Source organism: Streptacidiphilus sp. MAP12-20 (assembly GCF_041262525.1).
Classification (GTDB): Bacteria; Actinomycetota; Actinomycetes; order Streptomycetales; family Streptomycetaceae; genus Streptacidiphilus.
In genome coordinates this window covers 225119-278150 of record NZ_JBGCCK010000008.1, presented here as the reverse complement: position 1 = coordinate 278150, position 53032 = coordinate 225119, and the positions used below count along the sequence as shown (strand labels likewise).

General features: G+C 71.8%; 65 protein-coding genes and 1 riboswitch (1 of these 66 only partly in view). Of the genes, 41 read left to right on the top strand and 24 right to left on the bottom strand.

The window, feature by feature from the left end; translation table 11 throughout:
• Positions 1–367: 367 nt before the first annotated feature.
• A complete protein-coding gene (locus tag ABIA32_RS13895) occupies positions 368–964 on the bottom strand; it encodes a YitT family protein (RefSeq protein ID WP_370094669.1) in 597 nt (198 codons plus the stop codon).
• A 175-nt stretch (positions 965–1139) separates the two neighbouring features.
• On the opposite strand from ABIA32_RS13895, the gene ABIA32_RS13890 reads away from it, so the two are divergent.
• The gene (locus tag ABIA32_RS13890; protein WP_370094611.1) at positions 1140–2633 is read left to right on the top strand and encodes a PLP-dependent aminotransferase family protein; all 1494 of its coding nucleotides are present in this window, start codon (positions 1140–1142) and stop codon (positions 2631–2633) included.
• Between the two features lie 438 nt (positions 2634–3071).
• On the top strand, positions 3072–3668 hold the full coding sequence (locus tag ABIA32_RS13885; protein ID WP_370094667.1) for a DUF4126 domain-containing protein: 597 nt from the start codon (positions 3072–3074) through the stop codon (positions 3666–3668).
• Here the strand turns inward: ABIA32_RS13885 and ABIA32_RS13880 are convergent.
• Complete coding sequence (locus ABIA32_RS13880; protein ID WP_370094609.1) at positions 3610–5112, bottom strand: MFS transporter; 1503 nt, start codon at positions 5110–5112, stop codon at positions 3610–3612. The genes ABIA32_RS13885 and ABIA32_RS13880 overlap by 59 nt on opposite strands.
• Positions 5113–5234: 122 nt before the next feature.
• Here ABIA32_RS13880 and ABIA32_RS13875 point away from each other — a divergent pair, with 122 nt between their 5' ends.
• Positions 5235–5834 carry a TetR/AcrR family transcriptional regulator gene (locus ABIA32_RS13875; protein ID WP_370094607.1) on the top strand — a complete coding sequence of 200 codons (600 nt, stop codon included), beginning with the start codon at positions 5235–5237 and terminating at the stop codon, positions 5832–5834.
• Here the strand turns inward: ABIA32_RS13875 and ABIA32_RS13870 are convergent.
• Complete coding sequence (locus tag ABIA32_RS13870) at positions 5821–6015, bottom strand: hypothetical protein (RefSeq protein ID WP_370094605.1); 195 nt, start codon at positions 6013–6015, stop codon at positions 5821–5823. The genes ABIA32_RS13875 and ABIA32_RS13870 overlap by 14 nt on opposite strands.
• A gap of 45 nt (positions 6016–6060) precedes the next feature.
• Here ABIA32_RS13870 and ABIA32_RS13865 point away from each other — a divergent pair, with 45 nt between their 5' ends.
• Positions 6061–7485 (top strand): phytoene desaturase family protein, encoded by a 1425-nt coding sequence (locus tag ABIA32_RS13865; RefSeq protein ID WP_370094603.1) that lies wholly within the window; start codon positions 6061–6063, stop codon positions 7483–7485.
• 12 nt (positions 7486–7497) lie between these two features.
• Here ABIA32_RS13865 and ABIA32_RS13860 read toward each other — a convergent pair whose 3' ends face one another.
• Positions 7498–8277 (bottom strand): hypothetical protein, encoded by a 780-nt coding sequence (locus ABIA32_RS13860; protein WP_370094601.1) that lies wholly within the window; start codon positions 8275–8277, stop codon positions 7498–7500.
• 70 nt (positions 8278–8347) lie between these two features.
• On the bottom strand, positions 8348–9265 hold the full coding sequence (gene metF, locus ABIA32_RS13855; RefSeq protein WP_370094599.1) for a methylenetetrahydrofolate reductase [NAD(P)H]: 918 nt from the start codon (positions 9263–9265) through the stop codon (positions 8348–8350).
• Positions 9266–9420: 155 nt separating this feature from the next.
• On the opposite strand from metF, the gene ABIA32_RS13850 reads away from it, so the two are divergent.
• Positions 9421–10533, top strand: coding sequence for a polyprenyl synthetase family protein (locus ABIA32_RS13850; RefSeq protein WP_370094597.1), 1113 nt, complete (start codon positions 9421–9423; stop codon positions 10531–10533).
• A gap of 39 nt (positions 10534–10572) precedes the next feature.
• Here the strand turns inward: ABIA32_RS13850 and thiE are convergent, their stop codons facing one another.
• The 5 genes from thiE to ABIA32_RS13825 form a co-directional block, all read right to left on the bottom strand.
• Positions 10573–11220: a thiamine phosphate synthase gene (gene thiE / locus ABIA32_RS13845; RefSeq protein WP_370094595.1), complete on the bottom strand. Its 648-nt coding sequence runs from the start codon at positions 11218–11220 to the stop codon at positions 10573–10575.
• Positions 11217–11582: an Rv2175c family DNA-binding protein gene (locus tag ABIA32_RS13840; protein WP_370094593.1), complete on the bottom strand. Its 366-nt coding sequence runs from the start codon at positions 11580–11582 to the stop codon at positions 11217–11219. Before ABIA32_RS13840 ends, thiE begins: the two co-directional genes overlap by 4 nt.
• A gap of 227 nt (positions 11583–11809) precedes the next feature.
• The gene (locus ABIA32_RS13835; protein ID WP_370094591.1) at positions 11810–12208 is read right to left on the bottom strand and encodes a RidA family protein; all 399 of its coding nucleotides are present in this window, start codon (positions 12206–12208) and stop codon (positions 11810–11812) included.
• On the bottom strand, positions 12205–12960 hold the full coding sequence (locus tag ABIA32_RS13830; RefSeq protein ID WP_370094590.1) for an SDR family NAD(P)-dependent oxidoreductase: 756 nt from the start codon (positions 12958–12960) through the stop codon (positions 12205–12207). The genes ABIA32_RS13835 and ABIA32_RS13830 overlap by 4 nt, the downstream gene beginning before the upstream one ends.
• Complete coding sequence (locus ABIA32_RS13825; RefSeq protein ID WP_370094588.1) at positions 12957–14360, bottom strand: acyl-CoA dehydrogenase family protein; 1404 nt, start codon at positions 14358–14360, stop codon at positions 12957–12959. Before ABIA32_RS13825 ends, ABIA32_RS13830 begins: the two co-directional genes overlap by 4 nt.
• A gap of 137 nt (positions 14361–14497) precedes the next feature.
• Between ABIA32_RS13825 and ABIA32_RS13820 the strand changes: the two genes are divergently transcribed.
• On the top strand, positions 14498–16120 hold the full coding sequence (locus ABIA32_RS13820; protein WP_370094586.1) for an AMP-binding protein: 1623 nt from the start codon (positions 14498–14500) through the stop codon (positions 16118–16120).
• A 9-nt stretch (positions 16121–16129) separates the two neighbouring features.
• Positions 16130–16966: a PaaX family transcriptional regulator C-terminal domain-containing protein gene (locus tag ABIA32_RS13815; protein WP_370094584.1), complete on the top strand. Its 837-nt coding sequence runs from the start codon at positions 16130–16132 to the stop codon at positions 16964–16966.
• A gap of 115 nt (positions 16967–17081) precedes the next feature.
• Here the strand turns inward: ABIA32_RS13815 and ABIA32_RS13810 are convergent, their stop codons facing one another.
• Both ABIA32_RS13810 and ABIA32_RS13805 read right to left on the bottom strand, forming a co-directional pair.
• Positions 17082–19343, bottom strand: a complete 2262-nt coding sequence (locus ABIA32_RS13810; protein ID WP_370094582.1) for a bifunctional salicylyl-CoA 5-hydroxylase/oxidoreductase — start codon at positions 19341–19343, stop codon at positions 17082–17084.
• A gap of 62 nt (positions 19344–19405) precedes the next feature.
• A complete protein-coding gene (locus tag ABIA32_RS13805) occupies positions 19406–20236 on the bottom strand; it encodes an enoyl-CoA hydratase family protein (protein ID WP_370094580.1) in 831 nt (276 codons plus the stop codon).
• Between the two features lie 134 nt (positions 20237–20370).
• Here ABIA32_RS13805 and ABIA32_RS13800 point away from each other — a divergent pair, with 134 nt between their 5' ends.
• Positions 20371–20556, top strand: a complete 186-nt coding sequence (locus tag ABIA32_RS13800) for a hypothetical protein (RefSeq protein WP_370094579.1) — start codon at positions 20371–20373, stop codon at positions 20554–20556.
• Positions 20557–20663: 107 nt separating this feature from the next.
• Here the strand turns inward: ABIA32_RS13800 and ABIA32_RS13795 are convergent, their stop codons facing one another.
• Complete coding sequence (locus tag ABIA32_RS13795; RefSeq protein ID WP_370094577.1) at positions 20664–21833, bottom strand: NAD(P)/FAD-dependent oxidoreductase; 1170 nt, start codon at positions 21831–21833, stop codon at positions 20664–20666.
• 24 nt (positions 21834–21857) lie between these two features.
• Positions 21858–21969: riboswitch (TPP riboswitch) on the top strand.
• Between the two features lie 9 nt (positions 21970–21978).
• On the opposite strand from ABIA32_RS13795, the gene thiO reads away from it, so the two are divergent.
• The 5 genes from thiO to ABIA32_RS13770 are packed head-to-tail and all read left to right on the top strand — an operon-like array spanning position 21979 to position 26832.
• On the top strand, positions 21979–23166 hold the full coding sequence (gene thiO / locus ABIA32_RS13790; protein ID WP_370094575.1) for a glycine oxidase ThiO: 1188 nt from the start codon (positions 21979–21981) through the stop codon (positions 23164–23166).
• Positions 23163–23384 (top strand): sulfur carrier protein ThiS, encoded by a 222-nt coding sequence (thiS, locus tag ABIA32_RS13785; RefSeq protein WP_370094573.1) that lies wholly within the window; start codon positions 23163–23165, stop codon positions 23382–23384. Before thiO ends, thiS begins: the two co-directional genes overlap by 4 nt.
• A 5-nt stretch (positions 23385–23389) precedes the next feature.
• A complete protein-coding gene (locus ABIA32_RS13780) occupies positions 23390–24184 on the top strand; it encodes a thiazole synthase (protein ID WP_370094571.1) in 795 nt (264 codons plus the stop codon).
• Between the two features lie 47 nt (positions 24185–24231).
• Positions 24232–26190, top strand: coding sequence for a Stk1 family PASTA domain-containing Ser/Thr kinase (pknB, locus tag ABIA32_RS13775; protein ID WP_370094569.1), 1959 nt, complete (start codon positions 24232–24234; stop codon positions 26188–26190).
• 24 nt (positions 26191–26214) lie between these two features.
• Entirely contained in the window at positions 26215–26832 is a 618-nt protein-coding gene (locus ABIA32_RS13770) for a GNAT family N-acetyltransferase (RefSeq protein ID WP_370094567.1), read from the top strand.
• On the opposite strand, the gene ABIA32_RS13765 is transcribed toward ABIA32_RS13770, so the two are convergent.
• Positions 26825–27391 carry a GNAT family N-acetyltransferase gene (locus tag ABIA32_RS13765; RefSeq protein WP_370094565.1) on the bottom strand — a complete coding sequence of 189 codons (567 nt, stop codon included), beginning with the start codon at positions 27389–27391 and terminating at the stop codon, positions 26825–26827. The two genes, ABIA32_RS13770 and ABIA32_RS13765, sit on opposite strands and share 8 nt — an antisense overlap.
• Positions 27392–27527: 136 nt before the next feature.
• Here ABIA32_RS13765 and ABIA32_RS13760 point away from each other — a divergent pair, with 136 nt between their 5' ends.
• Together ABIA32_RS13760 and ABIA32_RS13755 are read left to right on the top strand one after the other, a co-directional pair.
• Positions 27528–28724, top strand: a complete 1197-nt coding sequence (locus ABIA32_RS13760) for a hypothetical protein (RefSeq protein WP_370094564.1) — start codon at positions 27528–27530, stop codon at positions 28722–28724.
• Between the two features lie 62 nt (positions 28725–28786).
• The gene (locus tag ABIA32_RS13755; RefSeq protein WP_370094562.1) at positions 28787–29416 is read left to right on the top strand and encodes a DUF2867 domain-containing protein; all 630 of its coding nucleotides are present in this window, start codon (positions 28787–28789) and stop codon (positions 29414–29416) included.
• On the opposite strand, the gene ABIA32_RS13750 is transcribed toward ABIA32_RS13755, so the two are convergent.
• Positions 29383–30018: a sulfite oxidase-like oxidoreductase gene (locus ABIA32_RS13750; protein WP_370094560.1), complete on the bottom strand. Its 636-nt coding sequence runs from the start codon at positions 30016–30018 to the stop codon at positions 29383–29385. The two genes, ABIA32_RS13755 and ABIA32_RS13750, sit on opposite strands and share 34 nt — an antisense overlap.
• Positions 30019–30159: 141 nt before the next feature.
• Between ABIA32_RS13750 and bfr the strand changes: the two genes are divergently transcribed.
• Positions 30160–30639: a bacterioferritin gene (gene bfr, locus ABIA32_RS13745; protein WP_370094558.1), complete on the top strand. Its 480-nt coding sequence runs from the start codon at positions 30160–30162 to the stop codon at positions 30637–30639.
• 26 nt (positions 30640–30665) lie between these two features.
• Here bfr and ABIA32_RS13740 read toward each other — a convergent pair whose 3' ends face one another.
• Both ABIA32_RS13740 and ABIA32_RS13735 read right to left on the bottom strand, forming a co-directional pair.
• Positions 30666–30902, bottom strand: a complete 237-nt coding sequence (locus tag ABIA32_RS13740) for a bacterioferritin-associated ferredoxin (protein ID WP_370094556.1) — start codon at positions 30900–30902, stop codon at positions 30666–30668.
• Positions 30903–31023: 121 nt separating this feature from the next.
• On the bottom strand, positions 31024–32373 hold the full coding sequence (locus tag ABIA32_RS13735) for a class II 3-deoxy-7-phosphoheptulonate synthase (protein ID WP_370094554.1): 1350 nt from the start codon (positions 32371–32373) through the stop codon (positions 31024–31026).
• A gap of 325 nt (positions 32374–32698) precedes the next feature.
• On the opposite strand from ABIA32_RS13735, the gene ABIA32_RS13730 reads away from it, so the two are divergent.
• A complete protein-coding gene (locus ABIA32_RS13730) occupies positions 32699–34627 on the top strand; it encodes an anthranilate synthase family protein (protein WP_370094552.1) in 1929 nt (642 codons plus the stop codon).
• A 137-nt stretch (positions 34628–34764) separates the two neighbouring features.
• Entirely contained in the window at positions 34765–36276 is a 1512-nt protein-coding gene (locus tag ABIA32_RS13725) for a serine/threonine-protein kinase (protein ID WP_370094550.1), read from the top strand.
• Between the two features lie 166 nt (positions 36277–36442).
• On the opposite strand, the gene ABIA32_RS13720 is transcribed toward ABIA32_RS13725, so the two are convergent.
• Entirely contained in the window at positions 36443–36940 is a 498-nt protein-coding gene (locus ABIA32_RS13720; RefSeq protein ID WP_370094549.1) for a MarR family winged helix-turn-helix transcriptional regulator, read from the bottom strand.
• A gap of 112 nt (positions 36941–37052) precedes the next feature.
• On the opposite strand from ABIA32_RS13720, the gene ABIA32_RS13715 reads away from it, so the two are divergent.
• Positions 37053–37604: a YceI family protein gene (locus tag ABIA32_RS13715; RefSeq protein ID WP_370094547.1), complete on the top strand. Its 552-nt coding sequence runs from the start codon at positions 37053–37055 to the stop codon at positions 37602–37604.
• Position 37605: 1 nt separating this feature from the next.
• Here the strand turns inward: ABIA32_RS13715 and ABIA32_RS13710 are convergent, their stop codons facing one another.
• The 6 genes from ABIA32_RS13710 to ABIA32_RS13685 form a co-directional block, all read right to left on the bottom strand.
• Complete coding sequence (locus ABIA32_RS13710) at positions 37606–38631, bottom strand: 6-phosphofructokinase (RefSeq protein ID WP_370094545.1); 1026 nt, start codon at positions 38629–38631, stop codon at positions 37606–37608.
• 73 nt (positions 38632–38704) lie between these two features.
• Positions 38705–39403 carry a response regulator gene (locus ABIA32_RS13705; RefSeq protein WP_370094543.1) on the bottom strand — a complete coding sequence of 233 codons (699 nt, stop codon included), beginning with the start codon at positions 39401–39403 and terminating at the stop codon, positions 38705–38707.
• Positions 39404–39420: 17 nt separating this feature from the next.
• A complete protein-coding gene (macS, locus tag ABIA32_RS13700; protein WP_370094541.1) occupies positions 39421–40647 on the bottom strand; it encodes a MacS family sensor histidine kinase in 1227 nt (408 codons plus the stop codon).
• Positions 40648–40666: 19 nt separating this feature from the next.
• Positions 40667–41383 (bottom strand): lysophospholipid acyltransferase family protein, encoded by a 717-nt coding sequence (locus ABIA32_RS13695; protein ID WP_370094539.1) that lies wholly within the window; start codon positions 41381–41383, stop codon positions 40667–40669.
• Between the two features lie 114 nt (positions 41384–41497).
• Positions 41498–42754, bottom strand: a complete 1257-nt coding sequence (locus tag ABIA32_RS13690) for a hypothetical protein (protein ID WP_370094537.1) — start codon at positions 42752–42754, stop codon at positions 41498–41500.
• A 346-nt stretch (positions 42755–43100) separates the two neighbouring features.
• Positions 43101–43547 (bottom strand): helix-turn-helix domain-containing protein, encoded by a 447-nt coding sequence (locus ABIA32_RS13685; protein WP_370094535.1) that lies wholly within the window; start codon positions 43545–43547, stop codon positions 43101–43103.
• 175 nt (positions 43548–43722) lie between these two features.
• Here ABIA32_RS13685 and ABIA32_RS13680 point away from each other — a divergent pair, with 175 nt between their 5' ends.
• From ABIA32_RS13680 to ABIA32_RS13575, 22 genes are all read left to right on the top strand, one after another.
• Positions 43723–43977 carry a helix-turn-helix domain-containing protein gene (locus ABIA32_RS13680; protein ID WP_370094533.1) on the top strand — a complete coding sequence of 85 codons (255 nt, stop codon included), beginning with the start codon at positions 43723–43725 and terminating at the stop codon, positions 43975–43977.
• Positions 43961–44206, top strand: coding sequence for a hypothetical protein (locus ABIA32_RS13675; RefSeq protein ID WP_370094531.1), 246 nt, complete (start codon positions 43961–43963; stop codon positions 44204–44206). Before ABIA32_RS13680 ends, ABIA32_RS13675 begins: the two co-directional genes overlap by 17 nt.
• Before the next feature lie 84 nt (positions 44207–44290).
• Positions 44291–44737, top strand: coding sequence for a hypothetical protein (locus tag ABIA32_RS13670; protein ID WP_370094529.1), 447 nt, complete (start codon positions 44291–44293; stop codon positions 44735–44737).
• On the top strand, positions 44734–45114 hold the full coding sequence (locus ABIA32_RS13665; RefSeq protein WP_370094527.1) for a hypothetical protein: 381 nt from the start codon (positions 44734–44736) through the stop codon (positions 45112–45114). The genes ABIA32_RS13670 and ABIA32_RS13665 overlap by 4 nt, the downstream gene beginning before the upstream one ends.
• Complete coding sequence (locus tag ABIA32_RS13660) at positions 45111–45305, top strand: hypothetical protein (protein ID WP_370094525.1); 195 nt, start codon at positions 45111–45113, stop codon at positions 45303–45305. Before ABIA32_RS13665 ends, ABIA32_RS13660 begins: the two co-directional genes overlap by 4 nt.
• Positions 45302–46426, top strand: coding sequence for an AAA family ATPase (locus ABIA32_RS13655; protein WP_370094523.1), 1125 nt, complete (start codon positions 45302–45304; stop codon positions 46424–46426). The genes ABIA32_RS13660 and ABIA32_RS13655 overlap by 4 nt, the downstream gene beginning before the upstream one ends.
• The gene (locus ABIA32_RS13650) at positions 46423–46968 is read left to right on the top strand and encodes a hypothetical protein (RefSeq protein ID WP_370094521.1); all 546 of its coding nucleotides are present in this window, start codon (positions 46423–46425) and stop codon (positions 46966–46968) included. Before ABIA32_RS13655 ends, ABIA32_RS13650 begins: the two co-directional genes overlap by 4 nt.
• Complete coding sequence (locus ABIA32_RS13645; RefSeq protein ID WP_370094519.1) at positions 46965–47471, top strand: RNA polymerase sigma factor; 507 nt, start codon at positions 46965–46967, stop codon at positions 47469–47471. Before ABIA32_RS13650 ends, ABIA32_RS13645 begins: the two co-directional genes overlap by 4 nt.
• A 70-nt stretch (positions 47472–47541) precedes the next feature.
• Positions 47542–47841, top strand: a complete 300-nt coding sequence (locus ABIA32_RS13640) for a hypothetical protein (RefSeq protein ID WP_370094517.1) — start codon at positions 47542–47544, stop codon at positions 47839–47841.
• Complete coding sequence (locus tag ABIA32_RS13635) at positions 47838–48014, top strand: hypothetical protein (protein ID WP_370094515.1); 177 nt, start codon at positions 47838–47840, stop codon at positions 48012–48014. Before ABIA32_RS13640 ends, ABIA32_RS13635 begins: the two co-directional genes overlap by 4 nt.
• Positions 48011–48403 (top strand): hypothetical protein, encoded by a 393-nt coding sequence (locus tag ABIA32_RS13630; RefSeq protein WP_370094513.1) that lies wholly within the window; start codon positions 48011–48013, stop codon positions 48401–48403. Before ABIA32_RS13635 ends, ABIA32_RS13630 begins: the two co-directional genes overlap by 4 nt.
• Positions 48400–49284: a hypothetical protein gene (locus ABIA32_RS13625; RefSeq protein WP_370094511.1), complete on the top strand. Its 885-nt coding sequence runs from the start codon at positions 48400–48402 to the stop codon at positions 49282–49284. Before ABIA32_RS13630 ends, ABIA32_RS13625 begins: the two co-directional genes overlap by 4 nt.
• Positions 49285–49294: 10 nt before the next feature.
• Complete coding sequence (locus tag ABIA32_RS13620; protein ID WP_370094509.1) at positions 49295–49468, top strand: hypothetical protein; 174 nt, start codon at positions 49295–49297, stop codon at positions 49466–49468.
• Entirely contained in the window at positions 49465–49698 is a 234-nt protein-coding gene (locus ABIA32_RS13615; protein WP_370094507.1) for a hypothetical protein, read from the top strand. The genes ABIA32_RS13620 and ABIA32_RS13615 overlap by 4 nt, the downstream gene beginning before the upstream one ends.
• A 95-nt stretch (positions 49699–49793) precedes the next feature.
• Positions 49794–50870, top strand: a complete 1077-nt coding sequence (locus ABIA32_RS13610; RefSeq protein ID WP_370094505.1) for a hypothetical protein — start codon at positions 49794–49796, stop codon at positions 50868–50870.
• Positions 50867–51487: a hypothetical protein gene (locus ABIA32_RS13605; RefSeq protein WP_370094503.1), complete on the top strand. Its 621-nt coding sequence runs from the start codon at positions 50867–50869 to the stop codon at positions 51485–51487. The genes ABIA32_RS13610 and ABIA32_RS13605 overlap by 4 nt, the downstream gene beginning before the upstream one ends.
• Positions 51484–51684, top strand: coding sequence for a hypothetical protein (locus tag ABIA32_RS13600; protein WP_370094501.1), 201 nt, complete (start codon positions 51484–51486; stop codon positions 51682–51684). The genes ABIA32_RS13605 and ABIA32_RS13600 overlap by 4 nt, the downstream gene beginning before the upstream one ends.
• Positions 51681–51998 (top strand): hypothetical protein, encoded by a 318-nt coding sequence (locus tag ABIA32_RS13595; RefSeq protein WP_370094499.1) that lies wholly within the window; start codon positions 51681–51683, stop codon positions 51996–51998. The genes ABIA32_RS13600 and ABIA32_RS13595 overlap by 4 nt, the downstream gene beginning before the upstream one ends.
• Positions 51995–52321, top strand: a complete 327-nt coding sequence (locus ABIA32_RS13590; protein ID WP_370094497.1) for a hypothetical protein — start codon at positions 51995–51997, stop codon at positions 52319–52321. The genes ABIA32_RS13595 and ABIA32_RS13590 overlap by 4 nt, the downstream gene beginning before the upstream one ends.
• A 102-nt stretch (positions 52322–52423) precedes the next feature.
• Positions 52424–52645: a response regulator transcription factor gene (locus ABIA32_RS13585; RefSeq protein ID WP_370094496.1), complete on the top strand. Its 222-nt coding sequence runs from the start codon at positions 52424–52426 to the stop codon at positions 52643–52645.
• Positions 52642–52908: a LuxR C-terminal-related transcriptional regulator gene (locus ABIA32_RS13580; RefSeq protein ID WP_370094494.1), complete on the top strand. Its 267-nt coding sequence runs from the start codon at positions 52642–52644 to the stop codon at positions 52906–52908. Before ABIA32_RS13585 ends, ABIA32_RS13580 begins: the two co-directional genes overlap by 4 nt.
• Before the next feature lie 20 nt (positions 52909–52928).
• A protein-coding gene (locus ABIA32_RS13575) for a hypothetical protein (protein WP_370094492.1) crosses the window boundary here: on the top strand, positions 52929–53032 show its 5' portion. The gene runs 319 nt beyond the window's last position; only the first 104 of its 423 coding nucleotides appear in the window; it begins with the start codon at positions 52929–52931; its stop codon lies beyond the right edge, outside the window.

Here is a 53032-nt window from a genome sequence, read left to right as displayed (position 1 = left end):
AAGTGTCGCCCACCGGACGTCGCCGCCACATGGTGCTCGCCAACCGCATCTGTCGCGCTCTGGACGCCCACCTGTCCGGCACGCCCTACGCGGCCTATCAGGGAATGAACGTCATCGACGGCCTCAAGGTCACCATCCCCGACGTGCTGGTCACTCTCGCCGACCTCGACGCCTCCCCCGACCCCGAGGGGCTGGGCGTCTCCGCCTCCGCCGTCGCCCTCGTCGACGACTACGACGAGGCCGGAAAGGTCACCGTGCTGACCCGAGCCCGAGCACGCCCGCTACGCGGCCGAGTTGAGCCTCCCCTACGGCACCGACCTGGTCATCCCGGAGGGTCCGGCCAAGGGCCTCGTCATCGGCGAGGAGATCACCGCGGGTCGCTGAGCAGCGCAGCCGGCGGCAGCTCCTGCGCCGACTCGCGCACCACGAGCGAGCCGCGTGGCGTCTCCGGGACGGTGAACAACGGCAGGAACAGCTGCACCAGAGGCCCGATCGCCAGCGCGTACACAACGGTGCCCACGCCCAGCTGACCGCCCATCAGCCAGCCGACCGCCAGCACGGTCACCTCGATCGTCGTCCGGACCAGCCGTACTGAACGGCCGCTGCGGCGGACGAAGCCGGTCATCAGGCCGTCGCGCGGGCCGGGGCCGAAGCGGGCGCCGATGTAGAGGCCACCGGCGACGCCGTTCAGGACGACGGCGCCCGCCAGCATCAGCGCCTGGAGCGGGAGACCGTGCAGGGTCGGCAGGATCCTCAGGCCGGCGTCGACCGAGAGGCCGATGACGAAGACGTTGCTCACCGTGCCCAGCCCCGGCTTCTGCCGCAGCGGGATCCAGAGCAGCAGCACCGCCGCGCCGACGATCATCGTGATGGTCCCGAAGGAGAGCGACACGTGCCGCGCCAACCCTTGGTGGAAGACGTCCCACGGGTCCAGGCCCAGGGCGGCCCGGATCTGCATCGCCATGCTGAAGCCGTACAGCGCGAGGCCGAGATAGAGCTGAACGAGGCGGCGGGTGAGCTGTAGGGCCACAGCGGCCCCTCCCTCCACAGAAGTACTTGAATTTGGCAGGTTCTGGGAACACTCTGGAAGGGATTGGTCTGCCAATCCATAGCCAATTCGCGAGAGGTGGACTGGAACCATGGCTCCCGCCCCACGCGCCGCGATCGGCGCGACCCAACTCGACCGCGCCCTCGGCACCTGGCACAGGTCCGGGCAGGGCCCCGCCTACCGCGCGCTCGCCGGCGGGCTGCGCACGCTGGTCCTCGACGGGCGGGTGCCCGTCGAGACGCGGCTGCCCGCTGAGCGGGAGCTGTCCACCGTGCTCGGGGTCAGCCGGACCACCGTCGCCGCCGCCTACGAACTGCTGCGCGACGAGGGCTTTCTGGCCAGCAGGCGCGGAGCCGGCAGCTGGACCGCGCTCCCGGCCGGACGGCCGATGCCGGTCGCCGGGCTCTCCCCCTTCCCGACCGACGGCGGCGGGGTGATCGACCTCGGCGTCGCCGCGATGTCCGCGCCCGAGCCCTGGCTCTCGCAGGCCATGGCGGACGCGGTCGCCGAGCTGCCCCGCTACACCCGCACCCACGGCGACTTCCCGGCCGGGCTCCAGGTGCTGCGCCAGGCCGTCGCCGACCGTTACGCCGCCCGCGGGCTGCCCACCGCCCCCGAACAGATCATGATCACCCACGGCGCGGCGGGCGGACTCTCGCTGCTGCTGCGTCAGTTCCTCGGCCCGGCCGAGCGCGTGGCCGTCGAGTCGCCGAGCTACGCCAACGCCCTGCAGGCGCTCCGCTTCGCCGGAGGCCGGGCCGTGCCGGTGCCGCTGCTGCGCGACGGCTGGGACCTGGAGGCCTGGTCGCGCACCCTGCGCGACGCCGCGCCGCGACTGGCCTACGTCATCCCCGACTTCCAGAATCCGAGCGGCCTGCTCATGTCCGAGCAGGAGCGCCGCGAGCTGGTCGCCGCCGCCCGGTGCACCGGCACGCTGCTGATCGCGGACGAGACGATGGCCGAGCTCTGCCTGGACCATGAACTCGCCCGCGCCATGCCGCGCCCGATGGCCGCGTTCGACCACAGCGGCTGCGTGGTGACGCTCGGTTCGGCCGGCAAGACCTTCTGGGGCGGACTGCGGATCGGCTGGATCCGGGCCACGCCGGAGCTGATCCGCCGCCTCGCCGGGGACCGGGCCAGCCTGGACGTCAGCTCGCCGGTGGTCGAGCAGCTGGCCGTGCGGCACCTGCTGGACCCGGCGGTCCTGCCGGTGGTGCTGGGCCATCAGCGGGACCGGGTCCGCGCCCAGCGCGACGCGCTGGTGGCTGCGGTCCACGCCGACCTGCCGGGCTGGAGCTTCCGGCTGCCGCAGGGCGGGCTCTCGCTCTGGGTCAGGACCGGGTCCGGGCTCTCCGGCAGCGCGCTGGCGACGACGGCCGAGCGCCACGGCGTCTGGATCGGCTCCGGCCCGCGCTTCGGCGTGGACGGGGTGCTGGAGCGCTTCGTCCGGTTGCCCTTCACCCAGCCCGCCGAGGTCTCCCGCGAGGCGGTGCGGCGGCTGGCCGCAGCAGCGGCGTCGTTGGGCGTCGAATCCACTGGGCCGACGTCGCCGACATCGCCGACGAGCGAGGTCACCCTGCTCTGACCCCAGGCCCGGAAGACGGGAGCCGGAACGGCGGAACGGCGCTCACGCGACGACGAGCTCTCGCCCGCCGACGCGTGAACGCCGTTCACCTCCCCGTTCCCCCGATTCCCCCCGGATCCCCCGGTTTCCCTCGCCCCCGTGTTCCCCGTGCTCCCCCGTGGCCGGGCAGCTGCTCCGCCGCCCCGTGTCGGCGGTGCAGTGCCGGGCCCCCGGCGGACCGGAGCCTTTCGGCCCGGCCCTTCCCGGTGCCCACTACTTTGCCGTCGTCGCAGGTCCGGAACCATCCGTGCGGGTACTCAACCCGTTCGGCGCAATACCTGAGTACGAGTACTCAGAGATCTTGGGCATGTCTACCGGACCACAGCCCTCCTCGCCCACCGTCAGCCGGGAGGCCCTACTCTGGTGCGCGACCGACACACCTGCATTCGGGGGACGCACGTGGGCCTGCTCCCACTCATCTTCACCAGCGGCTGGGCGAGTGGCATCAATGCCTACGCCGTGGTCCTGATCATGGGCCTGCTCGGCCGCTACGACGGGCTCAGCACCGTCCCGCCCGCCCTGGAGCGGACGGACGTGCTGGTCATCGCCGGGGTGCTCTTCCTGGTCGAGGCGGTGGCCGACAAGATCCCCTACGTCGACTCCGCCTGGGACGTCGTCCACACGGTGATCCGACCGGTCGCCGGGGCCGTGGTCGCCGCGCTGCTCGCGGGCCACTCCCACGACTCGCTGACCACGCTGGCCGCCGCCGCGCTCGGCGGCGGGACCGCGCTGGCGAGCCATCTGGTCAAGGCCGGGGTGCGGATGGGGGTCAACACCTCCCCCGAACCGTTCAGCAACATCGCGGTCAGCCTCGGCGAGGACGTGAGCGTGGCCGGGCTGGTCACCCTCGCCCTGTTCCATCCGGTGCCCGCGGCGATCATCGCCGGAGCGCTGCTGCTGGCGGGCATCCTGCTGGTGCTCTTCACGCTCTCCCGGATCAGGCGCTTCCTGCGACGGAGGCGGGAGCGCCGGGCCGCGCGGGCCTCGATGGCCTGACCAGCACGGCCAGCACCACGAAGGCCACCACCGCCAGCCCCGCCGAGCAGGCCATCGCCGTCGAGACGCCGTGCGCCAGCGTCGCGTGCAGCCCGGCCTGACCGGTGCCGGAGGGGTGGCGCGTGGCCGTGGTGAAGGCGGTGATCCCGACGGCGGTGCCGAGCGCGCCGCCCGCCTGCTGCATGGTCTGCAGCGTTCCCGAGGCCGCCCCGGACTCCTGCGGGCGGACGCTGGACAGGATGGTCAGGCTCAGCGGCACCATGGTGAAGCCGGCGCCCAGCCCGAACAGCAGCATCGACGGCAGGATCCCGGCCGCGTAGGTGGTGTGGGCGTCGACCCTGGTCAGCAGCAGCAGGCCGGTGAGCAGCAGCAGCGGCGCGCCGAGCAGGAACGGCCGGGCGCCGTACCGGGGCACCAGGCGCGGCGCCAGCCGGGCACCGGCGAAGATCGGCACGGCCAACGGCAGGAAGGCGAAGCCCGCCTGCATCGGTGACAGGCCGAGACCGTTCTGCAGGTACTGGGTGATGAAGAAGAACATTCCGAACATCGCCGCCGCGACCAGCAGCATCGCGGCGTAGCCACCGGCGCGGACCCGGTCGGTGAGCAGCGAGAGCGGCAGCAGCGGCTGCGCGACCCGGCGCTCGACCAGCACGAAAGCGGTCAGCAGCAGGACCGCCGCCGCGAAGCAGCCCAGCGTCAGCGGCGTGGTCCAGCCGACCGTCGCCGCGCGGATGAAGCCGTAGACGAGGGCGACCATCCCGCCGGTGGCGGTCAGCGCTCCGGCCAGGTCGAGGCGTCCGCCCTGGCGTGGGGGCTCCTGGATCACGCGCGGCGCCAGCACGGTGACGACGAGTCCGAACGGCACGTTGATGAACATGACCCAGCGCCAGTTGAGCCAGGAGGTCAGCAGCCCGCCCAGGATCAGCCCGACGGTGGCGCCGCCGGCCGACATCGCCGAGAAGAGGCCGATCGCGCGGGCCCGCTCGGTGGCGTCCTGGAAGGTGGCGACGATCAGCGCCAGCGTGCTGGGTGCGGCGACCGCCGCGCCGACGCCCTGGGCGACGCGGGCGAGCAGCAGCTCGGTCGGTGTGGTGGCCAGGCCGCCGGCCAGCGAGGCGAGGGTGAACAGCGCGATGCCGGAGGCCAGCAGCCGGCGCCGGCCGAATATGTCACCGGCTCGGCCGCCGAGCAGCAGCAGGCCGCCGAAGGTCAGCGAGTAGATGTTCATCACCCAGCTCAGCCCGGCCGAGGAGAAGCCGAGCGCGTGCTGGATGCCTGGCAGTGCGATGGAGACGACGGTGGCGTCGAGGATCACCATCAACTGGCAGGTGAGGATCACCGCGAGCGCCAGGCGATGGTGCGTCGGTGGTGGCGGTTGTACCGCTGGTTCGAGGTCGGCGGGTGCGGAAGAGGAAGCAGGAGAGACAAGGGTGTTCTCGGACATGGCTCCGCCCTGGAGTGCATGGAGAATGGGTGCAAGAATTGGCAGGGAACTCAAACGGAGATATCCTCCGGTTCCAGGGACAACAATACGGAGACTGTCTCCGTTTAGCAAGGGATGAGGTCATGACGGCGGAGACCGCGGCGCAGGACGCCCCCGACCGACCGTCGCGTCGTCCCATGCGCGCGGACGCCAGGCGCAACTACGAGCGCCTGGTCGAGGTCGCCACCGAGTCCTTCCTCGCCAACGGTCCGAACGCCTCACTCGACGAGATCGCCAAGCGCGCCGGCGTCGGCCCCGGCACTCTCTACCGCCACTTCCCCACCCGCGATGACCTCCTCGACGCCGTCTGCGCGCGCTGGGTCGACACCGTCGCGGCCGACGCCAGGCCGCTGCTGGAGGCGACCGAACCGGCCGCGGCGCTGCGCGAATGGCTGGTCAAACTCGTGGACCACGTCGGCGAGTTCAAGGGCCTGGCCTCGGCGCTGCTGCTGAGCGGGGACCGCAAGCACGAGACCGCGGGCGTGCTGCACCACACCTCGGAGGAGCTGATCGAGCGCGCCAAGGCGAGCGGCGAGATCCGGCCTGACGTCACCGTCACCGAGGTGATGCAGCTGACCAGCGGCGTGACCTACGCGTGCGGCAGCGCCAAGCAGATGAACAAGCCCGGCAGCTCACCGGAGCGGCTGATCGGTCTGATCATGGACGGGATCAGTACCCGGTAACGTCCTCGGGTCCAGCCGACTCGCCCTTGCGTGACAGCGCCGCGACCGCCGCGGCCAGCGCGAGCGTCGCCTCCACCTGGGCGACCTGGACGTGGTACTCGCGGCTGTGGCTCAGGCTGGACGCGCGCGACTCCGCCAGCGCTCTGAAGGCCAGCTGCTCGTGGTGCTCGAAGTCCGCCATGCCGCCGATCATAGAGGGCCCACCAGCCAACTAAGATCAATGCCCATGGCACGGATCGTCGTCATCGGCGCAGGAATGGGCGGGCTCGCCGCCGCGGCACGGCTGGCGACGGTCGGCCACCAGGTGACCCTCTGCGAGGCAGCGGAGACCCACGGCGGGATGGTCGGCGCGTACCAGCGCGACGGCTTCCGCTTCGACACCGGCCCGGGACTGCTGACGCTCCCCGCCGTCTACCGCGACCTGATGCTCAAGACCGGCCGCACCCGCCTCGAGGACGAGGTCGAGCTGCGTCCGGTCGACCCCGGCAGCGTCCACCTGCTCCCGGACGGGACCAGGGTCGCCCTCGCCAACGCTTCACTGGCCAAGGTCGAGAGCGCGCTCAGCGCCGCGCTCGGCGCGGGCGCGGGCGAGCGCTGGGGATCCATGCTGGAGCGCGGCCGCGGCGTCTGGGAGGCGACCCGCCGCCCGCTGCTGGAGGAGCCGCTCCCGGACGACCCGTCCGCTCTGCACCGCGACCCCTACGTCCCGGCCAGGCGCGGCCTGCTGGCCCGCACACCGCGCACGCTCGGCGAGGTCGCCGCGCGCGAACTGCGCGACCCGCGGCTGACCGCGCTGCTCGACGAGTACGCGCTGCGCTTCGGCCTGAACCCGGAGCGGGCCCCCGCCTCGCTGACCTCGATGCCCTACATGGAGCAGAGCTTCGGCGTCTGGTACGTCACGGGCGGCATGCGTGCCATCGCCGACGCGGCGCTGCGACGCTGCGAGGCGCGCGGGGTCGAACTGCGCTTCGGGACACGGGTGGAGCGGATCCTCGGCGAGGAGCGGGTGACCGGCGTCCAACTCGCCGACGGCACGGTCCTCGACGCGGACGCCGTCGTCGACGACCGCGCGCCGCAGCAGGGCACCGGCGCGCCGGGCCGCTTCACGCTGCTGCTCGCGCTCCGGGGCGCCCGCCCCGACGGGACCCACCACCGCACCGTCCTGCACGCGCCCGACCGGGCGGACGAGCTCGACGCGCTCTTCGGCCGCGCCCCGCGCCTCTGCGTCCGTCCGACGCTGCAACTGCTGCGCCCCGACGACGCCACGCTCGCCCCCGAGGGTCACGAGACCGCGGTGCTGACGGCCACCGTCCCGCCGCAGGGCCCTGTCGACTGGACCGACGCCGCGCGCGTCTCCGCCTACGCCGACGCCCTGCTGGCCCACGCGGCGCAGGCCGCGCCGGAGTTGCGCGAACGCGTGCTCTGGAGCCAGGCCCGCACCCCCGCCGACACCGCCGCCGAGACCGGTGCGCCGGGCGGCTCGGTGCCCCCGCCCTCGCTGGCGGGCGCGGGCGGCGCCTTCCTGGCGCCGCCGAACACCGACACCCTCCCGGGCGTCTTCCACGTCGGCGGCGCGACCCACCCCGGCGGCGGGCTCGCCCGCGTCGGCATGTCGGCGACGGTCGTGGCCGGGCTGATCGGCACGCCGTAGGCCGCTCACCGCCTACTGCTGCTGCTCCGGGTAGGGGTACGGAGCCTGCGCGTACTGCTCGTGCTGGTACTCGGGCTGGTAGGGGTACTGCGCCTGATCCTGGTACTGGTACTGGGGCTGCTGTTGCTGCGGGTACTCGGAGTACTCGGGGTAGGGCTGCTGGTACGGAGCCGCCTGCGGGTACTGCTGGTACTCCTGATGCTGCTGGTACTCCTGGTACTGCCCGTAGTACTCCGCGTACGCGTACTCCTGCGACTGCCCCTGGTTCGGCGCCTGGGCCTGCTGCGGCTCCGCGTAGTCGATCTGCTGCTCCGCCGCGTAGCCGTAGTACGCCGCCTGCTGCTGCTCCTGCTCGGCGTAGCCGTAGTAGACGCTGTCGCCCTCGACCAGGTACTCCTGGGCCTGGAAGACCGCCGTGGCCTCGACCGCCTCGACCGCCTCCACCGCGCTCACCTCGCCGACGACCACCGGCTCGGGCTCGGCGGCAGCCGCCGCGCCCGCCGCGTCCGCGCCGAAGAGGCGGCCCACGACAGGCACCCGCTCGGGCGCGACCAGCGACCAGTACGGTCCGCCGTGGCCCTTGAGCGCACGTGTGGCCAGCGCCTGGCCCGCGCCGAAGCCCAGCACGCCGGCGCCGATCAGCGGCAGCGAGCCCATCGCCACGCCGCCCACCAGGGCCAGGAAGCCGACCAGCGCGAGCGCGCGCCACGGCAACGGCGCGCGTCGCTGCAGCAGCAACTCGCCCAGCAGCCACAGGGCGACCACCGCGAACGCGGCATACAACAGGGTCACCTCTCGCGCACCACCTCTCGCACCCGTCGAACGGTGGAGCACACCGTACCGGTTCGAGATGAGCGCCGGATCAGCCCTGCGGGGTCAGACCGAGGTTCTGGTAGATCTGCGAAGTCACCGGGGAGAAGTTCATCGTCATGAAGTGCAGGCCCGGGGTGCCCTCGTCGAGCAGGCGGCGGCACATCTCCGTCGCGTACTCGATGCCGACCGCGCGCACCGCCGCCGGGTCGTCCTCCAGCGCGAGCATCCGCTCGGCGAGCGCGGGCGGGAACCAGGCCGTGCTCAGCTCGGGGATCCGGCGCAGCGAGCGGATGCTGGTCACCGGCATGATCTCCGGGATGATCGGCACGTCGCAGCCGGCCGAGGCGACGCGGTCGCGGAAGCGCAGGTAGAAGTCGACGTCGAAGAACATCTGGGTGATCGCGTAGTCCGCGCCCGCGCGGACCTTCGTCACGAAGTGGCGGATGTCGTCGTCCCAGTTCTCCGAGCGCGGATGCCGCTCGGGGAAGGCCGCGACGCCGACGCAGAAGTCGCCCGACTCCTTGATCAGCTCGACCAGCTCGGACGCGTAGTTGACGCCCTGGGAGTGCGGCACCCACTCGCCCAGCGGGTCGCCCGGCGGGTCGCCGCGCAGCGCGAGGACGTTGCGGACGCCCTGGTCGGCGTAGTGACCGAGGATGTTCCGCAGCTCCGCGATCGTGTGGTCGACCGCGGTCAGGTGCGCGACGGGCGTGAGCGTGGTCTCGGCGGCGATCCGGCCGGTGATGTTGATGGTGCGGCCACGCGTCGAGCCGCCGGCGCCGTAGGTGACGCAGACGAAGGTCGGCGAGAGCGCCTCGAGCTTGCGGATCGCCTTCCACAGCCCGGTCTCCGCCTCGGGCGTGCGCGGCGGCATGAACTCGAACGAGTAGGACTTGGCCCCGGACGCCAGAAGATCGCGAATGGAGACCGCGCGGTCAGGGCGGGTGCTGGGGGTTCCGAGAGCCATAAAGGAAGGTTATCCGCCATCCGGACACACTCCGAAACAGCTGTCCAGCCCTTGGGACGGCAGGCCGCAGCGGGACGCCCCGACGGGCATGCCCCTTCACTCGCGCCTCACGCCCGCGGGTTACGCTTTTGGTCCCCGTACCACTCGGAGTCCCGGTGTCCCTCGCCCAGCCCGTCCCCTCTCTCTTCGGCAATCCCGTGGACGAGGAGTGGCTGCGGGAGCGGGTCGACCGGGCGCTCGCGGCCTTCGTCCGCGACCAGGAACGGACCCTGCTGGCCATCTCGCCGCAGCTCTCCCCCGTCTGCGGCACCGTGCGCGACTTCCTGCTCAGCGGCGGCAAGCGGCTGCGCGCGGCCTTCTGCTACTGGGGCTGGCGCGGCGCCGGCGGCTCGCTCGACGAGTCCGGAGCGGTGGCCGCGGCGGCGTCGCTGGAACTGCTGCAGGCCAGCGCGCTGGTCCACGACGACCTGATGGACCGCAGCGACACCCGACGCGGCCTCCCCTCGGTGCACCGGCGCTTCGAGGCCCTGCACGAGGCCCAGGGCTGGCGCGGGGACGCGGCCCAGTACGGGGGCGCGTCAGCGGTGCTGGTCGGCGACCTGCTTCTGGTCTGGTGCGACGCGCTGTTCGGCGACTGCGGCCTGCCCAGGGGCGCGGTGCGGCGGGCGAAGCCGCTCTTCGATCTGATGCGCACCGAGGTGATGGCGGGCCAGTACCTCGACATGCTGGAGCCCGCCGCGGCCTGGTCCGAGCCGACCCCGATCGAGCGGGCCCGGACGGTCATCCACTACAAGTCCGCGAAGTACTCGGTGCAGCGCCCGCTCCAGATCGGCGGCCTGCTGGCGGACGCACCGGCCGCGCTGACCGAGGCCTACGCGGCGTTCGGCCTGCCGCTGGGCGAGGCCTTTCAGCTCCGCGACGACCTGCTCGGCGTCTACGGCGACCCGGCGATCACCGGCAAGCCGGCCGGGGACGACCTGCGCGAGGGCAAGCGGACGCTGCTGGTCGCCGAGGCCCTCGCCGCCTGCGGCCCGGCCGACGCCCGTCTCCTCGACGACCACCTCGGCTCCCCCGACCTCGACGCGGCCGGCCTCGCCCGGCTGCGGGACGTGATCACCCGCAGCGGCGCGCCCGCGCGCGTCGAGTCCCGGATCACCGCGCTGCGCGCCGAGGCCCTGGCCGCGCTCGACGCCGCCCCGATCGCCGACCCCCGCGCCCGCGCCGTCCTGCATCGCCTGACCGACGCGGCGACGGCCCGGCGGCACTGACCGTCCCCTGACGCCAAAGGGCGCGGGGGTGCGACTTCCCTAGGCGTGTTGGCGGATCCGCTCGGAGAGCGACTGCGCCGCGGCGAAGGGGTCCGCTGCCTGAGTGAGGGCGCGGACGACGACGACGCGACGCGCGCCCGCGTCGAGGACCTCGTCCAGGTTGGACTCGTCGATCCCGCCGATCGCGAAGCACGGGCGCTCCGTGGCCTGCTTCGCCGCGTAGGAGACCAGGCCGAGGCCCGGAGCGTAGCGGCCCGGCTTCGTCGGGGTGGGCCAGACCGGGCCCGTGCAGAAGTAGTCCACGCCCGGCTCCTTCAGCGCGACGTCCACCTCCGACTCCGCGTGGCACGAGCGGCCGATGATCACGTCCTCGCCGAGGATCGCCCGCGCCACAGGAACGGGCAGGTCGTCCTGCCCGAGGTGCAGCACGTCGGGGCGCGCGCCGAAGGCGACGTCCGCGCGGTCGTTGACCGACAGCAGGCGGCCGTGTCGGCGGCACGCGTCCGCGAAGACCTCCAGGGCGTCCAGCTCCTGCCTGGCCTCCAGGCCCTTGTCACGGAGCTGGACGATGTCGACACCGCCCGCCAGCACCGCGTCCAGGAACTCGGCCAGGTCACCCTGCTCGCGCCGAGCGTCCGTGCACAGGTAGAGCCTGGCGTCAGCGAGCGCAGCGCGCGCCGCCGTCACAGCAGCATCGCCTGCGCGCGGCGCTTGACCTCGGTGCCGCGGTTCTCGAGCAGGGCCTGGGCGGGCGTGCCGGGCAGGGTCGGGTCATCGGTGAAGAGCCACTCCAGGGACTCCTCCTTGCTGAACCCGCAGTCCTTGAGCACCGTCAGCAGGCCGACCACGCCCTTGACGGGCTTGTCGTCGCCGATGAATGCCGCAGGGACCTGCAGCGCGTTGTTCTCTCCGCGGCGCACCGCCGGCAGCGTGCCGTCGGTGACCATGTTGCGGACCTTGGTGACCTCCACGCCCCACTTCTCCGCGATATCGGGGAGGTAGAGCCAGGCCGGAATCAGGGCGTCGATCTTGGGATCAATCTCACTCACGTCAACAGACTGCCATCCCGGACCCTCCGCGTGCACACTCACGACCTCAGGACCCGCCGCCGCGCGCCTCCCAGCGGGCCTCCAGCCGGGCCAACCCCTCGTTCAGCCGATGCACCTCGTGGAGCAGCGTCCGGAACTGCTCGACCTCCCGATCCCGCTCTGCGGCGGCCGCCGCCTGGTTGTCCTCGCGGCGGGAGACCTGGACCAGCCAGCTCTACGTCGCCCGTTCAGTCCAGCACCGCGATGCCCTCCAGCTCCACCAGCGCGGGCTCGTCCCAGAGCCGGACGACGCCGATCAGCGCCATCGCCGGGTAGTCCCGCCCGGCGCGCGCCCGCCAGACCCGGCCGATGTCGGCGGCGTGGGCGCGGTAGTCCTCCGGGTCGGTGGCGTAGACGGTGAGCCGGGCCAGCCGGTCCGGCTCACCGCCCGCCGCCGCGAGCGCGGCGAGCAGGTTGGCGAGGGCCCGGTCGAACTGCTCGACCACGTCCGCGCCGACGATCGCGCCCTCCTCGTCCAGCGCGGTCTGCCCGGCCAGGAAGACGAGCGTGCCGCCGGTCGCCGTGACCGCGTGGCTGAAGCCGGTGGGCGGGGCCAGCTCGGGCGGGTTGATCCGACGCAACGTCATGACTGCACGCCTCCTCCGTCGACGGTGATGCCCTGACCGTTCAGGGCCTCCTGCTCCAGCAACAGCCGGACCACGGCGGCGACCTCCTCCGGGCGGATCAACCGCCCGATCGGCTGCATCCGTGCGAGCGCGGCACGGGCCTCCGCCTCGTCGCGCCCGGTGCGGGCGACGATCGCGGCGACGGTCGCGTCGGTCATCGGGGTGTCGACGTAGCCGGGACAGACGGCGTTGACGGTCACCCCGCTGCCCGCGAGCTCGGCGGCAGCGGCCCGGACGAGACCCAGCACGCCGTGCTTGGACGCCGTGTAGGCGGCGACGTAGGGTGCGCCGACCTTCGCCGCGACCGAGGCCACCACGACGATCCTGCCCCAGCCCGCCTCCCGCATCGGCGGCAGCGCGCGGCGCAGACAGCGGAACGGCGCGGTGAGGTTGAGCGCGAGCTGCTGGTCCCACAGCTCGTCGCTGGTCTCGGCCAGCCGCGCCGACGCACCAGCCCCGGCTGCGGCGACGAGGATCTCGGCCGGGCCCCATTCCGCCTCGACCCGTCCGAACAGCTCGTCGGCCGCGCCGGGCGCGGTGAGGTCGACCGGGACGGTCAGGCTCGGTCCAGGCAGCGTCCGCGCGGCGCGGCGCAGCGCGTCGGCGTCCCTGGCGGCGAGCACGACGCGGTGACCGGCTGCGGAGAGGTCCGCCGCGACCGCCGCGCCGATGCCGCGGCTGCCGCCGGTGACGACGCAGATCCGGCTCGTCATTTGTAGAGCTCCCTCGCGATGATCGAGAGCTGCACCTCGGAGGCGCCCTCGTAGATCCGGGGCGCGCGGACCTCCCGGTAGAGCTGTTCCAGCAGGTGGCCGCGCTGAAGCGCGCGGGCGCCGTGGATCTGGACGGCGGCGTCGACGACGTACTGCGCCGTCTCGGTCGCGAACAGCTTGGCCATCGCGGCGCGTCCGGTCGGTCCGTACAGGCCGGGCTCGCGCCCGCTCCGTTCGCCCTGCCGGTCGTAGCCGGACGCGGCGGCGTAGACGAGCAGCCGGGCGGCCTCGGTGCGGGTGGCCATCTCGGCGAGCCGGTGTCCGACGGACTGGAGTTCGCGCAGCGGACCGCCGAAGGCCTCGCGGGTGGCGGCGTGCGCGAGCGCGGCGTCGAGCGCGGCCTGGGCCATCCCGACGGCGAAGGCGCCGACGCTGGGCCGGAACAGGTCCAGCGTGCGCATGGCCACGCGGAAGCCGTGGCCGACCTCGCCGAGGACGTCCTCGGGCCCGACGAGGACGCCGTCGAAGGTCAGTCGGCCGATCGGGTGAGGGGAGATCATGTCGAGCTGCTCACCGCCGAGTCCTGGCCGGTCGGCGGGGACGAGGAACGCGGTGACGCCGCGCGCACCGGCGTCCGGGCCGGTGCGGGCGAAGACGGTGTAGAAGTCGGCTTCGGGAGCATTGGAGATCCAGCACTTCTCCCCGCTGAGCCGCCAGCCGCCGCCGTCGCCGGCCTCGGCCTTCGCCTCCAGCGCGAGCGCGGCGGCGTCCGACCCGGCCCCCGCCTCCGACAACGCGAACGCCGCGACGGCCCGCCCGGCGGCGACCTCCGGCAGCCACCGCGTGATCTGCGCCTCGCTCCCGCTCTGCAGCACGGGATACGCCCCGAGCCCCTGCAGCGCGAGCGCGGTCTCGGCCTCGGTACAGACCTGCGCGAGGCTCTCCCGCAGCAGACACAGATCCAGGGCCGCCGCCTGCCGCAATCCGCCTCCGGCGGCTGACTCGCCGCCCACCCCGGGAAACAGCCGCGCCATCAACCCGAGCCGCCCCATCTCCTCCAACATCGGCCGGTTCACCCGCGGCGCCCGCCCGGCCCCCAGCAGCCCGGCTCCGCCGGATGGCAGGCCCGAGGGGGACGAGGCTGCACCGGCCGCTGCGGTCCTGCCTGTCTCCTGCCCCGCCTCGCCAGGCTGCAGGCCCGAGGCTGACGAGACTTCGCCAGCCGCCCCGAAGCCGCCGGCATCATGCCGTGCCCCCGACTCCGCCCCGCCGGGCCGCAGGCCCTGCGCGGGGGCGGGCGCGCCGTGGGCCAGGGGCAGCAGGCGCTGGGTCGCCACGTCGCGGACCCACGCGCAAAAGCGCCGCTGCTCGTCGTCCAGCGCGAACGTCGTCGTCGCCATCGCGCGCTCCCTCCTCCGCCGTGAATCCGTCTCGTCCATTCATATCGCGGAAGGTTGACTGCCGTCACCAACGCGCTAGCCTGACTTTGGACCGACCCGGTCCTCGCCAAGGTCAAGGTGAGGGGGAAACACCCGCCATGCACCTGCTCCCCTCCGCGCACGTCGACACGTTCGCGCGCGAGCATCTCCCGCCCGCCGACACGTGGCCGGAGCTGCGCTTCGACCTGCCGAAGCTGCAGTATCCCGACCGGCTCAACTGTGGGGCCGAACTACTCGACGCCACCATCGCCGCTCTCGGCCCCGACCGTCCCTGTCTCCGCACGGAGGACGGCCAGGTTTGGAGCTACGGCGATCTGCGCGCCCACACCGACCGGATCGCCCGCGTGCTCACCGAGGACCTGGGCGTCGTCCCCGGCAACCGGGTCCTGCTGCGCGGGGTCACCACGCCCTGGCTCGTGGCCTGCTGGCTCGCCGTCATGAAGGCCGGGGCCGTCGCCGTCACCGTGCTCGCCGCGCAGCGCAGTACCGAACTGGCCACCGTGATCGAGATCGCCGACGTGCGGCACGCGCTCTGCGACGCCCGCTCTCTCGACGAGCTCGCCGCCGTCGACGCCCCCGGACTCTCGATCACCCCCTACGGCGGCCAGACCCCCGACGACCTGCTCACCCTCGCCGCCAAGACGTCCGACGCGCCCTTCCCCGCCCTCGCGACCTCCGCCGACGACGTGGCGCTGATCGCCTTCACCTCCGGCACCACCGGCCGTCCGAAGGGCTGCCTGCACTTCCACCGCGACGTGCTGGCCATCGCCGACACCTTCTCCGCCCACGTGCTACGGCCCACCCCCGACGACGTCTTCGCCGGCACGCCGCCGCTCGGCTTCACCTTCGGGCTCGGCGGGCTGGTGATCTTCCCGCTGCGCGTCGGCGCCTCCGCGCTGCTGCTGGAACAGCCCTCGCCCGCCGCGCTGCCCGCCGCGATCGCGCGCCACCGCGTCAGCGTGCTCTTCACCGCGCCGACCGCGTACCGGGTGCTGCTCGACCACGCCGACGAGGCCGACCTCTCCTCTCTGCGCCGCTGCGTCTCCGCCGGGGAGAACCTTCCCGCCGCGACCTGGCATGCCTGGTTCGACCGCACCGGGCTACCGCTGATCAACGGCATCGGCGCGACGGAGCTGCTGCACATCTTCATCTCCGCCGCCGACGCGGACGCCCGCCCCGGCGTCACCGGCCTGCCGGTGCCCGGCTTCCGGGCCCGCGTCATCGACGCGACGACCGGCGCGGAGGTCCCGGACGGCACGCCGGGTCTGCTCGCCGTCCAGGGCCCGACCGGCTGCCGCTACCTCGACGACCCGCGCCAGCGCGACTACGTCCGCGACGGCTGGAACCTGACGGGCGACACCTACATCCGCGACCCCGACGGCCGCTTCCGCTACCAGGCGCGCGCCGACGACATGATCATCTCCGCCGGCTACAACATCGCCGGACCCGAGGTCGAGGAGGCCCTGCTGCGCCACCCGGACGTGCGCGAGGCCGCGGTCATCGGCGTCGCGGACGAGACGCGTGGGCAGGTGGTCATGGCCTTCGTGGTCCTCGCGGAGGGTGTCCCCGCGGACGACGGAACAGCAAAGGGGTTGCAGGACTTCGTGAAGTCCACGATCAGCGCGTACAAGTACCCGCGCCGGATCGAGTTCCGCGAGGCGCTGCCGCGCACGCCCACCGGAAAGCTCCAGCGGTTCCGGCTCCGCTCTCCCGATCTTTAGAGTGACCGTATGACCACTGAGCAGGACGCGCGCGAGCACACGCCGGGCTCGCTGCTCGTCACCTTCTTCGGCGCGCACGGCCGCGACCTCGGCGGCTGGATCGCCGTCGGCGACCTGATCCGGCTGATGGCGGCGCTGGGCGTGGACGCGCAGCCGGTGCGCTCGGCGGTCTCCCGGCTGAAGCGGCGCGGCTTCCTGGTGCCGGAGCCGCTGGGCGGGGTCGCGGGCTACGCGCTGTCGGAGTCGGCGCGCGAGCTGCTCGCCGACGGCGACCGCCGCATCTACGCGACCCGCGCGCCCCGGCTCGCCGACGGCTGGGTGCTGGCCCTGTTCTCCGTGCCGGAGAGCGAACGGCAGCAGCGGCACGTGCTGCGCTCGCGGCTGGCCCGCCTCGGCTTCGGCACGGCCGCGCCGGGCGTCTGGATCGCGCCTGCGCACCTCTACGAGGAGACGCGGCACGATCTGACGAGGCTGAAGCTGGCGCAGTACACCGACCTGTTCCGGGCCGAGCACCTCGCCTTCGAGGCGACGACGGAGTCGGTCCGCCGCTGGTGGGACCTCCCCGCGCTGGCGCGCTGCCATGAGGACTTTCTGGAGGTCCACGAGCCGGTACTGACGCGGTGGAACCGAGGACGCCCGGGGCCGGAGAGTGAAGCCTTCGCCGACCACCTCCGCGCGCTGGACAGCTGGCGCCGCCTCCCGTATCTCGACCCTGGCCTGCCACCTGAGCTGCTGCCTGCGGCATGGCCGGGTTTGCGCGCTGCGCGCGTCTTCCGGGACCTGGACACACGCCTCCGGCAGGCCTCCACGGATTTCGTTCGCACCACGGTTTCTGGCAACGCCTAAAGGGGCGCGGGGAACGGCGCGAGCAACCACCCCTGTGCGGATGGCCCTGAACGTTCGGATCAGTACGCGCGTGGGTGGCTTGTCGCGCAGTTCCTCGCGCCCCTACGCAGTGCAACTACCCTCGGCGCCCGGTCTGCGGTCGGCGACTGCCGGCGCGGTACTGGATCGGCCAGTCCACGCCCGCACCCGACCACTCCTGGTCCGCCGCCGCATGCAACGTCCACGCCGGGTCATAAAGATGCGGGCGCCCCAGGGCGACCAGATCCGCGCGGCCGGCCAGGATGAGGGAGTTGACGTCGTCCCAGGACGACACCGCGCCCACGGCCACCACCGGCACGCGCACGCGGTTGCGGATCGCGTCCGCGAACGGCGTCTGGTAGCTGCGGCCGTAGGCGGGCCGCTCGTCAGCGACGACCTGGCCCGTGGAGACGTCGATCGCGTCCGCGCCGTGCGCGGTGAACGCGGCGGCGATGGTGACGGCGTCATCGACATCGTTGCCGCCCGCCGCCCAGTCCGTCGCGGAAATGCGGACGGTCATCGGGCGGTCCTCGGGCCAGACCTCACGCATCGCATCGAAGACCTCCAGCGGCCAGCGCAGCCGCGCCTCCAACGAGCCGCCGTATGCGTCCTCCCTGCGGTTCGTCAGCGGGGAGAGGAAGGAGGAGAGCAGGTAGCCGTGCGCGCAGTGCAGCTCCAGCAGGTCGAAGCCGGCCGCCGCGCCCCGCCGCGCCGAGGCGACGAACTGCTCGCGCAGCTCCCCCAGCTGCGCCCGCGTCAGCTCGCCAGGGACCTGGCCGACGCCCGGCCGGTAGGCCAGCGGCGAGGGGGCCACCACGGGCCACGCGGAATCCTCTTCGAGCGGGTCGTCCATGCCCTCCCACATCAGCCTGGTCGCGCCCTTGCGCCCCGCGTGGCCGAGCTGGAGACCGATCGCGGCACCGCTGCTGCCGTGGACGAAGTCCACGACCCGGGCCCACGCAGTCTGCTGCGCCTCGGACCAGAGGCCCGTGCAGCCGGGCGTGATCCGCGCGTCGGGTGCGACGCAGACCATCTCCGTCATCACCAGTCCCGCCCCGCCGAGCGCCCGCGAGCCAAGGTGGACGAGATGGAAGTCGTTCGGGAGGCCTTCCTCGGCCGAGTACATGTCCATCGGCGAAACCACGACGCGGTTGCGCAGCGTGAGCCCGCGCAGCCGGAACGGCGTGAACATCGGCGGCGTGCCCGGCGCGGCGTCAGGACCGGCGAACTCCGTCTCGAGCGCGGCGACGTAGCCGGGGTCGCGCAGGCGCAGGTTGTCGTAGGTGATCCGGCGGCTGCGCGTCAGCAGGTTGAAGGCGAACTGCCAGCCCGGCTGGCCCAGGTACTGATCCAGGTTCTCGAACCACTCCAGGCTGGCCTGCGCGGCGCGCTGCGTCGACTCGACGACCGGCCGCCGCTCCGCCTGGTAGGCGGCGAGCGCCTCCGGCACCGAGCCGCTGCCGCAGCAGCTCCGCAGCGCCTCGGCCAGCGCGAGCGCGTCCTCCATCGCGAGCTTGGTGCCCGAGCCGATCGAGAAGTGCGCCGTGTGCGCGGCGTCCCCGAGCAGCACGGTGTTGCCGTCGTGCCAGGTGGCGTTGCGCACCGTGGTGAAGGCGATCCAACGCGAGTCGTTGCCGCGCAGGGCGTGGCCCTGGAGGGCGTCGGCGAAAAGCTTCTCGCAGGCCGCGATCGACTGCTGCTCGTCCAGCACGTCCAGTCCGGCCCGCTGCCAGACATCCTCGCGCATCTCGACGATGACGGTGCTCGCCTCCGCCGAGTAGGGGTAGCCGTGCAGTTGCATGACGCCGTGCTCGGTGTGCAGCACGTGGAACTGGAAGGCGTCGAAGACCAGGTCCGTGCCGAGCCAGATGTAGCGGCAGCGGCGCGTGTCGAGGCTGGGCCGGTAGATCTCGGCGGCGGCCGCGCGCGTCCGCGAGCGCACCCCGTCGGCGGCGACGACCAGGTCGTGGGTCCTGGCCAGCTCGGAGGCGGGCGGCGCCTCGGTGCGGAAGCGCAGGTCGACGCCGAGGGCGCGGCAGCGGGCCTGGAGGGTGTCGAGCAGTCGCCTGCGGCTGGTCGCGGCGAAGCCGTGGCCGCCAGAGGTGAACACCTGGCCGTCGGGCAGGTGGACGTCGATGTCGTCCCAGCGGGCGAAGCCTGCGGCGAGCTCGGCGTAGAGCTCGGGGTCGGCCTCCTCGATGCCGCCGAGCGTCTCGTCGGACAGGACGACGCCGAAGCCGAAGGTGTCCCCGGCCGCGTTGCGCTCCCAGACGGTCACCTCGTGCGCAGGGTCCTGCCGCTTGGCGAGGGCGGCGAAGTAGAGCCCGCCGGGACCTCCGCCGATCACCGCGATCCGCACGGTCGCCTCCCTCTCAGCTCATACTGGTTGTGTCACCATCGTAATGACAGCGCTATGCGCTGTCACCGGCCCTGCCACTTCGGCGGTCGCTTGCCGGTGAAGGCGGCGTGAAACTCGGCGTAGTCGGCGCTCTTCATCAGCAGCGCCTGCGTCATCGCCTCCAGTTCGACGGAGGCCGCGAGGCTCATGTCGAGCTCCTGCGTGAGCAGCGCCTTGGTCTGCGCGAGCGCGAACGCCGGCCCCTCCGCGAGCCTGCGCGCGAGCGCGCCTGCGGCGGCGTCGAGCTCGTCGTCGTCGACGAGCTCGCTGACCAGCCCGTACCGGTCGGCGGTGGCGGCGTCGATCGTGTCGCCGAGCATCAGCAGCTTTGTCGCGTGCCCGAGCCCGACCAGCCGCGGCAGCAGGTACGCGGCGCCCATGTCGGCACCGGCCAGCCCCACCTTGGTGAAGAGGAAGGCGAACCGCGCGGAGCGCGCGACCACGCGGAAATCGGCGGCCAGAGCCAGCACGGACCCCGCCCCCGCGGCGATCCCGTGGATCGCCGCGACGACCGGGATCGGGCACTCGCGCATCGCGCGGACGACCTGGCCGGTCATCCGCGTGAAGTCGAGCAGCTCGTCGGGACGCATGGCGAGGGTGGCCCCGATGATCTCGTTGACGTCACCGCCCGAGCAGAAGGCGCGGCCCTCGCCGCGCAGCAGGATCGCGCGGGTGTCCCCGCGCTGGGGCAGTTCCGCGAGCAGATCGCGCAGGTCGGCGTAGGACTCGAAGGTCAACGCGTTCAGCTTGTCCGGCCGGTCCAGGGTGACCGTCAGCAGGCCCGCGTCGTCGCGGGTCAGGCGGAAGTGCCGCCAGTCCTCGGTGAAGGGAACGGATCCTCGGAACGGGCTCATGATGCGGCGACCTCCCGTGATGGCGACTGGCGTCACGAACACGATATGCGCTCGGACTGACACAAGGGAACGGTGGCGCCGGGGGATGAATCAGGCATACTGCAGACAGACATGCATACGAAGGAGTTCTGAGCATGCGTTACGCGCTGATCGCCGTGGTCCTGGCGGGAACCTGCGTCCTGGAGTGGGTCACCTCCCCGACGACGCTGGCCGCGCTGGCGGTCGTCCTCCCGACCCTGGCCCTGGCCCCCATCGCGATCCTCGCGGGCCGCCCCCTCGGGAACGAGGACGAGGCACCCGGCAACCGACGGGTCGCTTAGGGGCGCGAGGAACTGCGCGAGAAACCACCCTGTGCGGATGGCCCTGTCCGTTCGGTTCAGTGCCTACGCGGGTGGCTTGTCGCGCAGTTCCCCGCGCCCCTGATGGTTCAGGCGAGTGCAGCCTTCAACGGAATCGCGGGGTCGACGGCCTTCGTAAGATCCAGCCGGGCGCCCGCTTCGATGATCTTCCGTCCCTGCGCCAGATCCCGGGGGCGGTCCACCGCAAGAAGCGCGATCAGCGCGTCGCCCCGCAACCACAGCACGGTGTCCTCGCCGCGGGCGACCATCTCGTCACCCGCGTCCCAGTGACCAACGACCTGCACCATGTGACCGAACTGCTCCGACCAGAAGTACGGCACCGGGTCGTAGGCGACCTCGCCGCCCCGCAGGTTCGCCGCCACCACCCGCGCGCCCTGGAGCGCGTTGTCCCAGTGGTGAACCGCCAGCCGCTCGCCGTACCGCCGTGAAGGGAACGACGCGCAGTCCCCCACCGCGTAGACATGACGCAGTCCGCCCGCCCGGAGGAACGCGTCCGCCGCGACCGCGCCGCGGTCGTCGAGGGCGATGCCCGAGCCCGCGAGCCAGCCGTTGTCCGGGCGGGCGCCGATTCCGACGACCACGACGTCCGCCGCGATCTCCGTTCCGTCCGTCAGCCACACCGCGTCCCGCTCGACGCCGCTCACCGCCGCGCCGGTGATCAGCCGCGCGCCCGCCGCCGCGTACCAGCCCCGCGTCCGCTCGCCCAGCTCCGCCGGCAACGCGCCCGCCAACGGCGAGGACGCCGCCTCGACGACCGTGACCTCGCAGCCCAGCTGTCGCGCGACCGTCGCCGCCTCCGCGCCGATCCAGCCCGCGCCGACGACGGCCACCCGCGTGCCCGGCCGCAGCGCGGCCTTCAGCGCGACCGCGTCGTCCTGCGTGCGCAGCAGGAACGCCGACGCCGGCTGGCCGGGCAGCGCGATCGGAGCCGCGCCCGTCGCCAGCACCAGCTGCTCGAAGCCGAGATCCCCCGCGTCGGTCTTCAGCAGCCGCGCCTCGACGTCCACCGACAGCGCCCGCCGACCGAGCGCCAGCTCGACGCCGAGACCGGCGAAGTCGATCTCGAAGCGCGAGTGCTCAGCCTTGCCGAGCAGCACGTCCTTGGAGAGCGGCGGACGGTCGTACGGCGGGTGGGTCTCCGCGCCGAGCAGTACCAGCGAACCGTCGTAGCCCTGCTCCCGCAGCGCCACCGCCGTCTGCACCCCGGCCATCCCGGCCCCGACGATCACTACAGCCATTCGGCCACTGTATAGAGTGGGTCGAGAAGTAGACACGGGAGCCTGGAGCACCGGGCTGAGAGGGAGGCTGACGCGCCTCCGACCGTCCGAACCTGATCCGGGTCATGCCGGCGAAGGGAGTGCAGCAGCCTTGTCACGCACGTCCATGCACACAAGCAGCGACGTCCTGGTCATCGGCGGCGGGATCATCGGCCTCGCTGTGGCCTGGCGGACGGCCCAGCGCGGCCTGTCCGTGACCGTGCTCGACCCGGACCCCGGCCACGGCGCGAACCAGGTCGCCGCCGGGATGCTCGCGCCGGTCACCGAGCTCCAGTACGGCGAGGAGCCGCTGCTCCGCCTCGGCATCGCCTCGAACGCTCGCTACGCCGACTTCGTCGCCGAGCTCACCGAGGCGAGCGGCGGCCTCGACACCGGCTACCGCCGCTGCGGCACGCTCGCGGTCGCGCTCGACGCCGACGACCGGGCCGAACTACGGGAGGTGCACGCCTTCCAGCAGCGGCTCGGGCTGGCCACGGAGTGGCTGAACGGGCGTGAGTGCCGCCGCCTGGAGCCGATGCTGGCGCCGGACGTGCGCGGCGGGACGCTGGTCGCGGACGACCACCAGGTCGACGGCCGCCGTCTCGGCACCGCACTGCTCGCCGCCTGCCGCCGGGCCGGCGTCACGCTGCACCCCTCCCGCGCGGCCTCCGTCCTCACCGCGCACGGCCAGGCCGTCGGCGGCCTCGCCGAGGACGGCACCCGGCTCACCTCCGCGCAGACCGTGCTCGCCGCCGGTTCCTGGTCCGGCGAGCTGCCCGGCCTGCCGCCGGAGGCCCAGCTGCCGCTGCGGCCGGTCAAGGGCCAGGTGCTGCGGCTGCGGATGACGAACCTGCAGGGTGGCCCGCTGCCGATGCCGTTCCTCTCCCGCAACGTCCGCGCGGTCGTGCGCGGCTGCCACATCTACGTGGTCCCGCGCGAGGACGGCGAGCTGGTCGTCGGCGCGACCTCGGAGGAGCAGGGCTTCGACACGACGGTCACCGCCGGTGGCGTCTACGAGCTGCTGCGTGACGCGCACGAGCTGCTGCCGGGCATCACCGAGCTGCCGCTGGTCGAGACCGGCGCGGGCCTGCGTCCGGGCACCCCGGACAACGCGCCTTTGCTCGGCCCGACCGCACTGCCCGGTCTGGTCGCGGCCACCGGCCACTACCGCAACGGCGTGCTGCTCACCCCCGTCACCGGCGACGCGATCGCCGAGCTGCTGGCGACCGGCAGCCTGCCGCCCGAGGCGGCCCCGTTCACCCCGGCCCGGTTCGCCGACGCCGAAACCCCCGCCCCGCTGGAGCTCTCCCAATGACCGCCGACCGTGCCCCTGTCCGCCTCACCGTCAACGGAGAGCCCCGCTCCTTCCCGACCGGGACGACGCTCGCCGAGGTAGTCGCCCAGCTCAGCACCGCACCGAGCGGAGTCGCGGCGGCCGTCAACGAGGCCGTCGTGCCGCGCAGCGCCTGGACCGGGACCACCCTCGCCGACGCCGACCGCGTCGAAATCCTCACCGCCGTCCAGGGAGGCTGACCGCCATGGCTGACGACGTCCTGACCATCGCCGACCGCAGCTTCACCTCCCGGCTGATCATGGGCACCGGAGGCGCCCCCAGCCTGGAGGTGCTGGAGCACGCGCTGCGCATCTCCGGCACCGAGCTGACCACGGTCGCCATGCGCCGGATCAACCCGGCCGCGCGCGGCTCCGTGCTGGAGGTGCTGCAGCGCTGCGGCATCGCCGTGCTGCCGAACACCGCCGGGTGCTTCACCGCCGGGGACGCCGTCCTGACGGCCCGTCTCTCCCGCGAGGCACTGGGGACGAACTGGGTCAAACTGGAGGTCATCGCCGACGAGCGAACCCTCCTCCCCGACCCGATCGAGCTGCTGGACGCCGCCGAGACCCTGGTCGACGACGGCTTCGTGGTCCTCCCCTACACCAACGACGACCCGGTCCTGGCCCGCAAGCTGGAGGACGTCGGCTGCGCCGCCGTCATGCCGCTGGGCTCACCGATCGGCTCGGGCCTGGGCATCCGCAACCCCCACAACTTCCAGCTCATCGTGGAGCGGGCGAACGTCCCGGTCATCCTGGACGCGGGCGCGGGCACGGCGTCCGATGCCGCGCTGGCCATGGAGCTGGGCTGCGCGGCGGTGATGCTCGCCACGGCGGTGACCCGCGCGCAGGAGCCCGCGCTGATGGCGGAGGCGATGCGCAAGGGGGTCGAGGCGGGACGTCTGGCGTACCGGGCGGGCCGAATCCCGCGCCGCTTCCACGCCGAGGCGTCCTCACCGATGGAGGGCCGGGCCAGCTTCGACCCGGAGGCTCCGGCGTTCTGACGCCTACCGGGGCCCCTGGCCGCTCGCCGCCCCGTACACTCCGTGGGATGGACACGACGCTTCACGACCCCCTTCTCGGGCGCCTGCTCGATGACCGGTACCGGGTCGAGCAGCGGATCGCCGTGGGCGGCATGGCCACGGTGTACCGGGGCGTGGACACCCGACTGGACCGGGTGGTCGCGCTCAAGGTCATGCACCCGGGCTTCGCCTCCGATCCGGAGTTCGTCGAGCGGTTCATCCGCGAGGCCAAGGCCGTCGCCCGGCTCTCGCACCCGAACGTCGTGGGCGTCTACGACCAGGGCGACGACCACCGGTCGGCCCCGCCTGCGGTGTTCCTGGCCATGGAGTACGTGCCCGGCTGGACCTTGCGCGACCTGCTACGGGACCGGGGCGCGCTGAGCGTCCGCACGGTGCTGGACATCCTGGAGCCGGTGCTCGCCGCGCTCGGAGCCGCGCACCGGGCGGGACTGGTCCACCGCGACGTGAAGCCCGAGAACGTCCTGCTGACCGAGGACGGCCGGGTCAAGGTGGCCGACTTCGGACTGGTCCGCGCCGTCAACGGCCAGACCGCTGCGACCACCCAGCAGGTGATGGGCACCGTCTCCTACCTCGCCCCCGAGCAGATCGAGCGCGGCGCGGCCGACCCGCGCACCGACGTCTACGCCTGCGGCGTGATGCTCTACGAGATGCTGACCGGCTCCAAGCCGCACACCGGCGAGAACCCGATGCACGTCATCTACCAGCACCTGAGCGTGGACGTGCCGCCGCCGTCCTCGGTGGTGCCGGGCCTCGCGCCGCAGTTGGACGCCATAACGGCCACCGCGACCGCGCGCGACGCGTCGTGGCGTCCGGCCGACGCGGTCGAACTGCTGGCCGCGCTCCAGCGGGTCCGCCGCGAGCTGACACCGCAGCAGCTCGACGCCGAACCGAACCCGTTGCCGCACCAGCAGGGCGGACCCGACTCGCTCTCCTCGCCCACCACCATGCTGCCGCCACCGGTCGAGCGGACCTCGATCATGGACCCGGCGATGCTGCGGCAGCTGCCGCCGGACCTGGTGATGCCGCGCCGCGAGCAGCCCGAGCCGCCGCCCGTCGCGCTGCGGCGTCGCGAGCGGGGTGGTGACCGGCGGCCGCGTTGGGTGCTGCCGGTCGGCGTGGTGCTGGCCCTGGCCCTGCTCCTCGCCGGGCTGACCTGGGCGCTCAACGGCGGCCTCTACACGACCGTGCCGGGTGTGCTGGGCGAGCCGCAGGCGACGGCCGTGCAGACGCTGGAGCACGACGGCTTCGTGGTGCACGTGAAGCAGGACTTCTCGGCCTCCGTCGCCAAGGGCTCGGTGATCGGCACCGACCCCGGCCCCGGCTCCCGTGTCCGCAAGGACGCGGACGTGACGATCGACGTCTCCAAGGGCGCCCAGCGGCCGACCGTGCCGCCGCTGGCCGGCAAGTCCGTCGACGACGCGAAGGCGGCGCTCCAGCAGGCCGGACTGGTGGTCGGCAACGAGCAGCAGCAGGGCGATCCGACGATCCCGGCGGGTTCGGTGATCGGCTCGACCCCGGCGGCCGGCACGCAGGTGGATCCGAACACGACGGTCGACCTGATCGTCAGCACCGGTGCGCAGCCGGTCGACCTGCCGGACGTCACCGGCGAGACGGTCGACCAGGCCACGGCGGACCTTCAGGCCAAGGGCTTCCAGGTGAAGCTCGACCCGAACCAGGTCTTCTCCGGCCAGGACGCCGGCACGGTCGCCTCGCAGAACCCGCCGGCCGGTCAGTCCCAGCAGGGCATCACGATCACGCTGACCATCTCGAAGGGCCAGCAGCAGCTGAACGTCCCCGACGTGACCGGGATGAGCGAGAAGGACGCGACGAAGACGCTCAAGCAGGCGGGCTTCAAGGTCCGCACGCTGGGCTTCACGCTCTTCGGCAAGCCGACGGTCCACAGCCAGAACCCGGCCGGGAACAGTCAGGCTGCCCAGGGCAGCACCATCACCATCTGGCTGTACTGAGCACGAGCCCGAGCACGAGGACGCATGACCGCGAACCTGACCACCATCACGACCTGGCATCTCGCGCAGACCTCGGCGGCGGCGCTGCCGCCGGAGCCGGTGCCCGCGCCGGAGGGGCTGGACCTGTCAGTGGTCCGCGCTGAGGCGATCGGCCCGGAGTTCGCCCGCTTCCTCTACACCGCCGTCGGCGGGGTCTGGAACTGGAGGGACCGGCTGGCCTGGAGCTACGAGCAGTGGGCGAAGTGGCTCGCCGTCGAGGGCACCGAGACCTGGGTTGCCTGGGTCTCCGGTACTCCGGCCGGCTACGTCCAGCTGGAGCCACGTCGTGCGGAGGAGGTGTCGGAGGGCGAGGTGGAGGTCATCTACTTCGGCCTGCTCCCCGCCTTCATCGGACGCGGCCTCGGCAGCCACCTGCTCGACCTCGGCCTGCGCCGCGCCTGGGACCTGGCAACCCGCCACCCGTCCCTGCCCTCGACCCGGCTGGTCACCGTGCACACCTGCTCGCAGGACGGCCCGGCGGCGCTGCGCACCTACAAGTCCAGCGGCTTCGAGCTGGTCCGCGCCGAGACGGCGGAGCAGCCCGTGGGCGAGGCCCCCGGCCCCTGGCCCGGCTCCGGCTTCGCCGCTCCCGGCGTCAGCTGACGTCCCACCAGGGCGCCTTCTCGGCGGCCTCCCTGTCGATCCGCCAGACCACGCTGACCCGGCCCTCCGTGGCCGGGTCCGGCTCCCGCGAGACCTCGGCGAAGCCGAGCCGCTGCGGTACGGCGCCGCTGGCGTGGTTGCGGGCATTGTGGTGGATCTCGACGTGCGTGGTACCGGGCAGCGCGAACGCCTGCCGGGTGAGCGCGGCAGCGGCCATGGTGACCAGCCCCCGCCCACCGCCGTCCTGGTGGATCCAGTACCCGATCTCCCAGCCACCCGGGCCGATCCGCGCCATCATCGAACAGGAACCGAGCGGCGGGCCGTCCGGGTCACCGTCCAGAATCGCGTAGTTGAACATCTCTCCCGTGCGCCACGCCTCGTCCGCCTCAACGAGATAGGCGGCGGTGCTGTCCCGCGAGTGCGCGGCCGCCCAGGGCATCCAGGGCTTCAGCCGTTCCATGGATCCGTCGATGAGGTCGGTCAACACGTCCACCTCGTCAGCACGCCAGCGGCGCAGGACGACTCGGTCGTGATGGAGGATTTCAGCGGCGCGTTCCATGTCGGGATCCTGCCGCGAGCGCTCATTCGCGGGCAAATGGTTTCCGGCCACACCCGCTCTCTCCGGGAGACGAAGCAATAACGAAGCGGAACCCAGCATCCCGCTTTGTTCGGCGAGGAATGTAGCCTCTCCCGCCATGACCGAACTGCACTTCAGCAACCGTGGGCGGCCGCGACCGCGCCTTGCCCAGCTGGCCACCGTTCTCGTCGTCTGCACGGTGCAGGTCGTCATTCTGATTGCGCGGATGGGCTCGAAGGGGATCTACGTCGCGCTCGCACTGGCGCTGCTGGTGCTGCTGCTCTGCGTGGTTCAACGACACAGCTCGACCGGCGTCGGACCGGAGGGCATCACCGTCGACTGGGGCTTGGGCCGAGGCCGCACCTTCGGCTGGCAGGAGATCCGGTGGATCGAGGTCCGAACCAATCGGACGCAGTACGGCACCTCGCTCACCGTCCGGATCACCCTCAGCAGCGGGCGGCGCCGCTCGCTGCCCGCCGTCAGCAGCAGCGAGCTCTATCCGGACCCCGACTTGTCGACCAAGTTCGAGCAGATCGTCGCCTACTGGGAGCTGCACAGCGACGCCGCAACCCGCCTGACAGCCCCGCCCCGCAGGGGCTGGCGGCTGCGGCTGCGCGGCCTCGGGCTCGCGGCTCTCGCTGTGGCCTGCCTCGGCCTGGCCGTCTCGGCGGGGGTGTCGGCAGCCGGGCAGGCCTCGGCGGCTCACGCCTACGAGGCGGTGCCGGGCTGCGGAGGCCCGGTCTCGGAGAGTCCCACCTTCTGCTTCGCGCAAAACGACGCACGGGTCGTGTCCACCTCCGCGCAGTCGACGCCGTTCGGGACCTCGGCCGTCACCGTCAGGCAGGCGGACGGGCTGCTCTGGACCGCGCGCTTCGGCGCCTCGAACGGCCTGACCGAAGAAGCCCACTCCGGGGACCCGGTCTTCATCACCATGAATGCCGATGTCACCGCCGTCACCGAAGTCCGGTATCAGGGGCGTACCTATCCCACCATGGAGGCACCAGAGCTCTGGGTGACGCCGCCCCTGACCGCCTTGATCGCGTTCGCCGGCGCGGCACTGCTCTGCGGCGCGTGGGCCGTGGCTTCTCGGCGCCGGAGGCCGGGAACCGGCTATCCGTGGTGGGCGCCCCTCCTGCTGCCCGCTGTCGTCTGGACGTTCATCATCTCGTTCCAGTCCGCCGCGGCCCCTGCCCCGCTCGGTTTCGGGCCCTACCTACCCGGTCTGCTGCTCCTGACGGCCGGCTGGGCCGCAGCAGTGCTGCTCGGACGTCGGCGGAGGCGCCTGCCTGCATCCGGGGCCACCGAGCTGGGGTAGCCGCGGAGGGTGCCGATAGTCTCGTCTCGTACGGGAGCGTACACAGGGAGGCGGCACCGGCCATGAGACTTCCTCGCACAGCCCATACGGATCAGCCGTGGCGGATCCACGAGTTCACCGGCGACTTCCTGATCGAGGACGTGTGGTCCTTCCGCACTCCCGGCGCCGGGCCCGACGACTTTCCCGTGATGCTCGCCGCGATGCGGGCCGGTGGCGGGTTGGCCACGCAGTCCGCTCCGTCCCGGTTCCTGTTCGCGCTGCGCTGGAAGCTCGGCGCGCTGTGCGGGTGGGACCGGCCCCAGACGGGCCTCGGCACGCGGGTGCGGCCGCTGCGGGAGCGGCTGCCGCGCGAGCTGAGCGAGACCGTGGACGGCTCCGAGTCCGACGGGAGTCCGTTCAGCCCGGTGTACCTGCTTCACGACGAGTCCGCGCTCGAGATCGCGAACAACACCGTCCACGGCGTCATGCACCTGGGGTGGGCGCGAGCTGCCGACGGCGGCAACGAGCTGCACATGGCGGTGCTGGTCAAGCCCAACGGCCGGTTCGGGCGGCTCTACCTGGCCTTCATCGCGCCGTTCCGCCATCTGATCGTCTACCCGGCGCTGACCCGCCAGTGGGAGCGCGCCTGGCGGGAGCGCGCCACGACGCAGGCCGCGACTCAGGCCACCGGGCCCTCGCCCGGCTCCTCCTGATAGGTGTAGCGCTGCTCGCGCCACGGGTCGCCGAGGTTGTGGTAGCCGCGCTCCTCCCAGAAGCCGCGGCGGTCGGCGGTCATGTACTCCACAGCGCGGACCCACTTGGGGCCCTTCCAGGCGTAGAGCTGCGGGACGACCAGGCGGACCGGGAAGCCGTGCTCGACCGTCAGCGGCTCGTCGTTGCGGTGGGTCGCGAAGACCGAGGTGGGCGCGGCGAAGTCGGCCAGGCGGAGGTTCGAGCTGAAGCCGTACTCGGCCCAGACCATCACGTGGGTGACCTCGGGGGCCGGCGGGACCAGCTCCAGGATCGTCGAGGTGGCGACGCCGCCCCAGCGGTTGCCGAGCATGCTGAACCGCGTCACGCAGTGGAAGTCTCCACTCACCTCGGTGCGCGGCAGCGTCGTGAACTGCTCGAAGCTCCAGCTGTGTTTGGCGCCATCGGCGGTCGCGCCGAAGATCTGGAACTCCCAGGTGGCCGGTTTGAACCGGGGGATCGGCCCGTAGTGCAGCACCGGCCAGCCCCGCTGCAGGCGCTGCCCGGGAGGCAGGAGCTGCTGGGCCTCCGAAGCTGCGGCCTGCTCGTTTTCGGACTGACCCATGGCCCAATGGTGACAGATGGCCGGAACCGATCCCGCCAGGGCGTGCCGCGCGACATCTGAGGGTGACCTTGCTGGATTCGCGGGTCCGCGAGTGGAACGATGCCTCAAAACCGGGCATAAAGGGATAGAAAGGGCGCACCCATGCAGGGCGACCCCGAGGTCATCGAGTTCCTGAACGAGCAGCTGACCGCCGAGCTGACCGCTATCAACCAATACTTCCTGCACTACAAGATGCAGGAGAACTTCGGCTGGACGAAGCTCGCGAAGTTCACCCGCTCGGAGTCCATCGACGAGATGAAGCACGCCGAGATCCTCACGGACCGGATCCTCTTCCTCGACGGCCTGCCCAACTACCAGCGCCTCTTCCACCTGCGCATCGGCCAGACGGTCAAGGAGATGTTCGAGGCGGACCGGCAGATCGAGGTCGAGGCGATCGACCGACTGCGCCGCGGCATCGTCGTGATGCGGGCCAAGGGGGACGTCACCTCGGCGAACATCTTCGAGCACATCCTGGAGGACGAGGAGCACCACATCGACTACCTCGACACCCAGCTCGAACTGCTGGAGAAGCTCGGCGAGCCGCTCTACATCGCGCAGCTGATCGAGCAGCCGGAGAGCTAGAGCCGCAGCGCTAAGCAGCCGCAGTGCTAAGCAGCCTCAGCGGAGGAAGCAGCGGACGGGATGCCCAGCTTGGCGGCGAGGCGGGCCGTCGGGCAGGGGCGGGCGCCCTCGTGGCCGAGCAGAGCCTGGATGCGGCGGACGCAGGAGCCGCAGTCGGTGCCGGCCTTGCAGCCCTTGGCCACCTGGCGCGGGGTCTTCGCACCCTCGGATATCTCCTGGCGAACCCGGTCCTCGGTGACCGCGTGGCACACGCAGACGTACATCGGGGTCCTCCAGGCCTGTGAGATGAGCTAAGGCTTACCTTACCCAGAGCCCCGGCGAGACGAAAAGACCCCCTCGGTCGAAACCGAGGGGGCCTTCGTCACATTCGGCACGCGGGAGCTGCTACTGCCCCCGGTACATCTCGGCGACCAGGAACGCCAGGTCCAGCGACTGGCTGCGGTTGAGGCGCGGGTCGCAGGCGGTCTCGTAGCGCTGGTGCAGGTCGTCGACGAAGACCTCGTCGCCGCCGCCGACGCACTCGGTCACGTCGTCGCCGGTCAGCTCCACGTGGATGCCGCCCGGGTGGGTGCCGAGCGCGCGGTGCACCTCGAAGAAGCCCTTGACCTCGTCCAGGACGTCGTCGAAGTTGCGGGTCTTGTGGCCGCTGGAGGCCTCGAAGGTGTTGCCGTGCATCGGGTCGCAGATCCAGGCGACCTGCGCGCCGGACGCGGTGACCTTCTCGACCAGGTTCGGCAGCAGGTCGCGGACCTTCCCCGCCCCCATCCGCGTGATGAAGGAGAGGCGGCCGGGCTCGCGGTCCGGGTCCAGCCGGTCGATCAGCGTCAGCGCCTCGTCCACCGAGGTGGTCGGGCCCAGCTTCACGCCCAGCGGGTTGCGGATCTTCGAGGCGAACTCGATGTGCGCGTGGTCCAGCTGACGCGTGCGCTCGCCGATCCAGACCATGTGGCCGGAGACGTCGTACAGGTCGCCGGTGCGCGAGTCGGTGCGCGTCAGCGCCGTCTCGTAGTCGAGGACGAGCGCCTCGTGCGAGGCGTAGAACTCGACGGTGCGGAACTCCTCCGGCTCCACCCCGCAGGCGTTCATGAACGCGAGCGCGTTGTCGATCTCCTTGGCCAGGCGCTCGTACCGCTGCCCGGACGGCGAGTTGCGGACGAAGTCCTGGTTCCAGGCGTGCACCTGGCGCAGGTCGGCGTAGCCGCCGGTCGTGAAGGCGCGGACCAGGTTCAGCGTCGAGGCGGAGGCGTTGTACATCCGCTTGAGCCGCTCCGGGTCCGGAATCCGGCTCTCCGGCGTGAAGTCGAAGCCGTTGACGGAGTCGCCCCGGTAGACCGGGAGGGTCACCCCGTCGCGGGTCTCGGTCGACTTGGAGCGCGGCTTGGAGTACTGGCCGGCGATCCGGCCCACCTTGACCACCGGCACGGAGGCGGCGTAGGTGAGCACGACGGCCATCTGCAGCAGCGTCTTCAGCTTGTTGCGGATGTGGTCGGCGGAGACGCCGTCGAAGGCCTCGGCGCAGTCGCCGCCCTGGAGCAGGAACGCCTCACCGCGCGCAACGGCCCCGAGGCGGGCGCGCAGCTGGTCGCACTCGCCTGCGAAGACGAGCGGCGGATACGAGGTGAGGTCCGCAAGAACCTTGCGCAGAGCCTCGGAATCCGGCCATTCGGGCTGCTGCGCCGCGGGAAGGGACAGCCAGGAGTAGTCCTGGGCGTGGGTGTCAACGTTCACGGTCACGCTGCAAGGCTACGTGGTCACGCAAACGACCGGTCCCAGCTGACCGATCAGTGAGACACATGATGGACGCGGCCCCGCCCCTGACGTCCGTCCGCTACGCTCACGACCGTGAGCACGCAGTCGCACGCCTACAGCGCCTTCAGCGCGTACAGCTGGTGGTGGACCGTCCCCGAGGCGGCCCACTAGCGAGCGTACCCACGCAGACTTCCACGGCCGCCCCTCGGGGCGGCCGTTCTCGTCTGCGACGAGCTGCCTCCCCGTGGCGGTCACCCGGCGACGTCACCTGACGCCGTCCCCGACCCGACTCGCTCCAGGAAGGCTCACCGTGACCGACACGAGCTCCCTCATCCGGCGTCTGACCGAAGCCGACGAGCCGTTCGCTCTGCTGCACCGCCGCACGCCGCGCCTGGCCCCCGACACCGTGGAGCTGCTCTTCGGCGAGGTGGGCGCGTACGGGACGCTTGCCGAGCTGCCGCTGCCGGAGGGCGCGCCGGGACGGCCGACCCACGACCTGCTGGCGCTGGTCCCCTACCGCCAGATCCGCGAACGCGGCTTCGACGCCCGCGACGACGGCACCCCGCTCAGCGCGATGCGCATCCGCGAGTCACACACCCTCCCGCTCGCCGAGCTGCGTGCCGCCCTGCCCGCGCTGCCGGTCGAACTGCGCGACGGCGGCTTCGACGTCGACGACGCGACGTACGCGGGAATCGTCCGGCGGGTGATCGAGGACGAGATCGGCCGCGGCGAGGGCGCGAACTTCGTGATCCGCCGCGACTTCACGGGGACGTTGCAGGACTTCACGCCGGCCCTCGCGCTGACCCTCTTCCGGCGGCTGCTGGAGCAGGAGCGGGGCGCGTACTGGACCTTCCTGGTGCACACGGGCGAGAGGGTGTTGGTCGGGGCCAGTCCGGAGGTGCATGTGCGGCAGACCGCCGGGACGGTGGTGATGAACCCGATCTCGGGGACCTACCGCTATCCGACCGAGGGCCCCACGCTCTCCTCGCTGGTGGACTTCCTGCACGACCCGAAGGAGCTCGAGGAGCTCACCATGGTCGTGGACGAGGAACTGAAGATGATGTGCACGGTCGGCGACCTGGGCGGCCAGGTCCTCGGCCCGCGCCTCAAGGAGATGGCCCACCTCGCCCACACCGAGTACGAACTGCGCGGCCGCACCTCGCTGGACGTGCGCGAGGTGCTTCGCGAGACGATGTTCGCGGCGACGGTCACCGGCAGCCCGGTCGAGAACGCGACCCGGGTGATCTCCCGCTACGAGCCCACCGGCCGCGCCTACTACGCGGGCGCGCTCGCGCTGATCGGCCGCACCGCAGGGGGCGCGCAGACGCTGGACTCCCCCATCCTGATCCGCACCGCCGACATCGACCCGGCGACCGGCGGGCTCGCGGTCCGGGTCGGCGCGACGCTGGTCCGGCACTCGGACCCGGACTCGGAGGTCGCCGAGACGCACGCCAAGGCGGCAGGCGTCCTCGCCGCGATCGGGGCGGTCCCTTCGCGTCGCCGCCCCGGCGGTGGCACGCAGCCGGCCCCCGTGCTCGCCGAGAACCACCGCGTCCAGACCGCGCTGGACGCGCGGCGGAAGAACCTCTCGCCCTTCTGGCTCCGGATGCAGACGCACGCAGAGCCTGCGCAGCCCGCGCAGTTCGAGACGCTGGTGATCGACTGCGAGGACGCCTTCACCTCGATGCTCGCCCACCTGCTCCGCTCGCTCGGCCACCGGGTCACCGTCCGCCGCTGGGACCTCCCCGGCCTGGCCGAGGCGGTCGCCGGGCACGAAGGCCCGCTGGTGCTGGGCCCCGGGCCCGGCGATCCGGCGGCGGACGACCCGAAGATGAACGCGATGCGCGCGCTGCTGGCTTCGCTGGTCGCGACCGGCCGCCCGCAGGGCTTTCTGGCCGTGTGCCTGAGCCATCAGCTGCTCTCCGAGGCGTTGGGTCTGCCGCTGCACCGCAAGGCGACGCCGTATCAGGGCGCACAGGAGCGGATCGACTTCTTCGGACGCGAGGAGACGGTCGGCTTCTACAACACCTTCACCGCCCGCGCGGACGACGCGACGGCGCAGCGGCTGCTGGCCGAACGCGGCGTGGAACTGAGCCGGGACCCGCTCACCGGCGACGTCCACGCGCTGCGCGGCCCGGGCTTCGCCGGCCTGCAGTTCCACCCCGAGTCGGTGCTGACGCTGGACGGGGTGACGATCGTGAGTGAGCTGCTCGGCCGCTTGGTGCCACAATCTGCTTGAGCCCGAGTCCGACGCTGGGCCAGGCCGTCAATCCGATGTTGACGTTGTCCGGGAATCCTGGACACCGTCAACACTGGATTGACGATCTGGCCCGGGTGCGGCCTTCGGTTCGGTGAGGCAAGCACGGGGAGGGCACGGTGTCGGGCACGGAGCGCGTGGTCGCGGGGCGGTATCGGCTGCTCGCGCAGCTCGGACGCGGCGGCATGGGGACCGTCTGGCGGGCCGAGGACGAGCTGCTGGGGCGTCAGGTCGCGGTCAAGGAGGTCCACCTGCGCGGTGACCTGTCCGAGGCCGAGCGGTTGGAGCAGCGCGCCCGCACGCTGCGCGAGGCACGGGCCGTGGCGCGGGTCGCGCACGCCAGCGTGGTCGGCGTCCACGACGTGGTCGAGGAGGACGGGCGGCCGTGGATCGTCATGGAACTCGTCGACGGCGCCTCGCTCGCGGCGCGGATAGCAGCGGGCGGCCCGCTGCCTGCGGCGGAGTGCGCCCGGATGGGCCTGGCCGTGCTCGACGCGCTGACGGCCGCGCACGCGCTCGGCATCCTGCACCGTGACGTGAAGCCGGCCAATGTGCTGTGGGAGCGGGCGAAGGACCGCTGGGTGCTGACCGACTTCGGCATCGCCCAGGTCGACGGCGCCGCGACGCTGACCGAGGAGGGCGCGTTCCTCGGCTCGCCGGAGTTCACCGCACCGGAGCGGCTGCACGGCGAGCACGCGGGACCGGCCTCGGACCTGTGGTCGGTCGGCGCGCTGCTCGCTGCCGCGCTCGACGGGAAGTCGCTCTTCCAGCGGACCTCGGTGACGGCGGTCGTGCACGCCGTCGCGTACGGCGAGATCACGCTGCCAGAGCGGGCCAGGCCGTTGGCGCACGTGGTGCTCCCGTTGCTGGAGCGCGATCCGGCGAGGCGGCCGGATCCGGCGTGGGTGCGCGGGCAGTTGGAGGCGTTCCTGCGCGGCGAGCCCGACGTCACGCTGCCGCTGGGGCCGCCGCCGTCGTCGTCCAGGCGGCGCTCGCCTGCCGTACTGGCGGGCGCGGCGCTGTTCGTCGTGGCGGCCGGGGTCGCCGGCGGGCTGGCGGTGAACGCCTGGCTGGGCCCCTCGCACGCGACCGCGTCCACCGCGCCACCGGCGTCGCCCTCGCTCTCGCCCTCGCCCTCGGGCAGCGCCTCGGCGTCAGCGTCGGCTTCAGTGACGCTCCCCGCAGGGTTCGGCCTGGTGCGGGACCCGCGCGGCTTCCAGCTGGCCGTGCCCACCGGCTGGGACCGGTCCGTGGACAGCACCGACGGCAGCCGGGTCTACTACAACTCGCCCCTCTCGGCGACGGAGCCGGAGGGTCTCTACCGCGTGGGAGTCCGCGTCCAGCAGAGCGTGAGCGCGGTGTCTCCGCTGGCCCAGGTCTGTCCGGGCGCCAAGGGCTACCCCGGCTACCGCCAGATCGGCCCGACCACCATGCTGCTGCGCGGCGGCCCGGTCGCGACCTGCTCGTTCACCTGGGACGGCACGAACGGACGGGCGCGCGTCTCCGACCTCGCGCTGTGGACCTCCGGCGGACGCACCTACACGCTCTGGGCCTCCGGCCCGAGGGGCCAGGAGGAGCGCCTCCTGCAGATCGCGGGCGTCGCCGAGCAGACCTTCACCCCCGGCGCCTGAAGCGACGGGCCCGTCCTCGAACCCCCGCCGGATCAGCCCGGGTCTCCCCCGGCCTTCGGCCGGGAGGTGCCCCCTCGGTGCGGTGCATCGCAAGGCGGAGGGTCTGCCTCGTACTGGATGTACATGGCGTGCCTGACAATCCCCCAGCCCTATGCCGGGAGGTGCCCTAGCGGCAGGGCCGCTGCGGGTTGGGGTCGAGCGCGCGCATACGGTCGGCGAGGGCGGCGAAGGCGTCCGGGCCCATCGGGGTGACCACGCGGTCGCGCAGCGCGCCGGCCAGGGCGAGCGCGGCGGCCATGGCGACCTCCTGCCCCTGCGGGGTGAGCGTCGCGAACACCACGCGCCGGTCCGTCGGCGAGGGCTGACGTCGGATCAGCTCGGCGTCGGTGAGCCGGTCGGCCACCTTCGTCGTGCCCGCCGTGGTGAAGTTCAGCGTCGCCGCGAGCTGGTTCATCGGCGCGCTCTGATCGGGCGAGGTGAGCAGGTACCAGAGCACCTGGAACTCCGAGGGCGCGATGCCCGCTTGGGTGTCGACGTCGGCGAGCAGCTGGTCGGTGAGCCGACGGAAGCCGGACTGGAGCGTGTTCCACTGCTCCAACAGGGCCAGATCCGCCGCGCCGGGACACCCCTGCTCGCCCCCCGGGGCCCCCACCTGCTCCGCCATGTCGGCATCCTCCCTCGTCAGCGTCCTGCTCTTGCCCAGATTAGCAACACTGGCTATTGTCTAACCAGCTAGTAAATATCTGGATAGCTATTCAGTGAAAGGTTGATACGTCATGACATCTCCCGCAGCCACGACCACCGCCGCCGAGGCTCTGAAGGCCCTGCCGACCGGCCGCTACCGGCTCGACCCGGCCCGCTCCGAGGTCCGCATCGCGCACAAGACCATGTGGGGCATGGTCACCGTGAAGGGCCACTTCGCCGACCTGTCCGGCGAGGGCGAGATCCCGGCCGACGGCGGTGCGGCCACCGGCACGCTGACCGTCGCCGCCGCCTCCCTCGACACGGCCCACGCCAAGCGCGACGCGCACCTGCGCTCCGCCGACTTCTTCCACGCCGAGACCCACCCCGAGGTGGTCTTCACCGCCACCGAGGCCCGCGCGCAGGCCGACGGCAGCGTCGCCGTCACCGGCAGCCTCACCGTCCGGGGCGTGACCGAGCCGCTGTCGCTCACCGCCGCCGTCACCGGCAGCAGCCCGGACTCGGTCACCCTCACCGCGCAGACCACGATCGACCGCGACCGCTTCGGCCTCGGCTGGAACAAGCTCGGCATGCTCAAGGGCCTGACCGCCGTCACCGTCAGCGCCACGTTCACGAAGCAGCCCTGAATCAACCGAAGAAGACGTCGAACTCCTCGTAGAGCTCCGGCGACACCGTCTTGATGCTCGCCGTCGCCAAGGCCAGCGGGACCCGGACGATCTGCGTGCCGCGCAGCGCCACCATCTGCCCGAAGGCGCCCTCGTGGACCGCGTCCACCGCGTGCAGGCCGAAGCGGGTGGCAAGCCAGCGGTCGAAGGCGCTCGGGGTGCCGCCGCGCTGGAGGTGGCCGAGGACGGTGGTGCGCGCCTCCTGGCCGGTGCGATGCTCGATCTCGGCCGCCAGCCACTCGCCGATCCCGGAGAGGCGGACGTGCCCGAAGGCGTCGCGGGTCTGGTCCTTCAGCACCATCTGGCCCTCGATGGGCATGGCTCCCTCCGCGACGACCACGATCGGCGCGTAGTTGATCCGGAACCGCTGCTCGACCCAGGCGCAGACCTGCTCGATGTCGAAGCGCCGCTCGGGGATCAGGATGACGTTCGCACCGCCGGCGATCCCCGAGTGCAGCGCGATCCAGCCCGCGTGACGGCCCATCACCTCGATGACCAGGACCCGCCGGTGCGACTCGGCGGTGGTGTGCAGCCGGTCGACGGCCTCGGTGGCGATGCCGACGGCGGTGTCGAAGCCGAAGGTGTAGTCCGTGCCGGCGAGGTCGTTGTCGATGGTCTTCGGCACGCCCACCACGGGCACGCCCTCCGCGCCCAGCGCCGCCGCTACGCCGAGGGTGTCCTCGCCGCCTATCGCGATCAGCGCGTCGACCTCGCGCTTGGCCAGGTTCTCCTTGATCCGCCGCACCCCGTCGACCTCGCGCAGCGGATTGGTCCGCGAGGAGCCGAGGATAGTGCCGCCGCGCGGCAGGATGCCGCGCACCTCGGGGATGCCGAGCTGGGTGACCGCGTTCTCCAGCGGTCCGCGCCAGCCGTCCCTGAAGCCCGTGAACTCGTAGTCGTAGACCTGCGTTCCCTTGCGCACGATGCCCCTGATCACCGCGTTGAGCCCGGGACAGTCCCCACCGCCGGTGAGCACTCCGATCCGCATGCCGTTCCCCTCCCGCGATCGTGACGAGATTTTGACGCTGCGTCACTTCACGGTAGGGCCGGGCGGCGGATTCTCACCCCTCCTCGTCGAGCCCCGCCTCTATCGCGTAGCGCACCAGCTCCACCCTGTTGTGCAGTTGGAGCTTGCCGAGGGTGTTCTGGACGTGGTTCTGCACCGTGCGCGGCGAGAGCACCAGGCGGTCGGCGATCGCCTTGTAAGGGAGGCCCTTGGCCACCAGCCGCAGCACCTCCGTCTCCCGCTCGGTGAGCCTGGGCGCGTTCGACTCCGCCTGGCCGGCCGGGACCGGCTCGGCGGCGAGGCGGCGGAACTCGCCGAGCACCAGACCCGCCAGACCCGGGGTGAAGACCGCGTCGCCGTGGGCCGTGCGGCGGACCGCGTCGAGCAGTTCCTCCCGGCTGGCGGACTTGACCAGGTAGCCCGTCGCGCCGGACTTGACGGCCTCGAGCACGTCGCCGTGCTCGCCGCTCGCGGAGAGCACCAGCACGCGCGGCGCGGGCTCGGCCGCCATCAGCTGGCGGCAGACCTCGACGCCGGGCTGGTCCGGGAGGTTCAGGTCGAGCACGACCACGCCGGGCTGCACCGCACGGCCGCGCTGCACCGCCTCGCGGGCGTCGCCCGCCGTGGCCACCACGTCGAACCCGGCGTCGGCCAGGTCACGCGCGACGGCCTCGCGCCACATCGGGTGGTCGTCCACGACCATGACCCTGATCGGGGCCGGGACTGCGCCCGCGCCCGCCTTCTCATCCTTCATCCCCGTCTCTTCCTTCGTCACAGCGTCTCCTGGTTGCGGCCCCGCTGACCCGGGACGGGCCTCGGCACGCGCAGCTCGACCTCCGTGCCCTGTCCGGCGGCGGAGAAGATCTCGGCGGTGCCGCCCAGATCCCGCAGCCGCCCGCGGATCGACTGCGAGACGCCGAGCCGGCCCTCGCGCTCCGCCTGGCCGAGCCGTGCCGGATCGACGCCGGGACCGTCGTCGCGGACGCTGACGATCACGGCGTCCGGCTCGTCCTCGACCAGGATCCAGGCCTGCGCCCGCTCGCCCACATGTTGCCGGACATTGTCCAGGGCGGCACCGACAGCCGCCTTCAGCTCCCCCGCCGTCCGAGCGGGCAGCAGCACCGGCGTGCCGGGCTGGGCGACGCTGACGCGGGTCCCGGAGAGCGGCGCCAGTAGCGCCCGCAGGTCCTGCGGCGCGTCCGGATCCTGCGCGGCGGCCGATCCGGACGGCCCGAGCGGCCCGACCGGTCCGAGGCCCTCCGCGATCAGGGCCCGCAACGCGACCTCCTGCTCACCGGCGAGAGCGGCGATCTCGCCGGCCTCTCCGCCCAGCTCGGTGCCGCGCCGCTTGACCAGCGTCAGCACCTGGAGCACCCCGTCGTGGATGTCGCGGGCCAGCCGCTCACGCTCGCGGGTGGCAGCCTGAATCTCCAGGGCGCGGGCGAGCGTCTCCTCGCTCTTCCTGGCCAGCTCGACCACGAAGCCGATGGCCACTCCGGCGAGCAGCAGCAGCACGATGTTGTGCAGGTTGGACGAGGTCAGTTTGGTGGCCTCGACGATGTTGGCGACGCCGACCACCAGCCCGGCGAAGGCGGCGGGCAGCCAGCCGCCGTACACGGCGAAGCCGAGCACGCTGCCCGCGGCCCTGATGGTCGGCAGCGTGACGTCGCCGCCGACGACCCACGCGTGTCCGTCGAAGGCCCGGGTCAGCAGGATGCCCGCGACGATCAGGGCCAGGTCCCCGGCGAGCCAGCGCCTGCTGCAGTTGGCCTTGGACCAGAAGACCTTGACCGTGCCGAGCGTCCAGGCGGCCAGCACGCCCAGGTAGATCCAGGCGCCGAGCTGGTTGGTGTAGTGCCACTCGTGCTCGGCGTAGCGACCGATGGCGTAGAGCATGGTGAGCACGCGGAAGGCGCTGACGGCGATCCACAGCGGCTGCTCGACGGAGAACGATCCCACCGTCCGCTGCCGCGACGTGCTGCTGCCGGTCCCGCTCATGCCTTCCCCCCGCTCATCCCTACGGCTGCTTCTTCTGCTGCTTCTTCGCGTCCTGGATCTGGCGCTTGGCGGCCGTCGCGTAGATGTCCACGTACTCCTGGCCGGAGAGGCGCATGATCTCGTACATCACCTCGTCGGTGACCGAGCGGAGGATGAAGCGGTCGTTCTCCATGCCGTGATAGCGGGAGAAGTCCAACGGCCTGCCGATCCGGATCCCGGGGCGGACGCCGAACTTGGGCAGCACCTGGCCGGGCGGCTGCAGCTTCTCCGTGTCGATCATCGCCACCGGGATCACCGGCGCGCCGGTGGCCAGCGCGATGCGCGCGACGCCGCCGACCTTGCCGCGGTAGAGCTTGCCGTCGGGCGAACGGGTGCCCTCGGGGTAGACCCCGAAGAGCTGACCGCTCTCGACCACCGCGATCCCGCTCTGGATCGCCGCCTCACCCGCGCCGCGCACCCCGGAACGGTCCACCGGGAGCTGGCCGACACCCTTGAAGAACGCGGCCGTCAACCTGCCCTTGATACCCGTCCCGGTGAAGTACTCGGACTTCGCGATGAAGGTGACCCGCCGCTTCGGGATCATCGCGGGAAGGAAGAAGGAGTCGGAGAACGAGAGGTGGTTGCTGGCCAGGATGGCCGGGCCCTCCTCGGGGATGTTCTCCATCCCCTCGACCCACGGACGGAAGAAGATCTTCAGCAGCGGAGCGACGATCATCTTCATCAACCGGTAGAACAAGCCCGACCTCCACGTTTACCAAACCGCACGCATCCTACGCTGCCCACCACGGGCCCCCTGCGGCCCGCGACACGCACGGATCGGACAGGCCGCCAGGAGGCGAACAGGAGACGATCACTCGCGAGCCCCCTTGGCGAGCGCCCGCTGCTTCTCCTTCTCGGACCGCTCCCAGCGCTTCTGAAGCATGCTCGCGATCCGCCTCTCCATGGTGACCGTCGCGTGCGAGTAAACGCCGTCGACGCCCTGTAGAAGATGGCCCATCCTCTCGTGCTTCGCTACCTCTGCGTGCTGGTCTTCGTCCAGCCACACCTTCTGGGCATGGCGCAGACCATGCGGCACGAGCGCCTCCATCCCCTCAACGGGCATGATCTCAGGCCGGGCGTACAGCTTGCTCGTCCTCGCGTCACTCCCCTCAACGACGGGGCGCCAGTACGTGGTGGAGAACTCCGTCAGGAGCAGGTTCACGCCGGACAGCGAGGGAAACACCCACTCCGAGTCGTGCGAGTCCAGCAGGAGCGCCAGCAGGTCAGCGAGGAAGACGGGGATCACGACGGTGCGCTTCGACCCGTACTTCGGCGGGCGAAGCACCGGCACCGCCGCCTCCTCGGGCGTCGGCCGCTCGTACAGGTACTGCCACTCCACCCGAATCGCCGGCAGGTCCCGGTAGCGCGCCGCCGCCTTGCGACGCTGCGTGCGGTCGGGGTCCGCGCCCGGCCAGAGCGGGTGACAGTACTCCCGTCGAAGTCCGTACATCTCCCCCTGCCGCAGGCCCGTATACGCCTTCGTGAGCATGAAGACATAGCCGGCGAGGTCCCAGACGACGCGGGCGTTGTCCGCGAGGAGCAGGGCCTGCACAGCGGTCGGGAAGACCGGCTCGTCCTTCTCCGGGCGCACGTACCGCCCACGCTTGCGGCGAGCTTGCAGAGGCGACGTCGGGATCAGCTTCTCGACCACCGCGTCGTCCATCAGCATCCTGAAGACACCGACGATGCCGTCCGCGTAGTTCCGGGAGTGAGCCGCGTACACGTCTTTGACCCACTTGCGGACCTCCAGCGGTGACTCGTGGATCTCCGCCATCGTCATGGTGCCCCAGCGGGGGTTCAGTTGGCCCCGAATACGTTTGTGGTAGCTGTAGGCGGTGTTCGGGATGACGTCGGCTGCCTCCAGCCATTTGGCGGCCCACGCTTCGAACGAGATTGCCCCGTCGCGGTCGTCGTAGAACCTTCCAGCACGGATGTCAGCTTCCTGGTCGCGGCCCCAGTCGAGTGCCTCCTGTCTGGTGGCGAAACCGGGCTCCCAGGCCCAGGTTCCGTCCGGCCGCTTGTAGCAGACGCGCCAGTCGTCTTTGCGTCTCTCGGCGTAGGCCATCATGCCTCCGGGCATCGGCGTGCCGACCCTTTGGGGCCGGCACCCGATCACGAATTTGACTCAGAAGCTGGGCAGCCGCCGCACGATAGGCAGTCAACTCCCTGCGCTGCCATCGCCTGGCGGACCTTGGCCCGCAATGCCTCATCGGTGTGGACGCGCGGTGAGACCACGCACAGTCGGGCGCCACCGACAACGGCCGACCAGCAGTAGAACTGCGGGCCAAAGTCCGCAGTCTGGCACACGTGCATTTGCGCTCCCCGATGAAGGAAGCATCCCCAAGCGGTTCGATCCTCGCAGACTGTGACGGCATATGCCACAAGATGCGACGAGAAAGTGCGCCTAACTTCCGCTAGCTACTAGACGATGCGCCTGTCTGCGGGTCGTCAGGAAGCACGCCACGTCGGCGCAACTCTTCGATGACCCGGTCGCCGATCGCCCGAATCTGGGTTCCCGTCAGGTCGGGGGCGGTGGTGATGACGGCGTCCTGAACCGCGGTCCTGAGCGAGTCCTCCGCGTCGGGCAGACGCGTGATTCGGACGTCGCCTGTGACCTCGCTCGCGAGGGGATCGTCCGTGCTGCCGTTGGCGATTGCCAGGCTCGTGCCTGGCGGCCAGTGGAGTACGGCGTCCACCTTCGCGTAGCTGGTGTCGCGCACCGGGAGCCCGTCCTGGATGCGCTTCCAGGTGACGTTGCTCATGCCGGCGCGGCGCGCCGCCTCGTCCTTGGAGATGCCGAGCTGTGCGCGCCGAGACGTGACCAGTCGGCCCAGTCGCTTGAGGTCTTCGGCGGTTCCCATGGCCCACATCATGACAGGACCGCGCAGGAACATCTAGGAACTGTCCTGAGCTGGCCGAATTCACATCGATGAGTCGATAAAGCTTCTAGCATCTCCTGCTAGGTTCTGCTTGCAATCTGACACAGATGCTAGAAGCTACTAGACAGACCTGCCATGACCTACTAGATTCTTGGCCATGCCCAACCGACCCACCGTCACGGTGGACGGCGCGGCGATCCGTCAGCTCCGCATGCTCGCTGGCTGCGAAATGGCCGACCTCGCCGACCGAGTCGGAATCACCCGCAGCTACCTGTCCCGCATCGAGACCGGAACTCGTCGCCAAGTCCGACCACGCGTCTATGCGGCGCTGCGCACGGCTCTCGAAGCCAGCGACCAACAACTTCTCGCAGACCACGAGAACGGAGGCGAACACCATGAGCGCCACCCCTGAGGACTTCACTGACGTGGAGGAGACCTCCCGCCGACTCGGCATCGGCAAGCGCCGACTGCGCGACGGCGCGAACCACCAGGGCTACCCGCACCACCGCTTCGGCAACCGGCTGATGTTCAGCGCGCAGGACCGCGCCGAGATCGCCGATATGCACCGCCACGGCGGCCGAGTTGCGCGCCGGACCCAGCGCCGCCCGTTGGCGCGAACCGCCGCCCGCGCGGCGGCCTGAAACGAGGCGGGCCACCCGCCAGGTCGTACCCCGGCAGATGGCCCTGATCACACCCCATCGCTCTGACCTCCCAGAGGAGTAGGCATGATCGCCGATCACCCTACCGACACCCCCAGTCTCACGCCGAGGGCGCAGGCCGCCGCTGCGCTCGCCCGGCTCCTGCTCCGCCACCCGCACATCGCCGACAACCCGCTCTTCGACTTCCAAGTGAACGTCAGCGGCGGGGTGCTCGGCACGGCCGGGGTCGACGCGGACGGCGCGCTCGCCGCGATCCACGAGATCGCCGGCGTTCTGGGCCTCCAGCCGCAGGTGTCCCGCTACGCCAAGCGGGACGGCACCCCCAGGGTCTCGCTCAGCGCCCATGGCGAGTTCGACGGCGCGCAGTGGGACTGCGTGGCCTATGTCCGGGCCGACGCGTACGACTTCGACGCGTTCACCCGCTCGCACTCGACGGACCCGACGGAGTGGTCGGAGGCGGAGCGCGCGGAGTACGCGGCGCTCGCCCAGTCCCGGACGGCGGTTGCCGCATGAGCGCCATCACCGCCACCCCGCAGGCCACCGGTCTCGCCGTCGAGCTCCACCTCGACGCCGCCCTGCCGCAGTTCCTCGACCTGCTGGCCTCAGCGTTCGATGACGACCCGGAGACGGTGGCTGGCCTGCTGGTTGACCTCGCTCAGGTCCGCCGCGAGCTGGCCCAGGCGCAGGAGGACGCGGAGCGGCGCGACATCGCGGACTGCGTGACGGAGTCGCTTGGCGCTCAGGTGGACCGGTTGCACCAGGACTTGACGGAGCAGCTCAGCGAGCACGTCACGGTCGAGCTGAACCACCGCGAGGTGTGCGACCTGTCGGCCCAGTTGATGGGTGCCGCGCGGCGGACGCTCGTCGGCCGGTTGGGGCGTGCGTCGTGACGATCCTGACCTGCCACTGCACCGGCATCCGGCACGCGATGGACGGCGACGACCGCCGCCGCACGCGCAACTCCCTCGATTCGGCCCGCGAGCGCGGCCTCGACAACGCCGCGCACTACGAGGCCCGCCTCCAGCAGTGCCCCACCGCCCGCGCCACCACCAGCACCGCCGCCGAGGAGCCCTCGCGATGAACTTCAGCTTCACCCCCGCCACGCGCCAGCAGTCGAAGGCCCGCATCGCGCTGGAGGGCCCGTCCGGCAGCGGCAAGACCTTCACCGCGCTGACCCTGGCGACCACGATGGACGACCGCGTCGCGCTGATCGACACGGAGCGCGGCTCGGCCAGCAAGTACGCCGTGGGCAAGAACGGCCAGGGCTTCGCCTTCGACACCTTGCAGATGACGAAGTTCGACCCGCGTGACCTCGTCGGCGCGCTGGCCGCCGCCGGGCAGGCCGGGTACGGCGCGGTCGTTGTCGACTCGCTCAGCCACTTCTGGATGGGCATCGGCGGCATGCTCGAACTCGTCGACGCCATCGGCAAGCGCGGTGGCGGAGGCGGCAATTTCGGCGGCTGGAAGGAAGCACGTCCCTTCGAGCGCCAGATGATCGACGCCCTGCTCGCCTACCCCGGGCACATCATCGTCACGATGCGCACGAAGGCCGAGTGGGTCATCGAGGAGGACGCGCGGGGCAAGAAGCAGGTCCGGAAGATCGGCACGAAGGCCGAGCAGCGCGAGGGCCTGGAGTACGAGTTCGACATCGTTGGCGACCTCGACCAGGAGAACACCCTCGTCATCTCGAAGACGCGCTGCCCGGAGCTGACCGGCGGGGTCATCAACCGTCCTGGCGAGGATCTGGCGGCGACGGTGCTGGAGTGGCTCGCCGACGGCTCCAGCGTCCCGGCCGTTGCCGAGCTGGTCGCGGCCTCGCAGGACCCGAACCTGACGTTCGAGGGTGCGCGGGAGCTGCACCAGAAGGCGGAGAGGTACCGGCTCCTCGGTGCGGCGATCCTGCACCCCGTGACGGGTGAGCCGCTGACGTTCGGCCAGCTCATCACCGAGCGGGGGCGGGCTCTTCGCGCGGCGTCCGCGCAGCCGCAGACCCCGGCGCGGCCGCTCGCCAGCGTCCCTCCAGGCGGTGCAGAGCAGCAGGCCAGCGCACTCGACGAGTTGCGCACAGCTGCGTCTGCCGCCGGGATGACCCCGCAGGACCTGGAAGAGGGCTTCCAGGCGCAGTATGGCAAACCGACAACCGAGGCCGCCGACGAGCAGCTGCGCGCGATGACCGCGACCCTGACACGGGGTGCGGCGTGAGCAGCCTTCCCGACGCGGTCACCCGCGAGGCCGTGCTCAAGACCCTCCTCGACGTGATCGACACCGAGTACAAGACGGTCCGGATCGAGGTGCAGCAGCTCCTCGACGAGGCCGCCGCGAGCAGCGGACTGAACGGCGCGGACGCGAAGCTCCCCGATGGCACGAAGGTCGCCAAGGTCAGCATCAGCGAACCGAAGCCCGCCGCCGTCGTCACAAACCAGGTCGCGTTCCGGGACTGGGTCCGCGAGCACCACGCCCACCAGCTCCACTCCCAACTCGTCGTCGAGGTCCGCCCGGCGTTCGCCACCGCGCTGCTCGGCGAGATCACCGCCGCCGGAGTGCCGGAGTGGTGCGACCGAGAGACTGGTGAGGTCCACACCGTGCCCGGCGTCGAGATCAAGGCGACCCGTGCCCGCTCGCACTCGGTGCGGTTCGAGAAGAGCGGCCGCGCCGACGTGGCGGCCGCGTGGCGGGCTGGCCAGCTCGCCGACCTCGTTACCCTCGCGCTCCCCACCGGTCCAGCCGGGGACGGTGCCGAGTGAGCAGCATCGACTGGGCCAGCGTCTACGCGGAGCACTACGACCGCGTCTTCCGGGTCGTCTACCGGCGGGTGTCCGCGAACCGGCCACTCGCCGAGGACCTCACCCAGGACACCTTCACCCGCGCGATCCGCGCCCAACGGCAGTGGACGGACGACGGCCGAGGCATCGGCCCGTGGCTGACCGTCATCGCCTGCAACCTGTGCACCGACCACTTCAAGTCCAGCCGCATGCGCCGGGAGGTGCCGGTCGCAGACATGCGCGACCACGACCGGACCATCGGCTCCGCCGAGGACGCCGTGATGACCGCGCTGAAGGCCGGCGAAGTACGACAGGCCATGGCGATGCTGACCAGCGGCCAGCGGCAGGCCCTGTTCCTCCACTACTGGGCGGGCTGGCCAGATCAGCGGATCGCCGCCGAAATGGGCTGCCTCGTCGGCGCCACCAAGACGCTCAAGTATCGCGGCCGCCAGAACCTCGCCGTACAGCTCGCGCCCGCCGCCTGACCGGCCGGGGCCACCCCCTCGCGCGGCCCCGGCCCCCACCCCACCACTTCCCCTGTAGAAGGGAGCCGACGTGTTCGGCTGGAAGAAGCGCGCACGCGAGCTGGAGACCCAGCTTGCTGCGGCAGTGCGGAAGATCGCGAGCTTCGACTCGCTGATCCGCACCCACGAGTACAACACCCGCACCGCCCTGACCCGCCGCGACCTCGCGGACACCCGCACCGCCGCGCTGCGCTCCGAGCTGGTGAAGGCGAAGGCCGCCAACCAGCGACTGCGCAGCGCCAACGCCGCGCTGGAGCGGCGCCTCGCCGCCCGCGCCGCAGGCAGCGGCCCGACCGACATGCCGGGCCAGCGCAAGGACGGTGCGGCATGAACCAGCAGGTCATCAGCGTCCTGGCGGGCCTCGGCACCTTCGGCCTCTTCGCCGGCATCGTGCGGGTACTGCCGCGCCGCTGGACCACACCCACGCCGCCCACGCCCGCCCCGTTTCTGCACCAGGGCGAACCCCACCAGTCCCTCAACTGCCGGAACGGAGAAACCCGATGAAGCTCATCGACAGGCTGTGGGGCCGCACCGGCGCCCACCGCCGCACGCGGGAGATGTGGGCGGCGCTCGAGGAGCGGACCGCCGAACTCGAGGAGCTGCTCGACGACTCCGGCCCCTGGTTCGAGTCCGCCGACGACCTGATCCGCCGCCTCGTCGACGAGCGCGACACGAACGCCCGCCTCGCCCGCGCGGCCGCCGCCGAGCTGGAGGAGCAGCGGGAGCGGACCCGCCTCGCCGAGGCGGCCGCGACCCGGGCCCGGACCGAACTCGCCAACGCCCGCTCCGTCAGCGTCCCGGCCTGGGGCGGCGAGCGCACCGTCGAGACGCCACGTCCACCCATCCCCATCCGCGTCATGACGCTGGCCGACGCCTTCGGCGGCACCCGATGACCGACCTGCTGGAAGCGCACCCCACGGGGCAGGCCACCAGCACCGGGCACCGCGTGCTCCCCGCCAGCGTCGCCGGCCATCCGCGCAACTGCCGCTGCCTGGAGTGCTGCGACCTCGCCGCCGCCTGGGCAGCCAACCGCCGTCGCCAGCTGGCATACGGCACCTGGCAGCCCTTCATCGATGCCGAACCCGTCCTCGCCCACATTGAGGCCGTTCACGACTCCGGCATCGCCTACCGGCAGATCGCCATCCAGGCTGGCCTCACCCTGTGGGAGCTCCACCTGATCCGTCGCGGCGACCACGCGAGCGTCCGGCCGAAGACCGCCGCCGCGATCCTCGCGGTGAAGCCCGACCCGCGCGGCTTGGACCCCAAAGCGTTCCTGCCGCCTCGTGGCGCGGTCCGCCGCCTCCAGGCCCTGAGCGCACACGGCTGGCCGAAGACCGAGCTGGCCTGGCGATGCAACCGGTCCCGCGACAGGCTGAGCGCCATTCTCAGCTCGCCGTTCGTGTGGGCATCCACGCACCTCGCGATCGTCGAGCTGTACGAGGACCTGCACGACCAGAACCCGGTCCGTCATGGCGTCGAACCCTGGCTTGTGCAGCGCGGCGTGAGGTACGCGCGGAAGCACGACTGGGCGCCGCCGTCCGCGTGGAGCGACATCGACGCAGACGAGCATCCCGCGCCGAGCGTCCAGTGGGCCGTGCGATACGCCAAACCCGTTCCCGGGGAGGGCAGCGAGGCGCTGCTGGAGCAGGTCTGCGAGCTCGCCGATCAGGGCGAGGTCCGGGCCGCGATCGAGGCCCGCGTCGGAAGGTCCTGGGGCACCATCACCACCGCGTTCAACCGCGCCGGGCTGTCCGTCCCGGCGGTGGCTGCCTGATGGATCCGCCGTGACGCTCCTGGACTGGCGCACCGGCCACTGGGCGGAGGCGGCGGCACCTTGCCGATTCTGCTGGCAACCCACGCACCTGCGCGACGACTACCGCCGCCCCGCCCACAAGGTCTGCGCCGAGCAGCACCCGCAGAAGACCGCCGAACCGCCGCAGAGAGGCCGATCCCGATGACCGACCACCGCGCCGAGGCCGTCCGCCTCCTGGCCCTCGCCGAGGGCGCCTACCTCGACACCTCGAACGACGCGGCCGAGCGCGAGCACTACGAGACCAAGGACGACTGGCTCCGGGTCGTCGAGTACGAGCTCGAGGCGCGCCAGAAGTCCATCCGCGAGGCTCAGATGCTCGCGCAGATGGCCACCGCGCACGCCCTCCTCGCCCAGCTCCCGCCGACCGAGGGCTGAGCCACGTGACGATACCGCGCCCGCCGCCTGGCCGTTCTCAGCAGCCCCGCGCCCGACAGGCCGCTGACCACACCTCACCCCTGGAGCACGACCCGATGGCACGAGCACACGGCCGGACCCTGGCCAGCATCTGGGAAGACCCGGACTTCCTCGCGCTCACCATGGCGCAGCAGCGCCTGTACCTGTTCCTGATCAGCCAGCCGAATCTGAACCACGCCGGGCTGCTCCCGCTCACCATCAAACGCTGGTCGTCGAAGGCCGGCGACCTAACCGCAGACGAGCTCCGCTCGCAGCTGGCGGCCCTGGAAGCGGCCCGGTTCGTCCTCGTCGACGACGACACCGAGGAACTGCTGATCCGGACGTTCGTCCGCAACGACGGCGTGTGGAAGATGCCGAAGGTCATGGGCGCGATGGTCTCCGGCGCGCAGGAGATCTCTTCGCATCAGCTCCGCCGGGCACTGCTCGACGAGATGGACCGTATCCCGCTGAACGAACTCAGCGACGTGCCCGGCCCGAAGCTCCCCTCGCCGAGGCAACAGATCCGCGATCACATCGCCGTCCTGCGCCGGACCATCACGCCGCCGGAGCCCACTCCGCCGAACCCGCTTCGGAACCCTTCCGCAGCCCCCTCCGATACCCCTGCCGATCCCCTCGTCAACCCCTCGGGAACCCTTTCCGAGGCCCCTGCGGAACCCTCTACGCACGCGCACGCGTGCGCATCACACGCGCCTTCCCCTGCCCCTGCCCCTACCCCTTCCCCTACCACCAAAGAGAGCGCGGGCGCGCGCGAACCGGAACCGGCCCGATGCCGGCCTGACGGCCGTCACCTCATCCCGGACGACTTCACGCTGACCGACGCAATGCGGCGCTGGGCCGCCGCCACCTTCCCGGGCCTCGACCCCGACTACGAGACCCAGCAGTTCATGAGCCACCACCGAGCCGAAGGCGGCCGCCGCCGCTCCTGGCCCGACGAGTGGCAGAAGTGGATGCGCCGCTCCGCGAAGTACGCCAGCGACCGCGCCAACCGCCAGCCCCCGCTGCTCCAGGTGCACCACGGGGGCATCCCCGCCACCGCCGGAGGCCGCCCACTCCCGGGAACCGACACCACCGTCGCCGGATGGCTCGCCCTCGCCAACCAACTCGCCGACACACCGCAGGAGAAGCACGCATGACCCCCGACGAAGCCGGACAGCTCCTCGCCCGCTGCGCCGTGTTCGACAACCGCAAGCCCTCCCAGATCGCCATGCAGGGCTGGGCCGTCGCCCTCGCCGAGGTACCTCTCGACGCCGATGCCTTCGCCGCAGTCGCCCGCTTCTACGGCGCCACCAGCGGCGACACCGGCCAGCGGTGGATCCAGCCCCACCACGTCCGCCACCACCGCGCCGAGATCCGCGCTGCCCGCATCCGCGAAGCGAACCTCGTCTACGACGGCACCCCCGACGAGACCGGCCGCGAGTCAGCCAAGGGCTTGCGGCAGCTGATCCGCGCCGCAGGCGACGGCCGCATTCCTGCCCAGCCGATCACCGCCGCGCTCACCGCCGGTACGGGTCGCCCCTCGCCCGAGCTCATCGCGCAACTCGCCGACGTCGGACGCGACATCTACGCCGAGGCCGCCCCGAAGACGCCCCCGGCGGGGCAACCGTTCTTCGGCGTCAACGCCCTCGGCGTGCCCTGCCCGCACTGCCTCGTCCCGGCCGGCCAGCTCTGCAAGTCCCGCCGCCAGCCGAAGCGCGCAGACGTGCACCCCTCCCGTCTCGACGCCGCCCTCGCCGCGCGGGCCGCGACATGACCGGCCGCCCCATGCCGCCCGAGGCCCGGATCGCCATCGCGGCCGCCATGCCCAGCTACCGGTCCATGCAGCAGCCCGAACGCTCCGTCGCGTGCACCCGCTGCCACGCACAACCCGGCACCGCCTGCACCAGCGCACGCGGCCGCCGCCGCAACAGCTCCCACACCGAACGCGTCATCGCCTGGAGGAACTCGTGAGGCTCTCGAGTCACGGCCTGGGCCTGTGCGTCACGTGCCGCCAACCCGTCCGCTGGTCCATCACCGCCGCCGGAAAACGCCAAGCCCTCAACCCCGACCCCGACGAGCGGGGAAACACCGTGGCCTTCTGCGACGGCCTCGGCGTGTGGCGCTCCCGCCGACCCACCACCGAACTCCCGCAAGCCGCACACGAACGCCTGTTCATGCCCCACGCCGCCACCTGTCCGAACCAGCGCGCCGTCCCCGAGCACCGACTCCCCGCAGGCGTCGTGTCCCTCGCCGCCCGCCGCCGCGCGAAGCGAGCACGCCGATGACCGAGACCAACACCGTCACGCTCCTGACCGTGCTCATCGCCGTCATCGGGTTCATCACGTGGTGCCGCGCCACCGCCGCTCTCAGTGAAGCGGAGCGCCAGACGAATGCAGACGTCGGGCTGATCGAGCAGCGCGGCGAAGCCATCACGCCCGAGGGCCCCTTCGCCGCCCAGCGACTCGACACCGAGCAGCTGCTCATCAGCCCGGATCAGCGCGCTTGGGAGGTCGACGAACTCGAAGCCCTGTGGGCGTCGAGCGGCGACGTGCAAACCGATCTACGCGCCGACCCCGGGCCGAAGCCGAAGCCACCAGAGCCCTCCTGACGCCCCCGCAGATGATCACCCGGGCGATCCCCGCCGAAGCACCCCGCAGGCCGCCAGACGATCACACAGCCCCCACGACGACACCACACACCCGGAGCCCCGATGGCCACCAGCACCCCACCGACCGGCAGCCCCGTCACCGACCGCGAACGCCAGATCCTCCAGCTCGTCGCCGAAGGCCAGTCCAACCAGCAGATCGGGCAGGCCCTCGACCTGTCGCCGCTCACGGTTAAGAGCCACCTCGCCCGCATCACCAGCCGGTACGGCACCCACAACCGAGCCGGCCTCGTCGGCGTCGCGTTCCGCCGCGGTGACCTCCGGTGAGCGCCGACCTGACGGAGCGGGAGCTCGCCGTGCTCCTGGCGGCCGCGTCCGGCATGTCGCAGCGAGAGACCGCTGCCCAGCTGCGCATCGGCCGCACCAAGGCCCGGCGCATCGCCGAAGCCGCCACCAGGAAGCTCGGCGCCGCCACCCTGCCCCACGCCGTCGCCCTGGCCATCCGCGAACACCTCATCGACACCGGCGAGATCCCCGGCCGCAACGACCTCCCCACCCCTCACCAGCCCACCGGAGACAACCAGCCGTGACCGACACCTACACAGAGGCCATGACCCCAGCCCCGCAGCCCGAACTTCGCGAACGCCTCGCCAACGCCCTCCTCAGCATCAGCGAACCCGAACTCGCCGGCCTCATCGCCACGGCCGGCCTCGC

What these genes read in the sequence shown, in the direction of transcription:
- ABIA32_RS13895 (WP_370094669.1), bottom strand. Translation starts at nt 964, where the DNA reads ATGGCGATGCAGATCCGGGCCGCCCTGGGCCTGGACCCGTGGGACGTC.
- ABIA32_RS13755 (WP_370094562.1), top strand. Translation starts at nt 28,787, where the DNA reads ATGAGACTTCCTCGCACAGCCCATACGGATCAGCCGTGGCGGATCCAC.
- metF (WP_370094599.1), bottom strand. Translation starts at nt 9,265, where the DNA reads ATGGCTCTCGGAACCCCCAGCACCCGCCCTGACCGCGCGGTCTCCATT.
- ABIA32_RS13605 (WP_370094503.1), top strand. Translation starts at nt 50,867, where the DNA reads ATGACCCCCGACGAAGCCGGACAGCTCCTCGCCCGCTGCGCCGTGTTC.
- ABIA32_RS13585 (WP_370094496.1), top strand. Translation starts at nt 52,424, where the DNA reads ATGGCCACCAGCACCCCACCGACCGGCAGCCCCGTCACCGACCGCGAA.
- ABIA32_RS13685 (WP_370094535.1), bottom strand. Translation starts at nt 43,547, where the DNA reads ATGGGAACCGCCGAAGACCTCAAGCGACTGGGCCGACTGGTCACGTCT.
- ABIA32_RS13780 (WP_370094571.1), top strand. Translation starts at nt 23,390, where the DNA reads ATGGCTGACGACGTCCTGACCATCGCCGACCGCAGCTTCACCTCCCGG.
- ABIA32_RS13680 (WP_370094533.1), top strand. Translation starts at nt 43,723, where the DNA reads ATGCCCAACCGACCCACCGTCACGGTGGACGGCGCGGCGATCCGTCAG.
- ABIA32_RS13610 (WP_370094505.1), top strand. Translation starts at nt 49,794, where the DNA reads ATGGCACGAGCACACGGCCGGACCCTGGCCAGCATCTGGGAAGACCCG.
- ABIA32_RS13800 (WP_370094579.1), top strand. Translation starts at nt 20,371, where the DNA reads ATGCGTTACGCGCTGATCGCCGTGGTCCTGGCGGGAACCTGCGTCCTG.
- ABIA32_RS13870 (WP_370094605.1), bottom strand. Translation starts at nt 6,015, where the DNA reads ATGGCGGACTTCGAGCACCACGAGCAGCTGGCCTTCAGAGCGCTGGCG.
- ABIA32_RS13600 (WP_370094501.1), top strand. Translation starts at nt 51,484, where the DNA reads ATGACCGGCCGCCCCATGCCGCCCGAGGCCCGGATCGCCATCGCGGCC.
- ABIA32_RS13630 (WP_370094513.1), top strand. Translation starts at nt 48,011, where the DNA reads ATGAAGCTCATCGACAGGCTGTGGGGCCGCACCGGCGCCCACCGCCGC.
- ABIA32_RS13715 (WP_370094547.1), top strand. Translation starts at nt 37,053, where the DNA reads ATGACATCTCCCGCAGCCACGACCACCGCCGCCGAGGCTCTGAAGGCC.
- ABIA32_RS13675 (WP_370094531.1), top strand. Translation starts at nt 43,961, where the DNA reads ATGAGCGCCACCCCTGAGGACTTCACTGACGTGGAGGAGACCTCCCGC.
- ABIA32_RS13740 (WP_370094556.1), bottom strand. Translation starts at nt 30,902, where the DNA reads ATGTACGTCTGCGTGTGCCACGCGGTCACCGAGGACCGGGTTCGCCAG.
- pknB (WP_370094569.1), top strand. Translation starts at nt 24,232, where the DNA reads ATGGACACGACGCTTCACGACCCCCTTCTCGGGCGCCTGCTCGATGAC.
- ABIA32_RS13635 (WP_370094515.1), top strand. Translation starts at nt 47,838, where the DNA reads ATGAACCAGCAGGTCATCAGCGTCCTGGCGGGCCTCGGCACCTTCGGC.
- macS (WP_370094541.1), bottom strand. Translation starts at nt 40,647, where the DNA reads ATGAGCGGGACCGGCAGCAGCACGTCGCGGCAGCGGACGGTGGGATCG.
- ABIA32_RS13795 (WP_370094577.1), bottom strand. Translation starts at nt 21,833, where the DNA reads ATGGCTGTAGTGATCGTCGGGGCCGGGATGGCCGGGGTGCAGACGGCG.
- ABIA32_RS13770 (WP_370094567.1), top strand. Translation starts at nt 26,215, where the DNA reads ATGACCGCGAACCTGACCACCATCACGACCTGGCATCTCGCGCAGACC.
- ABIA32_RS13865 (WP_370094603.1), top strand. Translation starts at nt 6,061, where the DNA reads ATGGCACGGATCGTCGTCATCGGCGCAGGAATGGGCGGGCTCGCCGCC.
- ABIA32_RS13805 (WP_370094580.1), bottom strand. Translation starts at nt 20,236, where the DNA reads ATGAGCCCGTTCCGAGGATCCGTTCCCTTCACCGAGGACTGGCGGCAC.
- thiS (WP_370094573.1), top strand. Translation starts at nt 23,163, where the DNA reads ATGACCGCCGACCGTGCCCCTGTCCGCCTCACCGTCAACGGAGAGCCC.
- ABIA32_RS13670 (WP_370094529.1), top strand. Translation starts at nt 44,291, where the DNA reads ATGATCGCCGATCACCCTACCGACACCCCCAGTCTCACGCCGAGGGCG.
- bfr (WP_370094558.1), top strand. Translation starts at nt 30,160, where the DNA reads ATGCAGGGCGACCCCGAGGTCATCGAGTTCCTGAACGAGCAGCTGACC.
- ABIA32_RS13615 (WP_370094507.1), top strand. Translation starts at nt 49,465, where the DNA reads ATGACCGACCACCGCGCCGAGGCCGTCCGCCTCCTGGCCCTCGCCGAG.
- ABIA32_RS13815 (WP_370094584.1), top strand. Translation starts at nt 16,130, where the DNA reads ATGACCACTGAGCAGGACGCGCGCGAGCACACGCCGGGCTCGCTGCTC.
- ABIA32_RS13825 (WP_370094588.1), bottom strand. Translation starts at nt 14,360, where the DNA reads ATGGCGACGACGACGTTCGCGCTGGACGACGAGCAGCGGCGCTTTTGC.
- ABIA32_RS13820 (WP_370094586.1), top strand. Translation starts at nt 14,498, where the DNA reads ATGCACCTGCTCCCCTCCGCGCACGTCGACACGTTCGCGCGCGAGCAT.
- ABIA32_RS13875 (WP_370094607.1), top strand. Translation starts at nt 5,235, where the DNA reads ATGACGGCGGAGACCGCGGCGCAGGACGCCCCCGACCGACCGTCGCGT.
- ABIA32_RS13890 (WP_370094611.1), top strand. Translation starts at nt 1,140, where the DNA reads ATGGCTCCCGCCCCACGCGCCGCGATCGGCGCGACCCAACTCGACCGC.
- ABIA32_RS13750 (WP_370094560.1), bottom strand. Translation starts at nt 30,018, where the DNA reads ATGGGTCAGTCCGAAAACGAGCAGGCCGCAGCTTCGGAGGCCCAGCAG.
- ABIA32_RS13765 (WP_370094565.1), bottom strand. Translation starts at nt 27,391, where the DNA reads ATGGAACGCGCCGCTGAAATCCTCCATCACGACCGAGTCGTCCTGCGC.
- ABIA32_RS13625 (WP_370094511.1), top strand. Translation starts at nt 48,400, where the DNA reads ATGACCGACCTGCTGGAAGCGCACCCCACGGGGCAGGCCACCAGCACC.
- ABIA32_RS13590 (WP_370094497.1), top strand. Translation starts at nt 51,995, where the DNA reads ATGACCGAGACCAACACCGTCACGCTCCTGACCGTGCTCATCGCCGTC.
- ABIA32_RS13655 (WP_370094523.1), top strand. Translation starts at nt 45,302, where the DNA reads ATGAACTTCAGCTTCACCCCCGCCACGCGCCAGCAGTCGAAGGCCCGC.
- ABIA32_RS13835 (WP_370094591.1), bottom strand. Translation starts at nt 12,208, where the DNA reads ATGACGTTGCGTCGGATCAACCCGCCCGAGCTGGCCCCGCCCACCGGC.
- ABIA32_RS13665 (WP_370094527.1), top strand. Translation starts at nt 44,734, where the DNA reads ATGAGCGCCATCACCGCCACCCCGCAGGCCACCGGTCTCGCCGTCGAG.
- ABIA32_RS13690 (WP_370094537.1), bottom strand. Translation starts at nt 42,754, where the DNA reads ATGATGGCCTACGCCGAGAGACGCAAAGACGACTGGCGCGTCTGCTAC.
- thiO (WP_370094575.1), top strand. Translation starts at nt 21,979, where the DNA reads ATGCACACAAGCAGCGACGTCCTGGTCATCGGCGGCGGGATCATCGGC.
- ABIA32_RS13830 (WP_370094590.1), bottom strand. Translation starts at nt 12,960, where the DNA reads ATGACGAGCCGGATCTGCGTCGTCACCGGCGGCAGCCGCGGCATCGGC.
- ABIA32_RS13880 (WP_370094609.1), bottom strand. Translation starts at nt 5,112, where the DNA reads ATGTCCGAGAACACCCTTGTCTCTCCTGCTTCCTCTTCCGCACCCGCC.
- ABIA32_RS13710 (WP_370094545.1), bottom strand. Translation starts at nt 38,631, where the DNA reads ATGCGGATCGGAGTGCTCACCGGCGGTGGGGACTGTCCCGGGCTCAAC.
- ABIA32_RS13760 (WP_370094564.1), top strand. Translation starts at nt 27,528, where the DNA reads ATGACCGAACTGCACTTCAGCAACCGTGGGCGGCCGCGACCGCGCCTT.
- ABIA32_RS13720 (WP_370094549.1), bottom strand. Translation starts at nt 36,940, where the DNA reads ATGGCGGAGCAGGTGGGGGCCCCGGGGGGCGAGCAGGGGTGTCCCGGC.
- ABIA32_RS13705 (WP_370094543.1), bottom strand. Translation starts at nt 39,403, where the DNA reads ATGAAGGATGAGAAGGCGGGCGCGGGCGCAGTCCCGGCCCCGATCAGG.